Here is a 57,671-nt window from a genome sequence, read left to right as displayed (position 1 = left end):
GGGCACGGCATGGCGGCGCCGTACGAGGGTGTCGCGCAGGCCCTTCGCGCGGGCCGTCGTCAGATAGTCGCTGCCCATCTCGTCGAGCAGCGAGGACCGCATCACGAGCAGCGTCTGCGCGTACCCCACCGCGACCAGGGTGACCACCGGAAGGACCATGTGGTGGGCCACGTCCAGGGCGTGCGCGAGGCCCGTGGAGCCGTCGCCGGTCTCCATCAGGCCGGTGGGGAACAGGCCGGGGACGAAGCCGACGCCGACCGCGAACACATTGATCAGCATCAGGCCGAGCCAGAACGACGGCACCGAGTAGAGCGTCAGCGACAGGCCCGTGTTGAAGCGGTCGCCGAGCCCGCCGTTGCGCCACGCGGAGCGGGTGCCGAGCCAGACCCCGATCAGCGAGTACAGGACGAAGGCCGTGCCGGTGAGCAGCAGCGTCGCCGGAAGCCGGTCCCAGATCAACTCGCCCACGGGATCGTGGAGTTGGTACGAGTTGCCGAAGTCGCCCCGCAGCGCCTGGCCGCAGTACTGCGTGAACTGCTCCCACAGCGGCTTGTCGATGCCGAACTGGCGGCGCAGCGCCTGCAGTTGCTCCTCGGAGACCGCCCGGCCGTGCGTGATGGTGCGCACCGGGTCGCCGGGGATGATCCGGAACAGGAAGAAGCTCGTGACGAGCACGGCGAACAGCGACACCGCCGCGCCGACGAGCTTGCCCGCCCCGTATCTCAGATAGGCGACGGTGTCACGGGCGCGGGGCCCGCGGGCCGACGGCCCGGCCGGAGCCGGGCCGTCGGGGTCCGCGAGCGCGGTGGTGCTGGTGGAGGCATCGGTCATGGAACGGTTCCGCCCCTATTCGCGTTCTTCCGCGGTGGCACGACGGCGCAGCGCCACGAACGCCACGGCACCGATGAGGACGACCGCGCCAGCGGCGATGCCGATCACCACACCGGCCGACGTACCGCCGTCGGAGCCCGCCTCCGAGTCCGCCGGAACCGCCGACCACCAGCTCCAATAGCCGTCCTGGCCATAGATGTTGCCGGCGTCCGAGGGCATCGTGGTGATCGACTTGATCTGGTCCGTGCGGTACGCCTCGACGGCGTTCGGGTACGCGAGGATGTTCATGTACCCGGTGTCGTAGAGCCGCGACTGCATCTGCTTGACCAGGTCCTGGCGCTTGGCCGGGTCGTACTCGGCCTGCTGCTTCGCGTACAGGTCGTCGTACTTCTTGTCGCAGATGAAGTTGTCGGTCGGGGACGTGGCGCCCGGCTTGGACGGGAGCGCGCTGCAGATGTGCAGCGACAGGACGTAGTCCGGGTCGGGGTTGACCGACCAGCCGTCGAAGGCCAGGTCGTACTCACCCGCGTACCAGGGGTCGGTGACGTTGTCGAGGCACTGCACCTCAAGGCCGATACCGAGTTCGCCCCACCACTCCTTGAGGTAGTTGCCGATCGACTTGTCCATCGGGTCGGTGGCGTGGCACAGAATACGGAAGTCGAGCGGCTTTCCGTCCTTGCCTACGCGCTTTCCGTCACCGTTCTTCTTGTAGCCCGCCTCGTCGAGGAGTTGGGCGGCCTTCTTCGGGTCGTGTGCGAGTTTCTGGTCCGCGGCCGGCTTCCAGAAGTAGTCCGAGAAACGCGGCGGGATATATCCCTCGCCCACGACGGCGTGGCCCTGGAACACCTTGTCGACGATCGTCTCGCGGTCGACGGCGAGGAAAAGGGCCTGGCGCACCTTCTGGTCGAGCAGGGCCGGATGGCCGTCGCCGAATTTCTTGCCGTCCTTGGTCTGCGCACCCGGATTCGTGGCGAGTGCGAAGAAACGGCGGCCCGGCGCGTCATTGACCTTGACGTTCGGGACGTTCTTCAACTCCGCCGCCTGCGCCGGGGTCAGTGAGGGCTGACCTGCGACGAAGGACACCTCGCCCTTCTTCAGGGCGGCCACGGCGGCGTCCTGGTCCTTGTACGTCTTGAAGACCAGCTCGTCGAACTTCGGAGCGCCGCGCCAGAAGTCCTTGTTCGGCTCCAGCTTGACGTACTTGTCCTTCTTGTAGTCCGTGAGGATGAAGGGGCCGTTGCCGACGATCGGGAACTTGTCGTCGTTGTTGAACTTCCCGAAGTCCTCGACCTTCTCCCATTCGTGCTTGGGCACGATCGGGACATCGAGGGACGTCATGGTCGCCTGCGGCTTCTTCAGTTCGATGACCAGCTTATCCGGCGAAGGAGCCGTCACTTTCTTGAAGTTGGTGACATAGCTGGCATTGACCGTGGCGGCGCCCTCGTCCGTCATGATCTTGTTGAACGTCCACGCCGCATCCTCGGCGGTGGCCTGCTTGCCGTCGGACCACTTCGAGTCCTTGCGGATCGTGTACGTCCAGGTCAGCTTGTCCGCGGACGGCTCCCATTTCGTCGCGAGCCCCGGGACCGTGTGGCTGTCCTTCGGGTCGTAGTTCGTCAGGTACTCGTACATCAGCTTGTGGATGCTCGTACTGACGAGCCGCTGGGCGAGGAACGGGCTGAGCGAGTCGACGCTCTGCGCCACCGCGACCGTCAGCGTCTTCTTGCCGGTGCTCTCCGCCTGCGCCTCGTCGGGCGCCGGATTGAGCGGCGAGGCGAGTCCGGCGGTGAGGGTGAGGGCCGCGGCGCCGGAGCCGAGCAGCACGCGGACGCGACGGGGTGATCTTCTTCTCGGCGGTACGTGCTGAACTCTTGTGTCCATGGGCAGTTGACCTCGCGTAGATGCTCGCTCAGAAAGGCGGACGTACTGCGGGACGTACTGGATGACATCGGGTGCCATGCGATGCCATGCGGTGCCATGCGGAACAGCTCAGTTGGATGAGGTGTGTGTCTATCAGCGGTGGTCTAAACATGTCAACGGCGGATGAACCCTACGTGGCCTGCGGGAACGTGCCTGTTATGCCGCCGAGTTGGGCCCGTGACCGACATTGGTACAGCCCTCTGGAGACAGCCGCCGAAAGGCCATCACCGACGGTAGAGTCCCCCTACCGGGTCAGGCCAGCGGAACGGAGAGATCCTGATGTCGACGGAGCAGCGGCAGGAGCAAGCAGAGGCGGAGCTCAAGGCGCGCAAAGAGGCGGAGAAGGACGCGTTGTACGCCCTGGACATCAGCGGCGTCGAATGGCACAGCGCCCCTGGCGGGCCGGACGACGAGAAGGTCGAGATCGCCTATCTCGACGGCGGCGCGGTCGCCATGCGCAACTCCAAGGAGCCCGACACGGTGCTGCGTTACACCGAGGCGGAATGGCGCGCCTTCGTACTCGGCGCGCGCGACGGCGAGTTCGACCTGAAGTAGCGCGCGGCGGCTTTCCGGTCTCGTTTCCGGGGTGTAGGCGGGTACGCGGGTACGCGGGTACGCGGGTACGCGAAAGGGGTTGGCGTCATCCGGACGCCAACCCCTTTCGTTCGTACGGGTGTTGCTACTGGGTCCAGCCCGGGGGCACCGCGCCGCCCTGCTGCTGGCCCTGCTGCGGCTGCTGCCCCTGCTGCGGCTGCTGGGTCCAGCCCTGGCCCTGCGGGGGCTGCTGGCCCTGCTGCTGCCAGCCCTGGCCCTGCTGCGGGGCGCCCTGCTGGGGATAGCCCTGCTGCGGGGCCTGCTGCTGCGGGTAGCCCTGCTGCGGCTGCTGCATCTGCTGCTGACCGCCGAAGCCCTGGCTCTGCGCGGCCCGCGCGAGGTCCTCGGCCACCAGGGACGAGAGGTTGAAGTACGCCTCACGGGTCTTCGGACGCATCATGCCGAGGTCGACCTCGGCACCGGCCGCGAGGTGCTCGTCGAACGGCACCACCTGGACGGCGCGGCAGCGCGTCTCGAAGTGCGCGACGATGTCCTCCACCTTGATCATCTTGCCGGTCTCACGGACACCCGAGATCACCGTGATGGAGCGCTGCACCAGGTCGGCGAAGCCGTGCGCCGACAGCCAGTCCAGCGTGGTCGAGGCCGAGCTCGCACCGTCCACCGACGGGGTCGAGATGATGATCAACTGGTCGGCCAGGTCGAGCACTCCGCGCATCGCGCTGTAGAGCAGACCCGTACCCGAGTCGGTCAGGATGATCGGGTACTGGCGGCCGAGGACGTCGAGCGCCGAGCGGTAGTCCTGGTCGTTGAACGTGGTCGAGACGGCCGGGTCCACGTCGTTGGCGATGATCTCCAGACCGGAGGGCGCCTGCGAGGTGAAGCGGCGGATGTCCATGTAGCTGTTCAGCTGCGGGATCGCCTGCACCAGGTCACGGATGGTCGCACCCGTCTCGCGCCGCACACGGCGGCCGAGGGTGCCCGCGTCCGGGTTGGCGTCGATCGCGAGGATCTTGTCCTGCCGCTCCGACGCGAGCGTCGCGCCGAGCGCCATCGTCGTCGTGGTCTTGCCGACGCCGCCCTTGAGAGAGATGACCGCGATCCGGTAGCAGGACATCACCGGCGTACGGATCAGCTCCAACTTCCGCTGCCGCTCCGCCTCTTCCTTCTTCGCGCCCAGCTTGAACCGGGACGGGCCCGCGTTGTTCTTGCGCTGCTTGGGCTGACTGCGGAGCAGCCGGTCCGAGGACAGCTCCACCGCCGCGTTGTAACCCAGCGGGGTACCCGGCGCCGCCTGCTGCTGCGGCTGCTGCGCACCCGGCCCGGCCTGCCCGGCCTGACCGCCCTGCGACCAGCCCTGCGGGGCCTGCTGCTGCGGTTGCTGTGCCTGCGGGGCCTGCTGGGCCTGCGGCGTGGGCTGACCGGGCTGCTGGCCTTGCTGCGGCTGCTGCATCTGGTGGGCCTGCGGGTGCTGCGGCTGCTGCTGAGGCTGCTGGGCCTGCGGCTGCTGCCCGGCCTGCTGCGGGTAGCCGTAGCCGTACTGCTGCGGAACCTGCTGCTGCGGGTAGCCGTAACCGGGTTGCTGACCCTGCTGGGCCTGCTGGGCCGCCTGCTGGGCTTGGGCGGCCTGCTGCGCGGCGTAGGCCTGTTGGGCCTGGGCGGCTTGTTGTGCCTGCTGCGCCTGCTGTGCCTGTTGCGCTTGCTGTGCTTGCTGCGCTGCGTGCGCCTGGGCGGCTGCCTGGTCCTGCTGCGGCATCGGCTGGGCACCGGGGTGCTGCTGCTGCGGCAGCGGCTGCGCGGCCCCGAACCCGCCCTGCCCGGCGGCCTGTTGGCCCTGCTGCGGCTGCTGCCCGGCCTGCTGCGGATAGCCGTAACCGGGCTGCTGCGCCTGAGCCTGGGCCTGAGCTTGTGCCTGCTGTGCCTGCTGCGCCTGAGCGGCCTGTGCCGCCGCGGCGGCCGCGGCCGGGTCCTGCTGCTGCGGCTGCTGACCCGCCTGCTGCTGCGCGCCGGCCTGCTCGGGCTGGGCCGGCTGGTAGCCCTGCGGCAGCGGAGGCAACTGCTGCTGCGGGGCCTGGGGGGCCTGGGGGGCCTGGGGGGCCTGCGGCGCCTGCGGTACGTGGGGGGCCTGAGGGACCTGCGGAGCCTCGGCCGGCGCGGTGGCCTCGGGAGCCTCCGGTGCCTCCGGTGCCTGCGGGGCCTCAGCGGCACCGGACGTGTCGGCCGCGTCCTCGGCACCCTCGTCGCCGGAACCGCTCTCGGCCGAAGCCTCTTCGCTCTCCGCTTCGCCCGACGTCTCGGGCTCGTCGTCGTCCGAGCCGAACAGCGCGGCCGCCTCGGCGTCCGCGGCCGCGTGGTTGAGCGAGACGGGCTGCTCCGGCTCGGCCTCGGACGGCTCCGGCTCGGCGGGGGCCGGGGCAGCGGCCGGTGTCGTACCGCTGTCCTCGTCGTCCACGGGCCGCAGCACCGGGAAGCCGGGCGCGGCCGGGGCGCCCGCGGAAGGAGTGGACGGAGCCGCAGGGGCCACCGGAGCCGACGGGGCAGGGGTGGCGGGCGCCGGGGCCGGGGGAGCCGGGGAGGCGTCCACGGACGGCGCGGGCGAGGCGTCGACCGACGGCGAGTGCGCGGGCTCGTTCCCGGACTGCGGGTAGCCGTACCCGCCCGAGGTGTTCTGGGCGGCCTGCGGGTAGCCGTAACCACCCGAGGTGTCCTGGCCGGACGGCGGGGCGGCGGCCTGCTCGGGCGCGGCCTGCGGTGCGGCTGCCTGGGGTGCGGCTGCCTGAGGCGCGGCGGGGTTGGCCTGCTGCGGGTAGCCGTACCCGCCGGAAGTGTCGTGCGCGGGCTGAGCGGGCTGAGCGGGCTGCGCCTGCTGCGGATAGCCGTAACCGCCCGCGGCGTCCTGCTGCGGCGGCGGTGCCTGCTGCGGGTACCCGTATCCGCCGGAGGTGTCCTGCTGCGGCTGCTGGGGGTAACCGGACTGGGGTGCGCCACCCTGCGCGCCCTGCCCGTACTGCCCCTGCCCGTACTGCCCTTGCCCGTACTGACCCTGCGCGCCCTGGCCGTACTGCCCCTGCCCGTACTGCCCCTGCTGGGGCTGCTGGGGCTGCTCCTGGGCGGGAGGCTGCGGGGGACCCTGGGTTCCCGGCGGGCCGAGCGGCTGGCCGGTGGGAGGTGGCGGCGAGGCCGAGGCGGTATTGCCACCGCGCGATCCCTGGTCGTACCAAGCAGGAGGCTCGTAGACGATCTCGAACTCGCCCGTGAGGTCGAGTTCACGTTCTTCCCCGTCAGGGGACTGGCCGCCGTGGTAGTCGGACCGATCCCTGTTCACTGCTTGCCTCCTGGTCAGCCACTGCTGCTGAATGCGTCGTCGCGGTCGGGCGGATGGGGTGGCGCGTCCCACGCGTCTGCGACGCAACCGCATCACCAGAAGAGCCTAATCACTCACACCGCGGTACGGGAAAGCGCCCTTGTGTGCGCTCCGTCTCCGCCGCCGGTGCGCTAGGGCCTGTCCGGCGGATCTTCGCGGGCCCACGACTCCCCCAGCCTTCGGCCGGGAGGTGCCCCCAGGCACGCTCCCCCAGCCTTCGGCCGGGGGGACCCCCACCCGCCGCCCGCCCGAGTCACCCAAGTACGTCCAGTACGAGGGAGACCCGGGCGCACGCCGAGAGCACGCTCCCCCAAGCTCTCGACTCCTCCCCCAGCCTTCGGCCGGGAGGTGCCCCCAGAGCAGGGGGAACCCCCATGACGCCGCGGGCTGTTCCGCGAAGATCCGCCGGACAGGCCCTAGCCCGGCTTCCCCGGGGCCCCCGGGCTCTGTTCGACCCGGGGCCGAGTGTCGGACCCGGGTGCCCGGAATCACGGAACATCCAGGCGGGTTGGGGGATTCTCGGACCGTCCGGACGGACTCCGAGTATCCAAGGGCATCGGACCGGCCACGGAAAGACGCGATCCGGCCGGACGTCGAACGCCGGCCGGAGAGCCCTTTCGCGAGCCGATCGGCCCGGCGTGAGCCTCGCGACCGGACATCACAATCCGGTTGCGAGACTCCCGCCGAGCGGTCAGTCCATGCGGCGCGCGGCACCGAGCAGACCGTTCTCGGCGTCGGTCGGCTCGGTCATCACGTACTTGCGGTGCTTGCGGGTGCACCACAGCGCGACGTTGTCCGAGAGCGTCGGCAGCAGCTGCAGGTGGTCCGCCGGCACACCCAGGGTCTCGCGTACGACCTCGGTCTCCTGCGGCGAGATGCGCTGGATGCCGACCAGCTGGGCCTGCGACAGCCAGCGCGGCGCGTGCTCGCCGACGTACGGCAGCACGGTCACGACGGCCTGCCACGGAAGCGACGTCACACGGCCGCGCGGCGGGCGGACACCGCAGTCACGGATCAGCACGACCGGGCTGGAGACCGAGGGACCCTGCGCGGGCACCCGGCCCACGGGGTACACCGTCACGCACTGCTGGCCGCCGCCCGCCGCCTGCGCGAGCTGCGTCCAGACCTGCGGGCGGCCCGTCTCGACGGCCACGCGCGCGCCCGTCGCGGCGGAGCGCAGCGCGAGCACCTGGGCGAGCCACAGACCGCCGACCACGCACACGTCGAAGGGGGTCGGGCGGGCCAGGCCGAGCACGGCGGGCTGGTTCTCGGTGTCCGTGCCGATGATCACACCGTCGTCGCCGATGGGCATGCCGATCGCGGCGATCTCGTCGGACGTCACCACATGGCGGTTGCGGCGCGGGCCGCGCAGGCCGAACCCCGGGCTGAAGATGCGCCGTTGGGTCGGCTGCTGCGGTGCCTCCGGCTGCTGCAGCAGCGGGATCATGCCGGTGTCGGTCGGCGAGGCGACATGGGCGGGCCGGCGCTCGGGGTTCTGGCGCTGCCCCTGGTTCATGGTCGGCGTGGGGTAGGACATCAGGACGTACCTCCGAGCGGCAGGGTGGCGAGGGCGCCGGGGACCTGTTCGCGGTCGAGCCGCACGAGGCCGACCTTGGAGGCACCGGCGGCGCGCTCCAACTCGCGGCGGGCCTGGTCCAGTTCGTTCTCACCGCGGCCCGTGATGCGCACGTGGCCCGCGATCGCGATGCCGCGGTTGCCCGCCCGGCTCAGAGTGGTGCTGAAGGTGGTCGCGAGGACCGGCAGCGAGGTGAAGCGGGTGACCAGCTGCGGCAGGCCCACGCCGCCCTGACCGAGCTGCGGCCAGCGGGAGATCCAGTACGTGGTGTGCCAGCGGTCGTCCACGCGCCAGGTGCGGACCGCCTCGACCGTGCGCCGCTGGGTGGGCCGGCCGTCGTTGCTGTGCTGGGAGTTGGCGCGCGGGTTCAGGCAGCTGGAGGTGGCGAGCGCGTTCACCAGCTCGTTCTCGTCGAGGATCGTCGCCTCGAAACCGGCGCCGGCCAGGCGGCTGGCGAGCTGGTCGGCGGCGCGCAGCAGGGCGCGCTGGGCGCCGGGGACACCGCCGCCGCGGGCCTCGACGGCCTCGGGGCACAGCTCGGGGTCGAGCTTGAGCGCGATCCAGGTCAGCCGCAGCGCGGGCGAACCGGACTGCGCCTGCAGCGGGCCGTACGACCGCGCGGCGACCGACTGCTGCGGCAGGTGCGGGGCGGGCGCGGGCTGCGTGTGCTGCACGATCTGGGCGGAGGCCAGCTCGATGCCGTCCACCTCGAGCGCGTCCTGGATCAGCTGCAACGGCAGCTGGCGGCCCGCCATTTCGGGCCGCAGCGGCTCGTCACTGGGCTGCACGAAGAGCACGGCCGTCAGGAACGAACCGTCACCGATCATGCCGATCGACCGGTCGTCCCGGGACACGAAGCCGTACGTACGCAGAGCGGCGTCGCACTCGACGGCCGGTGCCAGCATCGGGTCGGTGCCCGGCGGGACGGGCGACTTGGCCTCGCGCTGGCGCTGCTTGAGGGCGCGCGCCGTCTCGTACCACTCGGGCAGCGGGCGGTGGTGGCGGCGCAGGATGGCGAGCAGGACGAGGAGCGCGGCGACGGCTCCGGCCGGGGCGAGCAGCCAGCGCTCGGTCACCCAGGCGGCCACCATGATCGCGGCGGCCAGCTCGACCAGGACCAGCTGCTGCAGGCGCAGCGGACCGAGCCCGCCGGGGCGCGGAAGCGTGCGGGGCGCGGCCGACGTGGAGGGTGCTGCTCCGGTGGGCGCCGGAGCGGGGTTGGGCCTGCCCCTGCCCCCGCCCCTCGGCTGCTGCTGTGCGCGGCGTCCGCGCCGAGTGCTCGTAGCGCTGGTCATCCCCCGGGACATCCCTTTCGCAATGTGGCATCGGTTCGCTCGGTGGCGCACGGCTGTGCTGGTCGACTGCTCGTCGATCGCTCGTCGCCGTCGCGGCCGCCGTGCGCTGCGGTGCCCTGTGTTCGTGTGGGAGGTCACGCTACCCGCTGATGAGGCCCCTGCGACACGGGGGCCGGGACAGGGAAGTGCGGCGGCTCTGTGAACTTCCGGTACAGAGCGGACCCGCACACCGAACCTGGTGGACCGGGGCCCCACGGCGCAGTGCATAGTAGGTGCCTGTTCTGCTCAACCGGCCCTCGTATGCGCGCTGATGCAGCCGGGGACCGGTCGGGGGCAACGACTGAGCATGGCAAAACGGGAGAAACGGGAGAGCTGGGACACATGGCAAAGCGTCGGGATGAGCTCGCCGCCTACACATTCGCGCGCAAGCGCACTGTCGCGGCTTTCCTGGCACCGGAGCCCGGGGGGTCGGAGGAAGGTGCACCGCGTCCGGTTCGCACCGTGATGCCCAGCCTGGCCGTCGGTGTCATCCTGGTCGTCGGCTTCATCGCGTGGGGCGTCATCAAGCCTGCGGCGCCGAAGGGTTGGGACAAGCCGGGCGAACACGTCATCGTGGACAGCGATTCGACGACCCGGTACGTCGTCCTCGAGGAGGGCGACCACAAGATCCTGCACCCGGTCCTCAACTACGCGTCCGCGAAGCTCCTCCTGGACAAGGGCAAGGGCTCGGTCATCGAGGTGCCCGCCAAGGAGATCGACAAGAGCGGCATCCGGCACGGCCCGACGATCGGGATTCCGTACGCGCCGGACCGCCTGCCCGCCAAGGAGGACGCCGAGAAGGCGAAGACCTGGGCGGTCTGCGAGCGGCCCGGCGCCGGCGCCTCTCCTGACCGCGCGGTGTTCGTCCTCGACAAGGAGGACGCCAAGGCGGTCCAGGGCAAGGGCAAGGTCGACTCCAGCGAGGTCCTGTACGTCGAGGAGCCGAAGTCGAAGCTCCGCTTCCTCGTGGACGGCAAGGGCAACGTGTTCCGCCTGGGCAGCAACGCCGTCAACGCGGACCCGACGCTGCGCAACACCCTGCTCGCCGCGACCATCGGCAGCAAGAACAAGCCCATGCCGGTGAGCCCGGAGTGGCTCAAGACCCTGGACGACAGCGGCACGATCTCCTTCCCGGAAATCCCGAGTGCGGGCTCTCCCGCCTCGGTCCAGGGCCTGCCGCAGGAGGCCGGCACCATCGGCCAGGTCCTCAAGGCCGAGGACGCGCAGGGTGAGAACTTCTACGTCGTTCTCGAGGACCGGGTCGCCTCGATCAGTGAGTTCGAGGCCTCGCTCATCACCAACTCGCCGACGGCGCAGGGCTCGATGGCCGACGCGGTGGCCGTGACGACCCCGGAGGTCAGCACCGCCAACGGGGGAGCGGCGCAGCCGCTCGGAGGCCACGAGGAATGGCCCCAGCAGCCGCCGAAGCAGGCCAACGAGGTGAACCCTGCCACCGGCGCGGCGAACAACACCTCCTGCAGCGTGTTCGACGGCACCTTCGACAAGGCCGCCAAGAAGCCCAACCTCGGCGCCTGGGCGGGCAAGGCGTACCCGAGGAAGGTCATCACCGACTCCCTCAACGCGTACGTCTCCTCCGGATCCGGCCTGCTCTTCCAGCAGATCAAGGGCACGGCCGCCGGTGGCGGCGGCACGTACCTGCTCACGGACACCGGTCTGCGCTACTCCCTGCCCGTCGGCAACGACGACGCCTCGGACAAGACCGGCGAGAAGGGCAACGGCGCCAAGGAGGGCGAGCAGCCCGACGAGACGGACAAGGCCCGCACGCGCCTCGGCTACGAGAAGGTGAAGGACGAGGTGTTCGTCCCGCAGAACTGGGCCGAATTCATCCCGAAGGGTCCGATGCTGGACACGGGCAGCGCGAAGCAGGCCCAGAGCCAGTGAGGTCCGACGGCTGCGGCCGACTGCGTGCGGAGGCCCAAATGACCTTCATCTGCCCGGAGTTGGCCGCTCTCAATCACAGCTCCGTCGCGTGACTGTGTGAAGTCTGTAACTGATCGCCGCTGTCGCTGGATGTGTCAGTGGCGGGCGATAGAGTGCTGACAGCGCTCATAGATGTTTAGGCAGAAGTGACGCCTCAAACCCGAGAAGCGGTACGGGCTTCTCGGTCCACAACGACATGGGGGAAGGTTCACCATGGCCGGCCAGTTTCGGGTAACAGAAGATCAGCTCGCCAAGCTCTCGGGTGACATTGACACGGCGAACGGCCAGATCCAGGGCGAGATCCGCCGCCTCAACGGCGTGATCGAGCAGATCGCGGGCGGCTGGCAGGGCCAGGCGGCCAAGTCGTACCACTCGCTGCAGGAGCGGTGGAACTCGGACGCGAAGCGGATGAGCGACATCCTGCAGGACATCAAGGAAGCCGTGGACTCCACGCGGAGCAACTACTCCGCCTCGGAAGAGCAGCAGAACTCCGAGATCAGCAAGATCATGTCGGACTTCGGCTGATCGTCGCTCGATCGGGCAATCACCGCGTGAACGACTCGGCGTATTCGGGACGTTCACTCCGGGACTGCTCACACCCCACCAAACTTCCGCAAACTCCCTGAAGGGGATCGACGATGTCCATTCTCGTCAATTACGCAACGATCACCAACGCTTCGACCGACGTGCGCACCACCGCAGGTCGCATCAAGCAGCAGCTCGACGACATCGAGGCCGCGGTCAAGAACGTCGCGCAGTCCTGGGAAGGTGAAGCCCAGGAGGGTTACCAGCGCAAGCAGCGCGAGTGGGACCAGACTGCTGCCTCGCTGCACCAGACGCTGATGAAGATCGCGTCGGCGCTCCAGAACTCGGCCGAGAACTACCAGGCCACCGAGCGTCAGAACGCCAACACCTGGACCTGATCCTCAGCCCCAAGCGGGCCTGAGTCGGTGTGATCCGAGGCGTTGAGGGAGGCCCGGTCGGCGCGATCCGCGCGGACTGGGCCGAACTCGCCTCGGCGCCCGGGCCCGGGCCCGTTCATCTGTGGGGAACCTGGTGTTTTCGTTGCTGAGTTGAACTCCGTGAGCGGGGCGATCGTCTCGCCCTTGTCACCGAGTCCAACTCAGCAGCACGGCACCGGAAGTGTCCGACAGTACAACCGCTCCACCTCACCACAGCGCCACGCCATAACCGCACCAGCTATCGCCAAGCCATCCCTGGGGGTCCTGAGCATGGGGGTCCTGACACCCCGTACGCGTACGAGTGGAACCCGCGCACTGCAGCGGGCTGTTGGCGTACTCACGGTCACAGGGTTGTGCTTCGCCGCCACCCCGGCCGCCGTCGCCGACTCCGGACCCGACGCTTCCGAATTCGACCTCAGCTCGAGCTCCGAATGTGAGTTCGGCGGCAAGAACATTCCGTCCACTCCCTGGTCCCTGCAGCGCATCCTCATGGAGCAGCTGCACGACAAGGCCACGGGCGACGACGTCACGGTCGCCGTGATCGACACCGGCGTGGACGACGACAACAAGCAGCTTGCCGGTCAGATGGCCTCCAAAGGCAAGGACTTCGTCGGCGGCAAGGACGGCACCGAGGACATCGAGGGCCACGGCACCCGGGTCGCGGGCATCATCGCGGCCAAGGAGGTGCCGGGCACCGGATTCATGGGTCTCGCTCCCAAGGCGAAGATCCTGCCCATCCGCTACACAGGTGCGCAGGACAAGCAGGGGAAGCCGAAGCAGGGCAACTCGGACACCATGGTCGCGGCGATCAAGTACGCCGTGGACCAGGGCGCGGACATCATCAACATCTCCTCCGACACGGAGGAGCGGAAAGACCCGCCGCGGCTGCGGGCGGCCATCAAGAACGCCGTCGACTCCGGTGCCCTCGTCATCGCCGCCTCCGGCAACGACGGCTGGGACGCCACGTCCAAGAAGACGTACCCGGCCTCGTACGACGGTGTCGTCGCGGTGGCGGCCTCCGACCGCAACGACGAGCGGGCCTCCTTCTCACAGGCCGGCGACTTCGTCGACATCGCCGCGCCCGGCGTGGGCATGGTCTCGACGGTCCCCGAGGGCGGCCAGTGCACGGCCGACGGAACCAGCTTCGCGGCTCCGTACGTCGCAGGTGTGGCCGCGCTGATGATGGACCGGTACCCCGACTGGAATGCGCAGCAGATCATCGCGCGCATGCAGGAGACCGCCGAACGACCCACGGCGGAGCCGAATCGCTACGTGGGCTGGGGAGTTGTCGACCCCCTGGCGGCCCTCTCGGACAGCACGGAGCCGGGCGAGACGCCGAAGCCCGAAGCGCCTCAGCAGGCCGGCGCTTCCCAGGTGACCCCCATGAAGGTCACCATGGGGGAGACCCCTGCGGAACGGGACCGGCGCATCTCGATCTATGTGCTGGGCGCGGGGTTGCTGCTGGTCTTCGTGGCGGGCGGTAGCGGGATCGCAGTGCGTGACTGGCGACGGAAGAAGGCTGGGGGGTTTGGATCTGATTAAGGCGAACCGGCCTGTTCAGGGCGAATCAGGGCCTTTGACTGAGTCAGGCCAAATGGATACGGAATCCGTTGGCACGAAGAACATTGGAAAACTGGGGAGAGGACACGGGGTATGAGCAACGGGATGCGGGTTGATCTGAGCGCCCTCGATGACGTCATCAGGAAGCTCAACGGGCTGCTCAGCAACATGGACTCGGCCAATGAGAAGGCCAAGTACGAGACGGATATTCCTAGCACTGCCTTCGGTAGCGACAAGTTCCTGGAGTCGAATCAGCTTCACAAGGCTCACGCCGATGAGAAGGCCCGGATTGAGAAGATCATCAAGGGTCTGCACGAGCTGATCGATGAATTCGGCAAGAGCGCCTCGAAGGTGAAGGACAAGTACACCGAGCAGGAGCACGCCGAGCAGGGTCGTTACAAGGATGGTGCTCCTCAGGGCGCGGCGAACTAATCGACTTCAAGAATCGGCCACTGACGGAGGGGATGTACGGAGATGGCCTACGGCTACGGCGCGCACATGACGCCTGAGCAGATCGAGGCTCAGCAGCAGGCGCGCGAAGAGCGCATTCAGGAGAAGCACGACGAGATTCTCGAGGAGCAGCCCGACGGTGGTATGGGCGGGCCGGACCGTTCCCAGATCGACTCGCCGTTCATGTCGATGAGCATTCCGGAACTGCGCTCCATGATTCTGGACGCGGACCCGGACCGCATCTACGAGGTCAGTCAGCACTGGAAGAAGGTTCACGAGATCCTCTCCGGTGGCGAGGCGGGTGCCGAGCCGGCCAAGGACAGCGTTGCGGGCATGCTGAAGAAGGCTGTCGAGGACGTCCTGGAGCACTGGCAGGGTGAGGCGGCGGCGTCCTTTGCCAGGAAGGCCGGGGAGATCCAGAACAAGGTCTCCAACGGTGCTCTCTGGGCGAAGCGCAACGCGGACACCATGGACGCTGTTCAGAAGGACCTCAGGACCTCACGCGAAAAGATGCGTGAGGTCGAGGAGCCGGGCTTCTGGGACCGCGCCTGGGACAAGATGTGGGACGACGAGCGCAGCGACGAGCAGCTCCTCGAAGACATCAAGAAGGGCGCCAACACCGAGGCTGCCGCCAAGGCCAACGCTGACTCCCTTTCTGCGGGTAAGGAAGCGCAGCTTCAGGGTGTCGCGATCATGGAGCAGCTGGCGGTCAACTACAAGGCTTATGCGAAGCCTGTCCACCCCAACCCGCCGGACGACAAAGATCCCTTCTCGCCCCCGGACACGGGTGGGTCGATGCCTCCGCCGATCGTGCCTTCCGGTCCTGGAGGTAGTGGACCTGGTGCAGCGGGCACGGCTCCGAAGCCGTGGAGCGCGGGCCCGCCGAAGGGGGTTGGTCCGGCTCCGTCCATTCCCGGCCCCAAGGGCATCACGGGCGGCTCTCAGCTTCCGGTAGGCACCAACACTGACAGCCTCTCGCCTGGGCTGACCGGTAAGACCTCGCTGCCTGGTGGTGGAGGACCCGGCCTGCCCACGGGCGGTGGCGGTGGTGGCGGTGCCGGTGGTGGCTTCGTTCCGCCCGCTGGTGGCCCGAGCCTGGCTGGTGGTGCTGGACGCACCGGTGGTCCTGCTGCTGGAGGCCGTGGAGGCATCGGTGCAGGTGGTGCTGCGGGAGCCAACCGCGGTGCTGCTGGCCGTGCGGGCATGGGCGGCATGGGTGGCGGCATGGGGGCCGGTGCCGGTGGCCGTGGTGCTGCCGGTGCAGGCGGCCGAGGCGCGCTGGCCAAGGCTCGTGGTGGCGTCGTCGGCGCGGCCCAGGGCATCACCGGCAAGGGCACCGGAGGCGGCGCAGGCCTGCATGGCAGCCGTGGTGGTGCTCAGCGTGCCGGTGGCATGGCTGGCGGCATGGCCGGTGGCATGGGCGGCCGTGGTGGCCGTCGTGGTGAGGACAACGAGCGCGGCGAGCGTCCCGACTACCTGGTCGAGGACGAAGAGACGTGGGTCTCGGAAGAGGACCGCAAGAGGAACGTGCCGAGGAACATCGAGTAGGCACTGAGCGAGCCAGCAGAGAACCAATCGCCGGTTCGCGTATGAAGACTGGCGAAACCAGTCGCAGTTGAGTGAGGAGCAAGGAATTGGGAGTCAAGCGAGTCTGGTCCACGGCGGGAGTCGCGGCACTGACAGGAGCCTTGCTCCTCACCTCAGCGCCAGTTGCCTCCGCCGATGAAGTTCGGGATAGCCAGTGGCCACTCTCCGTGTATGACGCCAAGAACGTATGGGAGGAGTCGCGCGGCAAGGGAGTAACGGTTGCTGTAGTTGACTCCGGTGTTGACGCATCGCACCCCGACCTGGTGGGGAATGTCCTGCCAGGCAAGGACTTCTCGCGACCGAGTATCGGTGCTCACAAGGACAAGTACGGTCACGGCACTGGCATGGCGAGCATCATCGCTGGCCATGGTCACGGGGCGGGCAACCGTTCGGGCGTTATGGGCATTGCGCCTGAGGCCAAGATTCTTCCGGTGAGGGCGTTCAAGGACGACAAGAAGGCAATGGATTGGACCTGGCCCGACGGTGTTCGCTATGCCGTGGACCAGGGCGCCGAGGTGATCAATCTTTCCTTCAAGGACCCCAATCAGTCAGCAGGGACTAAGGGGGCCAAGGCAATTGCCTATGCACTGGCCCATGACGTGGTAGTCGTGGCTGGTGTCGGGAATGACGGAGGAACAGTTTCCTCCACCGCTACGTTGCCAGGTGTCGTAGGTGTGACCGCTGTAGACGAGGATCTCAAGCCGTGGAGCGAGGCCAACTCGGGTGAGGGTGTTGTCCTGGCTGCACCTGGAGTGGACATCACAAGCGCCACACCTACCACCTCTTCTGGGTACCGGAAGGCGACTGGCACCTCAGATGCCACGGCCTACGTCTCTGGAATCGCCGCCCTCCTCCGCTCCAAGTTCCCCGACCTGACCGCCGGACAGATCATCAACCGCATGGTCAAGTCCGCGGACTACCTGGGGAACGCGCCGGACAAGGAGACCCTCGGCTACGGCATTGCCCGTCCGGGTACGGCCATGCGGATGGACATCCCCAAGGGCCCCAAGGAAGGCCCCCTCGCGCAGGCGCCGTCCGGGACCGAGTCCAAGGGGTCGCCGGCTGAGGGGAATGACTCCTCGTCGAACGAGTCCGCTGGGAAAAAGAAGAAGTCGTCCTCTTCCAGCGGGCTGCTGATCGGCGTCGGCATCGGTGTTGCCGTGCTGATCGTCGTCGGTGTCATCTTCGCCGTGCTCCGCAGCCGTGGTAATCGCGGAAACGGTGGCGGCCCCGGGAACGGTGGGCCCGGCGGTTCCGGTGGTGGGCCCAGTGGGTTCCCCGGGCAGCAGCAGTACCCGAACGCCGCGCCCGGGCAGTCCTATCCGGCAGCGCCCGGTCAGGCGCCGCAGCAGGGTGGGCCGTACGGGCCGCAGTAGTAGCGCGTAGGTCGTAGAAGTTCGCGACAGGGCTCGGGAGTTTCCCGGGCCCTGTCGCATGTTCAGCGGCGTTTGTCGGCTGGGTGGGGCAGCAGGGCACGGGCGAGTGTGCCGTAGAACCCGGCTGGAAGAGGTGTGTGGGCATGTTGGCGGAGGAGACGGTTCTGGGCGGATCCGCGGCGCGGGTCCGGCGGATCGGGCGATGGTGTGTGGCCGTCGGGGCGGCGGTGAGTGTGGCGGTGCTCGGCGTGTGGCTGTTCCTGCCGTTGCCCTCGGTGCGCCGAGCGCTCGTCCTCGTCGCGCTGGCCTGTGGCGTGGCCTGCCTGGTCGTACTGGCTCGACAGAGGGACTCCGCCGCAGCCGTACGGGAGGCGTTCGGCGTCCCTGCGGATGACGAGCCGGCGCCGACCCGCTGCACCCCGGCCCCGGATCCAGTCGCCACCTCTGCGTCCACCTGTCCACCACCCCTGCCGCGCGCACTTCCCTCCCGCCGCCCCCAGCAAATCCGGATCCTCGCCCGGGGGTTGGGGCTTACCGCCGGGCTGCTCGCGCTTGTCGCGCTGGCCGCCGGGCGGCCGGAGCCCTCGGCGCAAGTGGCGCGGCTCGGTGCGGCCGGGGGACTGTTCGCGGAGGTCCGCATCCTCGAGGTGGGCGAGAGCGATTTCCACGACCCGAGTCGTGGCTCCTCGTACTACACCGCGGATGTCGTCGTGGAGCTGCACGGAGCGGAGGGGGACGGTCGTGGCGCCACGACCGTGCGGGCCCGCTCGGACGGCCCGCCGCGCCCCGGCGACCGCACCACCGTGCTCTAGGCCCCGGACGACCTCACCCTCGGCGCCGTGGCGAGCAGGACCTCGCTGCACGACGAGTTGGCGGGCCGGACCTTCTCGTCGTCTTCACCTTGGTGTTCGTCGGGCTGTGGCTGCTCGGGGGAGCGGTCACGGTCAGTGTGGTCCTGACGCGGTTCGGGTGCGGCTCGGGTGCGCGCCTCCGGGCGGAGGACTTCGCGGTGCGCGGTACGTGGGTGGGCATACGGAAAGCGGAATCGCTCACCGTGCAGGCGGAGAGGGAGGACGGCCGGACCGTTCAGCTGGACTTCCGCGCGCCGTTCGACGCGCGGACGGTCCCGGCGAGCCTCAAGGGGCAGCCGCTGTGGCTGAGTTGGGGGCGCCGCACCGACGCCGCCCCCTGGGCCAGGACGCGGAGCGAGGACGCCGCACGGGCCCTCTCGTTCACCGGCTGTGCTCGTCTTCGACTCGGGCCTCGTCATCCACGGCATGCTGCTCAGAAGCACCGAAGCGGATCCCGGGAGCAGGACAGGCGGCAGCAGGACAGGCGGCAGCAGGACTGGCGGCAGCAGGACTGGCGGCAGCAGGACTGCCGGGAGCAGGACCGCCGGGAGCAGGACCGCCGGATTCAGGACCGTCGGGAGCATCGAACCCGGAGCACCCCGCCGCCTCCACCTCTGGGATCCCGGAGCCCACTGGCCCGCGACCGTAAGCCGCTTCGCGCTGGGGCTCGCCGCCACAGCTCTGCTGGGTGCCGCGCTCCTCACGTTCGAGATGCCGGCGGTCCTGCGCTGGACTGTGGGGGTTGTGGCCGTGCTCTGCGGGCTCGCCTGTCCCGGCGGCGGTGCGGCCGACGTCAGGCGAACAAGCTCGCCAGCCAGCACAACCCCGCCCCCACCAGCCCGGCCGCGAGGAACGCGATCACGATCCGGCGCAGCGGGGACCGGCCGGCGCGCTCCCAGGCGGTCTCGTACGTGATCTGGCCGCGGCCGAACGGCGCGTACCCGGTGGCCGTGCAGAAGATGCCCAGGCCGATGAGGACCAGCCCGCCGAGCGAGCCCGAGAACCAGCGCAGGGCGCGCTTGCCGTCCGTGGCGACGTAGTCGCGGTCCTCGCCGAGGTGGGTGAGGGAGAGCGCGGGCCCGCCCTGCTGCACGTCAAGGAGCGCGCCCTCCGGATAGCCGCGGCGGGTGTCGACGTACGCCCGGGAATCCCGTTCGCCCTGGGTGCCCGCGGCCGGTACGAACGTGCCGTGGCAGCGGACGTTGTCGGTGCCGCGGCGGCTGCGCCGGGAGGCGTTGTGGTGGAACTTCGCCTCGCACGAGGTCACCTTCAGCGTGCCCGCAGTGCCGGCGAAGCCCGCCGCGTACACGCCTTCGTACGTTGAGTAACCGCTCAACAGCAGCCCGAGGATGAGGAAGACCGCGCCACCGAGGCGGCCGATTGTGTGCGTCACAGTGCTGCCACCCTTTCCGTACGGACTGCCTATCACACCGGTGTACGCGCGATACTGCACGGGACGAGAGTGAGGAGCAGCGACATGGCCAGGCACGGCGACAACTCCCCGAACCCGCGCAACCCGCAAGGCCCTTCGGACGACGAACGGGGAGCGTGGGACGAAGCGCTCGAACCGGAGCAGCAGCGGGCCCTGAACGCCTCGCTCCGCCAGGTCAGGGACCTGCCCGGCGTGAGCCCCGAATTGAAGGACATGGCGAACAAGCTGCTGTCCGGCCGGGTCTCGCTCCGCGACATCGTGGACGACCCGTCGGGTTCCCGCGCCTTCGGTGGCGGCGAGTTCGCGAAGCTGCGCGGGCAGTGGGAGTCCGCTTCGGACGAGGAGCGGGACCGGCTGCGCAACGACGTGACGCCGGACGACGGCGCGGGCCGCGACTCGCGGGGGGACGGCGAACAGCCCCGCCGCTCCCAGGAGCAGGAGCAGCCGAAGAAGGGGCAGGGGCGGCACAGCGGGGGGTTTTCGCTGTACTAGGACGGGACTAGGACGGGACTAGGACGGGGACCAGAGCAGGGCTGGTACGGCACTAGTGCGGGGCGGGGCCCTGGTCCCCTCGTACGCGAAGGGCCTTCGCCCCGCGCTCCGTCGCCACGACCAGGAAGCCGTCGGGCGCCAAGTCCGCTCCCGTGAAGGGCACTTCGGAGAGCAGGGCGGCCGCCACACGGTTCTGCTCGCGGTTCCAGATCCGTATCTGGTCCTTGGCGCGGCTCAGGAACAGGGGTGCCGTGGCGCGTTCGGCCTCCGCGTGGTCGACCAGATACTCGGGGCCCGCGCCCGGCACGGCCGTCGCGTGCGCGAGGTCGTACACGAGGAGCTCGGCCCCGTCCGCCGTGCCCAGGGGGCGTGCGCCCGGGGTGTCCGCCGGGACGGTGAGCGCCACGACGGGCACGGGCGGGGCGTCGCGCTGCACGAGGCCCGCCAGGCGTACGTCGCTGATCCCGGGAAGCCGGATGCTCCACAGTGTCTGCCAGGGCAGCGGAAGCCCGAGCCGGTGCACGGCCGCGCCGTACTCCGCGAGACCGTCCTCGACGAATGCGCTCTCAAGCAGCGCGGCACGGACCCGCGCGGGCGCCAGCGTGCGGCTCAGCAGCGGTGCCGTACGCAGATACGTCCGCGCGGGGTCGCCCAGCTGCTCAGCCGGTACGGCCTCGACTGCGGCGCGCAGAACCGTCGGGTCCGCGTACACGAACAGGCCCGGGTCCGTGAGGAGTTGAGGCAGCAGCCCGGCTTCGAGTGTGTGTCCCGCGATGTGGTCACGTACGTACGGATCGGCCTTGCTCCAGTCCTGACCCGGCACCGCTTCCAGCAGGGCCATGGCGATCTGCGACTGCACGGCGCGCACGCCGCGCAGCCCGCCGAGGACGGCATCCCCGATGGCGGGGTGCAGGAGCTGGACGAGGGTACGGGGCGTGCCGGTGTCGCCCGCGCCGTACGACTGGCGGGACTGGACGAACGGGCCGATGAGGGCAGGGGCGGCGGCGACGGCGGCGCTCATGTCCTGCCCGGCGACCGCGCTGACGAGCCGCGCCCACAGCTCCACCGGCATGCCGTCGCCCTCGGCGAGCGCGAGTGGGGTCAGGAGGTGGCGCAGGGTCTGCGGGTCCGAGCCGTGGCGGTACGCGTGGGAGTCGAGGGCCTCGTCGACCGTCGCGGGCAGCGACTGCTCGTCGACCGGCCCGGCGGGGACGTGGCCGACGGCCGCCAGTTCCACGACGAGGGGACTGGTGCCGGCGTGCCGGGCGATGGCCGCGGCGAGGGCGGGCTGGGCTGCGGAGCGCTGGGTGAGAAGCGCCTCGGCCTGGCGGGTGAGACCCTGCGGGTCGGCCCACTGCGGCTCGTCCAGGTCGATGATCTGCACGGTGCCCGGGGGCAAGTGCGAGGCGAGCGTGGCGGCGGACTCCCTGGGCACATCGGCCAGCAGCCGGACGTGCCCGAGTCCGGCGAGCGGGCGCAGTACGTCCCGTACGACCCGGTCGGGTTCAGCGGCGGCGCGGACGGGGCCGGCGCGGTCCACATCCGGCACGACGACGGTGAACGGGCCGGGCAGGGCGGCGAGTTCGCCGTACACGTCGTCGGTGGTGGTGGCGCGTAGACCGTAGTGCCCGGCTATCAGCCAGGTGAGCTGGGCGGCGGTGAGGCCGGCGGCGCCGGCAACGGCGGGCGCGGGCAGATCCGGCGGGACGGTCGACGGGTCGAGGTCGTCGAGGGCGATGCGTCCGCGGAACTCCGGGTCGCACAGCATCAGAAACCCCGTGAGCAGATGCGTACGGCCGCTGCCTCGGCTGCCCGTCAGGAGGACGACGCGCGGCGCGCCGGCCTGCCCAGCCCGCCACGCGGCGAGGGCGCGCAGCACGGCGGTGCGGCCGCCGATGTAGGGGTGCGGTGCGTGGTTCTGAGGGGCTGCGGCGGTCACGGTCATCGTTCTCAATCCCGTCGATGGAGGCGGGGCCCGGGGTGGGCGGTACGGAGGACGGTCAGGAGTTGCGTTCGCGCTCCCGCGCGCGGTTCTTCTTGTAGAGCGCGATCGCCTGCTCGGTCGGGAAGTTGGGAGTCCCGTACGACTTACCGGTCTCCTTCGACACGACGATCTTCCCGCCGCCGGGCTGGGCGGGCCGGGCGGGGCCGCCTTCGGGCTGCGCAACGGGCGGCAGCACCGGGTAGATCAGGAACCCCTCGTCGAATTCGTGCACGGCCAGTTCGAGGGGCGTGCCGTCGGCCAGCTTCGGCTCGGCGTAACGGCTGTGGAAGATGGCGAGCGCTTCTTCCGGGGTGGTGGGCGGAGTGTGGGCTTGCTGATTCGGGTCCGGTGTTCCGGAGGGCATGTGAGGTCCTTTGTGGGGGTTGCCAGGTGGGACAGGTGAGGCCTGTTCGGTCAGGTCGGTCGGGTCGGTGAGGCCGGTCTGCTCGCTCAGGTCGGGAATTCGTTGAGCCAGTCGCCGTCGAGGAGAGCGCTGGGGAGGTATTCGGATTCGACGGTGATGGTGAATCCGGCGTCTTTGGCGAGACAGGCCATGGCAAGGGGGCCCAGGGCGATGACGCCTTCGTTGTCCCGTGAACGGTCTTGACTGCTGGTCCAGTAGTCCTTGTGCCATTCCAGGGCTTGGGCGAGTTCGGTGTTGAAGGCGCTCTCGTCGCGTTTGGCGATCTGGGCGAGGAGGTTCATGGGCGGGTAATTGATTTTCAGAACCGTCTCGCGTGGTGCGTGACGCAGGCGTGCCGGGTCGGTGTTCTCCATGGCGGTGACGAGCTTGTCGCCGAAATCGCCCTGTTCGAGGCGGTACGCCTGGAGGGCTTCGACCCAGTCGTACATGTACCGGTCGTAGGCGCCCTCGGCCTGGCGGAGCAGGCTGACGGGGACCTGCGAGAGCTGCCACATGCGTTTGGGTTCGCGGCAGACGGCAGCGAGGTAGAAGGCGGTGACCCAGTGCCCGGCGTAGGCGCGGGGACCGGCGCCGTACCGGATGTTCCGGATGTCGTGGTTGATGCGGTACTCGAACGTGCCGGTTTCGGCCTGGGCGGAGACGAAGAGGGCGGAGCCGAGTTGCATAGCCGTGACGGTGGCTTCCCAGGATTCCAGGGTGCTGGCGTCGGGGGTGATCGAGCAGTAGAGGCCGATGCGATTGACGGCTTTGAGCAGCAGATTGGAGAACCAGAGTGGCTGGTTCTGCAGAGTCCCGACCTCCTTCCAGAATCGCGGCTCGGTGAGTTCCATCAGTTCGCCGATGTTTCCCAGCGGGAACTCATGCCGTCGAACGGTTGTCATGCTGCTTCTCCTCATCGGTCCTGATGTCGAACTCACGCATCTCGTACCCCGTGTGTTCCGTGCCGGGGGCGTTGCCCTTGACCAGCACGTAGCGGAGGCTTGCCGCGCCCTCCTCGCCCGCCAGGGCGTCGCGGAGCTGCCACGCAAGGTTCAGTTCTTTCCGACCGGCTTCCTTTTCAGCCTCGCTGCCGTGCTGGATTCTGTCCTCCGCGCGAGTCTCCATCTCGTGCACGATCGTCTCAAAGTACGCGCGTGTGCCCTGCTTGACCCTGGGGATGCTGCTGCGGGGTTCATCCTGTGGCGGCTGGTCCGAGTTCTCGTCCGAGGGGCTGTCGGAATCGGACGAGTCCCGTTGATCCGGAATCTGGTCCGGGAGCCCGCGGCGTTCACCCAGTCCTGTGTCCTTGTCGGCTTTGGCCTCGACCACGATGATCTCGGGAGGCTCGCCCGGGTTGATCCAGATCTGGTCGAAGCGGTTGTTGCCCCTCTCCCTGTTGTCGACACGGTCGGCGTCGGGGAAGTTGTCCGGCATGGCGTGGAATTCGGCGACCGTATCGCCATAGTCCTCGCTCAAGCGCCCCATGTCGGCATGCAGCGGGCTGTGCTTCGCGTCAGCCTCCGCGTACCTCTTCTCGTTCTCGGGCGTCGGGTTCTGCTCCTTGGCCTTCTTGGCCGCGGCCCGTTCGTCGTGCGGGACCTTGTCCGCGATGATGGCCTTGCGGCGGTCCTCCGCGGCCTTGTCCAAGGTTCGCCGCTGGTCCTCGGAGAGGTCCGTCCTGTCGCTCTGGTTGGGCTTCCAGTCGGTGTACGACTCGGGCTCCGGATCCGGGGTGTCGCTCGCCAGCATCCAGCGGTTCGGCGGCTTAGCCGGGTGCAGTTGGGGTGCGGGGAAGCCGTCTTCGCAGAGCCGGTTGATGCGGATGCGGTGGCCGCGCTTGTCGTAGTACTTGTCGAACCACTTCTTGTGCTCGGCGTTGTCCGAGTTCGCCCAGTCGAGCTTCTGCCGGTCGCCTGCCCGCTGCCTGGCTCGCTCGTTCGGGTCGTCGGTCGTCCCCGAGGGCTGAGCCGGGCCGGTTGGCCGGTCCGGTGTGGCGGGCGGGCTCGCGTGATTCGCCGGGCTGATCTCCCCGTACAGCGGCTTCTTGTTCTGGACCGCGTCCTCGATGTGGCGCGTGGCGTCGGCGGTCTTGCCTGGTGGCAGGCTCTCGCGGCTCGGGATGGTCGAGTCGGTGTTGAGCTGGGCCGGCTTGGTGTCGGCGGTGCCGTCCGGGGACTTGCCCGGCGTGCTCGTGTCGTCGGGGGACTTGTCCGGGGTGGAGTCCGGCTGTGCGTCGGGCTCTGTGCGGGGGTCCGTGTGGGGCTGGGGGTCGTCCTGTGGCTGCCGGTGGTCGTCCGGGCGGGTGGTGTCGTCCGGGCGGGTGGTGTCGTCCGCGCTTGGGTCGTCCGCCCTCGGGTCGGGCGTACGAGGGTCAGATGCTCGGGGGTCCGTGGTGCGCGGGTCGCTCGGGGTGGGGTCGGCGGTGCGCGGTTCCGAGTTCGACTGCTGGTGCGGGACGGACGGCGTCGTCCGCGGGTCGGAGTCCGGCTTGGCGTTCGGGGGGGTGTCCTGGTCCGGGGTCTTGTTGTCCGGCGACCCGTTGTCCGGACTCGTGTTGTTCGGACTCGCGTGGTCCGGGCTCGTGTTGTCCGGGGTGGTCTGGTCCGGGGACTCAGGGTCCGGGGAGGGCGACTGGTCGGGGGTGGGCCCGTCCGGAGTCGTCGGGGGAGCTGTGGCGTTGTCGTCCGGGTTGTTTGAGTTTGGGGCGTCGGAGGGGGACGTCTGCTCCGTGGGCGTCGAGTCGTCGCTGTGCGTGGGATCCGGGGCGGCTGGGTCGGACTGCTGGGTCTGGTCGGGCTGTTGAGCCTCGGTGCCCTGCTGGTCCTGAGTGTTCTGCGTAGTGGCGTTGTTCTGCTGCTGGTTGTTCTCGTTCTGCGCTTCCGGTTGTGCCGGGTGCAGGGGGTTGCCTTCGCGGTCCAGCGGGATGTGCCAGGCGCGCTCCGCGTTCTCGATGTGGATCGGGTCGTGGCTGACCTCGCCGGTCTGGGTGTCGATCCAGACGATCTTCCCGTTGTGGTTCACCGCGTTGAATGCGTGACCGCCTCCGCCGGGCCAGTCGACCTGGACGATCGAGGCGGATCCGGGGCCTGCTACCAGCAGGTCGTACTCGATTCGCAGGGGGGTGTCCGGGTCGTCTCCCGTACCCGCGTACGTGTGCGGAGCACCGGACCAGCTGATCTGGTTGTCGTTGGCGTTGTCCTCGGGGCCCAGCAGGTCGATGCCGCCGTTGCCGTCCGGGTCGAGCGTACGAGGCGCGGAGACCTGCGGGTTGCCGTACCAGGTCTCGAGGAACGAGCGGGAGCAGTCTGCACAGTTGTTGCCGCGGCCGGGGACCTCGTTGCCGCCGTCGTTCTGGAGCTGGGCCCAGTCCTTGAAGGGGTCCGGGTAGCGCTGCGGCGTACCGTCCTCGTTCCGTGGGACGGCGTCCTCCAGGGCCTGCTGGTCGTCCGGATCGACCTCGCGGAGACCGCCGGGCTCGTGGTCGAGGCTGTCGCGGATGTCCTGGAGGCTCTCGGTCTCCGGCTTCTTGTTCTCGTCCTCGGGCTTGGTGCTTTCGTCGTCCTTGGTCTCGTCGGACGTGTCGTCGGCTGTCTTGTCGCTCGGGTCGCTCGGGTCGCTCGGGTCGCTCGGGTCGTTCGGGTCGTTCGGGTCGTTCGGGTCGTTCGGGTTGTCCGGAGAGTTCGGGTCGTTCGACTGGCTGGGCATGCCCGGGGTGTTGGGCGTGCTCGGGCCGTCGTTCTTCGTCGAAGGCGATGCCGATGGTGATGGTGATGGCGATGGCGCGGGCGACGGTGGCGTGTTGGCGCCCGCGGGATTGCTAGGGCCGGGCGGGTTGCTGCCCGGAGTGGTGCTCGGGGTGGTGCTCGGCGTACTCGCGGGCGACTGCTGCGCGGGCCGGGTCGGCGTGGCAGTCGTGGCCTGCTGGTTGGAGGTGGGCTGCTGCTGGCCGGGCCGGTCGTTGGTGTTCGGGGTGCCCGCTGTGTTCGGAGTGCTGGGTGTGCCGGGTGTACTCGGCGCGCTCGGCGTCGAAGGGGCTGTCGTACTGGGCGAGTTGGACGGGTTCGACGTGCCTGGCGAGTTGCCCTGGCTGGAGGACGGTGTCGACGGCTGCGTGCCCGGAGTGGTCGTACTGCCGGGGGTCGTGTTCGGGGTCGTGGCGGGGCCGGGGGCGGAGTTCGTGTTGGTCCCCGGCGTACGACCGTCAGCCGCGCTCGGCGTGCTCGTACTCGGCGTGCTCGTACTGGGAGTGCTGGAGCTGGGCGTGCTCGTACTCGGCGTGCTCGTACCGGGAGTGGCGGACGCCGGCGTGCTCGTGGCCGGGGAGCTCTGCTGGGGCACGGACGGGCGACCGCCAGGCGTGGTGGAGCCGCTGTCGCTCGGCGTCGTACGAGGCGTGGAGGCCGGGCCCGAGGACGAAGGGCTCGGCGACGAGGGCGGGCCGCCGGCGGACGGGGTGGACGTGCCCGGAGCCGTGGACGGCGTGCCGCGCGGAGCGTTGGACGCCGAGGGGTTGGGGCTGGTCGCCGTCCCCCCGCCGGAGGGCGTACCGCCGGAGTTCGTGCTCGTACGCGCTCCCGCGTCGCCGCCCGTCGACGGTGCGGTCGGTGAGGTCGGCATGGAGCTGCCGCCGTCGCCGCGCGGGGCGGACGTCGCGGGCTCCGAAGTCGTGGGCGGGGGTGCGGAGTTGGTCTGCGTGGGCGCGCTGGCCGCGAGGCTGTCGACCTGCGCGCCGACGGACCCCCCGCTGTTCGTGGACGGCGAACTGGTGGAGGGGGAGGGGCTGGGCGCGGACTGCGCGTTGGGCGAGGTGATGCCGCCCGGGTTGGAGTTGCCGCCGCTCGGTGTCGTACCGCCCGGATTGCCGCCGCTGTCAGAGGCGCTCGGCGACGGTGAGGGGCTGGGCGAGGGGCTGTTGTTCGGCGCCGGGTCGTCGAAGTCGCTCAGGCCGGGGCTGTCGCTGCGCGAGGGCGCGTTGTACTGGCTCGGCCCGGTGTTCGGGGTGCTGTTGCTGCCGCCGGAGTCCGAGCTCGGCCCGGGGCCGACGTTCGGACCGGAGGGGCTGTCGCCGCTGTTGTCCGCCGAGACCGTGCTGCCTACGTTCGGGCCGCCGTTGTTGGCGGTCGAATTCGAGCCGGAGTTGGAGTTCGACGAGGAGTTGGAGTTGGAATTCGAGTCCGACGTGGAATTGGAGCCGGAGTCGTTCCCCGTGCTCGAATTGTTACCCGTACTCGAATCGCTTCCTGTATTCGAATTCGAGCCCGGGTCGCCGTTCGGTAGGGAGGAGTTGTTGCCGAGTGGGCCGTTGTTCGCGTAGTTCTCGGCGCCGTTGCGGATGTTTCCGCCGGCTTTGCTGCCGAGGCTGTCGCGGACGCTTTCCATGAAGGTCTGGGGGGTTTGTTTGATGGCTTCCCAGCCGCCTTCGGCGCCGGCTTTGACGGTGGCGGCGACGTCGATGCCGGACTGGGCGCCGAAGCCGACGTTGACGGCTTGGCGGGTGAGGTCGGTGACCATCGCTTCGAGCGCGGAGACCGCCGGTTCTTTCATGCACTCGATGATGGCTTCGACGAGTGCGTCTTTGAGTGCGTCGAGGATCTGGCGGACGGTGATGCGGGTGATGGCGGTGGCGGCCATGCTGGCGGCGTTGGAGAGGCCGAAGGTGACGATGGAGGCTGCGGCTGCGGCGATGATCTGGATGGCGAGGGCGATGAGTTGGACGATGACGGCGATTTTGCAGGTGATGACGAGCATGGCTGCGCCGCGGAGGGCGAAGGCGATGATCGTTGCTGCTTGGGCTGCGTCCTGGAGGTAGCCGTCGCCGCCGGTGTCGAATTTGTCGTAGGTTTTTTTGAATTTGTCGATGGAGTCGCCGGTGTTGTGCGACATCACGGTGGAGGCGCTGGTGTTGGCGTTGGCGCGGAGGTCGGTGACGTCTTGGGCGAACTTCTCCCAGACTTCCGCGCTTTGGACGAGTTTGTCCTCGTCGGCGGTGGGCCAGGTGAAGCCGAGCATCTCGAGGACCCACTCGAGCTCGTCCGGCAACATGATCGACACTGCAGCACACCCCCGAATCGCGACAACCATCCACCGCAAGGCCCGTGTCGCACCAATGACCGAACAGAGCCAGCGGCAACAGAACCTTACCGAGCGGGTGTTGGGGACGGTCGGGCGTGTATGTCACAGGACTGCTTCAAGGGGGAACCCGGCCCGCCGAACCTTCCCCCACCTCCGCCGTGCCCTCCCGCCACCTCCGCTCAGTCGGTCTCGCCGAACCCGGTCGTCCAAGCTCCCGACTCCGCCCTGGCGTCGTCGAGGCCGGGGAGGTCGTTACCCCAACTCCGTGTCGGTGTCCATGGAACCGTCGAAGACGTGTTCCCAGTGGTCGGCGTCTTCGGTGGCGGGATCAATGGCATTGGCCCATTCGCGGAAGCTGCGCAAGGCATCCCTGCGTTCGTAGATTGTGGCCCCGGAATACGTTCGGACAGTGTCAGCAACAGCAGAGTCTTCCCGGACCCGGCTGCTCCTCGGACGGCGAACGTCCGATACAGGCGGTCTCGTTCCGCCAGCCAATCGCCGATCCGCTCCAAGGCCTGATCGGCCGTCAGGTCCACATTCCCCCGTAAGCATCAAGCTTCTTGAACCGCACTGCGTGAACCTTCTGCGGCGCGGAGGCGCCGCTGAACAGCTCGGGTGCAGCCGATGGTCTCGGGCGTGCGCCCTCAGAACAGTCCGTGCCACATCTGCTCGACGATCAACGACCACCACGTGTCGGGATTCGCCTGCGCCGTGCCGTCGATCGCGGCGAGTTGCTCCTGCAACTCGGCGGCCGCCGCGCCCGCCTCGTACGGATTCATGCCCACCATCCGCTGCCGGGTCTCGGCGAGGAGGGCGAGGGAACGGGCGTACGCGGACAGGGAGATGTTGACGTAGCGGGCGTCGGCCGTGACCGGGTCGATGGCCCAGATCGCGCCGAGGCCGTTGGGCTCGGTCGAGCCGGGCAGGCACTGGACGGCGATGACCGCGACGCCGTCGAAGCCGATGCGGATGAGGTGGCCGAGGACCGCGAGCTTCTCCTCGCCCGCCGGGCTGCGACGCTCACGCAGGTTCGTCGGTACGTCCGTGAACAGGCCGCCCGCGGACGGTGCTTCGGGGTTGTCCGCCGTGAAGAAAAGGGGGAGGTCGGCGGGGAGGCCCGCCTCGGTGAGCGTGGCCTTCGCGGTGTCGGGGAGGCGGCTCTCGGCGACGGCCTCGGGGGCGTAGTGGCGTACGCCGTCGTGGCCGAAGACGGAGGTCAGGTGTTCGCCCAGGGCCTGGTCGGAGAGCGGGACAGCGGGCGGGAGCTGTGTCGGGACGGGGGTGCGGTGCGGGCGCGGCGGGGGCTGCTGGCCGGCCATGCGGTGGGTCTGCTCGACCTGGTTGATCAGGGCGTCGATGCCTTCGGCACGGGCCTGGGGGCTGGCGCCGTACGGATGCGAGGTGGAGAGCTCCGCGTTGCGGAAGATGTTGAGCAGCTCGGCCGTGTAGCCACCCGGGAGCAGGCTCGGACGGAGGTCGGTGTGGACGGCGGTGACGGCTGCGTCCGGGATCTCAAACCGGCGCAGATCGGCCCAGGCCTGGTACTCGGCGGGCGGCGAGCCCGGGCCGGAGACACGCACGAGCGTGGACTGCTCGTGCGTGGCGGGATCGGTGTACGTGAAGACAGCCGTGTTACCGGGGCCGGTGACCGGGCGACCGTCGCCGGCGCCTTCTGGTGCGTGCTTCTGCCGGTACATCCGGATCACTTCGTCGACCGGCACGGAAGGCCAGACGGTCAGTTCGCCCGTGCTGCGGTCCACCACGGCACAGGAGTCGCCGATCTGGGCCGGCGGTCGCCGCTGGCCGGTGGTCGGGTCCTGCTCCACGGGAGCAGGGGCCGCCCACACCACCCAGCCCAGGTCGAATTCCCGCATCTTGACCTCACGGCGCGGAGCCTGTGAGCCGTCGGGGTTGAGCCACCGGTCCGCGGTGGTGAGCGCCTGCTCCTGGCTGGTCACGAAGGCTCCTTCGAGATGAGAGTGCGTGAAGGCGTCACGAGGCTATCGCCGAGGCGGGAGGACGGATACGCAGGGCCTTCACCCCGTGCTCGGTCGCCGTCAGCAGAATGCCTTCGGGGGAGAGGTCGGCAGCCAGGAATGGGGTGTCGGAGATGAGCGCGGCCACGATCCGGCCCGCCGCCTGGTCCCAGACACGCAGGTAGTCAGCACCCCGGCTGAGAGCCAGAGGCGCGGCGGCACGCTCCTCCGCCGTCGGACGCAGGATCCGTTGTGGATCGATGTCGGGCAACGGTGCGGAGGGGGCCGTCAAGCTATGGATCAGAAGCCCCAACCGCTGGTCGGCGGCGCCCTCGGTGGCGACGGGGGCCGCGCCGGGAGTGTCCGCTGGAACCATCACGACCGCGACGGGAGCGTGGCCCTGCGCGGTGGGCACGTAGCCGACCGTCGCCCCACGGACGTTCGGCAGGCGCACACTCCACAGTGTCTGCCATGGGAGATCGAGACCGAGCTGCCGCACCGCACTCGCGTAGTCCTCCAGGCCGTCCTCGACGAACGCGCTTTCCAGCAGCGCCGCCCGCAGCTCCGCCGACGCCTGGGTGCGGGTCAGGAGCGGTGCCGTACGAAGGTAGGTGCGCCCCGGCGAGCCCACGGATTCAAGGGGTACGGATTCCACTGCCGTGCGGAGCGCCAGTGGATCCGCGTACACGAAGAGCCCAGGGTCGGTGAGAAGCTGAGGCAGCAGACCGGCGTCGAGAGTGTGCCCGGCGATGTGATCCCGAACGTAGGGATCCGCTTGGCTCCAGTCCTGCTCGGGCACTGCCTCGAGCAGCGCCATCGCGAGCCGGGACTGAACGGTGCGGACGTTCGGCAGGGTGGCGCGGACTGCGTCGGCCACGGCAGGGTGCAGCAGTCTGAGCCGGGTGGGCCCGCCCTCTCCGTCGTCCCCGACCGGCTGGACGAAGGGCCCGATCGCGAGCATGCTCTCCGCCGCGAGCCCGCTCAGGTCCTGACCGCCCACTGCGTTGGCAAGACGAACCCACAGATGCACGGGAAGGCCTTCCCCCCGGCCCTCGGAGAGAGCGAGTGGCGAGAGGAGCGAACGCAGAGTCTCCGGGGGGCAACCGACGCGTCGGGCGTGCCAGTCGAGGACATCGCCGACATTGGTGGGCGCGTCCGCGGCCGACGGGTCGAAACCGTCTGGAGCCGTGAGAACGCAGCGGGCTGTGAGTTCCACGGACAGCGCATTACTCCTCGCCCTGCGGCCCCAGACCTCCGCGAGTGCCCTCCGGGCCGCCGGGTCGGTGGTGAACGGCAGCTCAGGTGCGCCGAACTGCGGGTCGAGGGCCGCCTCGGCCTGGCGGACGAGAGCCGCCTGGTCCGCCCACTCCGGCGCGTCGAGGTCGATGACCTGGACGATCCCGGCGCCGAGCCCCGAGGCCAGCTCGGCTGCCAACGGGCGTGGAGCCTCGGCGAGGAGGCGCACGGTCTCCGTGGCTGCGAGCCTCTTGAGTACGTCGTTGACGAGCCGGGCGGGCTCGCCCACCGTCGGCACCGGCCCGGCCCGGTCGACGTCGGGCACGACCACGTGCACCGGCTGCTCCAGGGCCGCAAGTTCCGCGTAGACCTCGTCTGTGTCATCGGACACGAGATCGAAGTGATCGGCGAGGGCCCAGAGCACCTGCGCCGAGGTGCGTCCTTCCGCGCTCGGGGCGGCGGGGGCGGGCAGTTCCGGAGGGACCGTGGCCGGGTCCATCTCGTCCAACGGCAACTGCTTGCGGAACTCCGGGTCGCAGAGCATGAGGAACCCCGTGACAAGTCGCGAAACTCCGCTGCCGGGAGCGCCGGTCAGCACGATGACGCGAGGGGAGCCGGGCCACTCCATGCGCCAGGCGGCCAGCGCACGCAGAGCGGCGGTGCGGCCACCTATGTGGGGGTGCGGTGCGAAGCCCTCGGTCGATCTCGTCATGATTCCTGTCTTTCGCCCTCTCGGACATGTGGCTTGCGACGGCGATCCTGTGGTCAGCTCAACAGCTCCGGCCTGCCGTTTTGTACCAAGGGCACCGAACCCGGGGCCGCTTGTGCCTACAACGCGGGGAAGTTCTCGGGTTCCAAAACGTGGCCCCAGTTGCGGTTGGATGCCGCTGCCGGGTCGAGGGCTGAGAGCCATGCGGTGAGTTCGGCCAGCAGGTCGGCGCTGTCGAGCCCGCCGGAGGTGGAGTAGGCGAGCATGTAGTCCCACTGCAGGCACACCATCGCGACGAACGAGGCGAGCGAGGAGCCGGCCAGCGGGTCGCCAGGGTCGTCTTCGTCGGCGTCTGGTCGGGGCAGCCGCAGTACCCGGCCGGTGGGGCCGTCGAGGAGTAGCGTGCCGCCGATCCAGGTGCCCAACTCGTAGCAGGGGCCGTCGCTCGCGGAAGCCGCGAGCTCCGCGGAGCCCTCCCGAAGATGTTCCTTGAGGCCACAGACGTGGAGGTTGTGGGTGTTGAGACCGTAGAAGTCGGAAACGGAGGGGAACCCGGCCTCGCTGAGGAAACGCCGGGTCGGCTCGTGCGTCAGGCCCGCGGGCAGGTGATCGGCGGGGATCACCGGGACGTGGCGCTCGCTGAAGGTGGTCAGTACCCGTTCCCGTGTGGGGTTGCAGGCCGCAGCGTCGTAGGGCCGCGGAGTGATCGTGCAGCGCGGGCCTACGGCTGGGAGGACGGGGAGCGGATCGGCCTCCGCGGGCTGCTCGTCGGGCTCGACAGCGTAGAGGCCGCGAGGGCCGCCAAGGACCACGAACTGGGCGACACCGACCGCGTCCTCGACGTTGGGGGCCTGGATGGTGCGGGACCCGCCGGTGCCGGCGCCCGCGGGTGCCAGTCGTGCCATGTTCCATGAAGGCTCTACCTGCCACAGCGCGGCCAAGGGCGAGCCGTTCTCGGCGGTGGTCTCGGGCGGCGCCTGCTCGTCAGGCTCGACGAATTCCCCCGTGGCCGCTCGCCAAGTCAGCTCACCACCGCTCTCGTCGATGCTGGTGACGTACTCGCCCCGGGCGTCCGCCTGCACGAACTCGACGGCGTCCAGGGGTGGTCCGGGACGGTGGAGCGTCCCAGGGGCACGCCAGTCGGTCCATACGGTCCGCCAGGGGAGCCGCCCCGCGTCCGCGATCAGAGCGCCGGCTCGTTCGGCCTCGCCTCGACTGAGTGCGAGAAGGTGCAGGATCGACAGCCACTCCGCGTGCGAGGACGGCGCGAGGCCGAGCGCGTCAAGGTAATGCAGCTCGGCGGCGTACGTCCCCGCGGGGACGCCGTTCGGGAAAGCGACCGGCAAGGCCTCGATCAGCGCGGTGTGACGGCACTTGGCGAGTGAACAGGGGGCGCCGAGCAGTTCTTCGAGACGGTCGGCCGCGGCTGCGTGTGCGGGCAGTGCGCTTGCGGCGTAGGACGCCAGTTGCTGGCCGCTCGCGAGCAACTGGTCCACCACGGCGTTCTGGAACGACTGGAACTCCGGCACGGACACCGATGCCCGCAGACTCTGGGCATCGGACTCGTGCGTCATACGCACGCGCGACTCGGACGGGTTGGAGCTGGTGTGGCCACCCGGTTCGAGGGTGATCTGCGGCAACTCCGCTGCCAGTGCGCGGAGTTCGGGTTCCTGGATGTCGGCCCCGAGGGCGGAGCACAACGCACGCCACTCTTCGAGCCGGAGCTCACGGAGTTCGGCCAGGGCGAGAGCGAGGACCGCCGTGCGATGCCGAAGGGCAAGTGCGTCGAGATCCACGCGGGGGGATGTGGAGAGAGGGCCGAGGGCGAGAGGGCTCTGACCCCGAAGATCCACACCACCTACATCACCGTCGACCTCGATGACGAAGCGCACGCCCGTCGACCGGTGATCGAGACCGAGGGCGCCCGCGAGCAGGCTCATGACGAAACGGGGTTCCGTGGTGGACCGGGTCCGCCCGGCCCACTGGGTGTTGGTCACCAGGACTGCGGAGTGACTCGGGCTCTGCTCGGTGAGTTCGTCGGAGAGGAACTGGACGCTTCGGTAGTCCCCGTACGACACACCCAGGGCCCGCATCACCTGGTCGGCAACCTCCTCGGCGGACAGGCCGGCGGCATCGACCAGAACGGCCTCCGGAACGTCCGAGGCGGCCCGACGCAGCAGCGCGCTCTTTCCCGCCCCGGAGGGACCGTCCACGAACAGACACCCGTGACGGGGGTCGGGGGTCCGCAGCCAGGAGAGAAGCCGTTGTGCGGCTTCGTCCGTGCTGCGCTGGGGATGCATGGTGGCCAACTTTCCTTCCGCCGCCGTCACTGCGAGTTCGAGGCGCTCTCTGACCTTGCCCGGACCCACACCTTACCGAGCGCCGCCAGATTCTTTGCGAGGTCCTTGTCGAACCGCTTCTTATGCCCTTCCTTCGGGACGTCTCCCTTGTCTTCCTCCGCTATATCTACTTCCTTGCGGTATCCGGTCCCGTAGAAGATGTCCACGCCGGGCAATTTCGTGGAGAGCAGGTTCGAGCAGTTAGCGTAGCCGGAGCCCTTTCCGCAGGGTTCGCGGTCGGAGAACATGCTGAGGGGCTCGTATTTCTTTCCGTCGGCTCGACCTTCGTTGACCGTGTTCAGGTAGTCGAGCAAATTCTTTTCCGAATGCTTGCCATCGGGATTCGGATAGGAGCTGTCCACCATGTAGCTGATCTTCTTGCTTGCCGGGTCGTACACCTCGACAGCGGCGTAATTGCGGCCCGTGAAGTCCGGCCGATGCAGTCCCGACCCGGAAAGTGCACCCTTGATTCCCGACTTGCCGAACTCGTCCTTGATCGCCTGCTTGAGATCTGCGTCGTCGCGGTGGGCAGCTTTCCATTGTGCCGTTGCGTGGGCCTGCTCACCGCGTGACTCGTAGCCCGGAGTGTGCTCCGGGCTTGCGCCCACGGCATGTGAGGCGTGGAAGTTGTGACTCAGGCGCGCGAGGGAGGCGACCACGGCGCCACGCTCGCCGGGGTGCATGTCGTTGAAGCCAGGCAGCAGATCGGACAGGTCGTCGTGCCGGAGGACGTTCGGCTCGTGGTTGGGGCCGTCCCCTTGAGGAGGCCTGCATGCCTCCATGGCCTCGACGAGAGGGATGCGCGGGTTCCCGTTCTCATCGGTGATCAGGTTGCCCTCGTCGTCCGTCCGCGGGTTCAGCCACTTGTTCAGCTGGCCGTGGACGTGGTCCATGCCGACCTGCCGGACGTCGTTCGTGCGCCGCAGCTCGGCCTGATCGGGCATGGGCTCCATGCCGTAGTGCTTCGCGTCGTCGGGCTCCCGCTCCGGCAGACGCGAATGGTTCTTGCGCTCAGGGTCGTTCTTGGGGTGATCGGGATCGTCGTTGGACGTGTCCTGGAGCGGCTCCTTCGACTGTCCAGCCGGTTCCGCGGCCGGCCGCCGCTCCGTGCTGCCCGAGGTCTCTGCTCCGTTGCGCCCGGAGTCGCGCGTGGTGTCGGAGCGGGACTGGCCGCCGGTGTTCGGCGTCACCGGCCGCCGATCCGAGTCCAGCGGGATCGCGAAGACCCCGTTCTTGCCGCTGTGCAGCGGGTGCGGGCTGCGCTGGCCCGTCTGGGCGTCGATGTACGTGATCTTGCCGTTGTGGTTGACGGCGTTCCAGGCGTGCGCGCGGCCGTTGGCGTCCTGGGTGATGATCACGGCCTGGGAGCCGTGGCCGCTGTTGCGGAGGGTGTTCTCCAGGCGGTTGTACGCGTCCCGCCCGTTGCCCATGTCGTTGAAGCGGGCGCCCAGGGTGTTCTCGATGCGGTCGCGGCCGCCGCGCTCGCCGCGGTCCGAGGGGTTGCCGTCCGCGTCCAGGTCCGGCGTACGCGCGCCGGCCGCGGTCGGGTTGCCCGCGTACGTGTCGACCGTGGACAGGGCCGTGTCGACACAGTTGTTGTTGCGGCCCGGGGCGTCCCTGCCGTCGCCGTTGATGCGCTCGACCCAGTTGCCGTCGTTCGGGTTCGGCGGACGTGTCGGGTCGCCGTTCTCGTCGCGCGGGACGGAGTTCTCGAGCGCGTTCTGCTCGGTGCGCGAGGGGTCGTTGACACCACCGGGCGGGGTGTTGTCGCGGGTCGAGGAGGCGGGTGTGGGCTCCGACTTGGAGTCGTCGTCCTTGTTGTTGGTGGTGTCGTTGTTGTTGTTCGCGCCGGGCTGCTGGCTCGTGTTGTCCGGGGCCGCCTGCGGCGTGGGCGCGGGCGTCGTCGTCACCGTGTGCACCGCGACCGGCACCGGAGTGGGCTGCTGCTGCGGCGGGTTGTTCGCCGGGGTCTGCGGAGGCGTGTTCGGGGCGGACTGCTGGCCGGGGCTGTTGGGCGTACCCGGATTGCCCGGCGTGTTGCCGGGGGAGTTGCCCGGCGAGTTGTGCGGCGTCGAGGGGCTCGGCGCGACATGCACAGGGCCGCCCTGCTGCGGTACGGAGGGGCGCCCGCCCGGCGTGCTGCCCGCACCGTCGCCCGGATTCGGCCGCGGTGTCGAGGCAGGGCCCGGGTTCGAGGGGCTCGGCGACGACGGCGGCGGGCCGCCCGGGGACGTGCCGGGGGGCGCCGAGGGGTTGTTGCGCGGCGGTGCCGAGGACGAGGGGTTCGGACTCGTCGCCGTACCGCCGCCGGAGGACGTACTGCCCTGGTTCGACGGGTTGTTGCGCGGGCCCGAGTCGTTGTTCGACGGGGAGTTCGGGGACGTCGGCATGGAGTGGTTGCCGTCGCCGCGCGGAGCTGAGTTGTCCGAAGTCGAGGGCGGGGGAGCGGAGTTGGTCTGCGTGGGGGCGCTCGCCGCGAGGCTGTCGACCTGCGTGCCGATCGAGCGGCCGTCGTTGCCGGACGGTGTCGTGTTGGACGGCGACGGGGTGGGCGCGGTCTGTGCGTTGGGCGAGGTGATGCCGCCCGGATTGGAGTTGTTGCCGCCCGGCGAGGCACCGGGGCCGCTGTCGGAGCTCGGGTTGGAGCCGGACGACGGGGAGTTGTCGGAACCGGAGTTGTCGTCGAAGTCGCCGAGCGAGGGGCGGTCGGAGTTGCTCGGCGAGTCCGAGCCGGGGCCGTCCCCGAGGTCCGGGCCGGACGGGCCGTCGTTGCCGATGTCCGCCGAGACCGTACTGCTCACGCTCGGGCCGTTGCTGTCCGTCGACGATTCGGAGGTCGAGTCCGACGTCGGAGAGTCCGAACTCGACTGGTCCGAGGTCGGGTTGGACGCGTCGGGTGCCGCGGAGTCCGAGCCCGGGTTGCCGTTCGGTAGGGAGGAGTTGTTGCCGAGTGGGCCGTTGTTCGCGTAGTTCTCGGCGCCGTTGCGGATGTTTCCGCCGGCTTTGCTGCCGAGGCTGTCGCGGACGCTTTCCATGAAGGTCTGGGGGGTTTGTTTGATGGCTTCCCAGCCGCCTTCGGCGCCGGCTTTGACGGTGGCGGCGACGTCGATGCCGGACTGGGCGCCGAAGCCGACGTTGACGGCTTGGCGGGTGAGGTCGGTGACCATCGCTTCGAGCGCGGAGACCGCCGGTTCTTTCATGCACTCGATGATGGCTTCGACGAGTGCGTCTTTGAGTGCGTCGAGGATCTGGCGGACGGTGATGCGGGTGATGGCGGTGGCGGCCATGCTGGCGGCGTTGGAGAGGCCGAAGGTGACGATGGAGGCTGCGGCTGCGGCGATGATCTGGATGGCGAGGGCGATGAGTTGGACGATGACGGCGATTTTGCAGGTGATGACGAGCATGGCTGCGCCGCGGAGGGCGAAGGCGATGATCGTTGCTGCTTGGGCTGCGTCCTGGAGGTAGCCGTCGCCGCCGGTGTCGAATTTGTCGTAGGTTTTTTTGAATTTGTCGATGGAGTCGCCGGTGTTGTGCGACATCACGGTGGAGGCGCTGGTGTTGGCGTTGGCGCGGAGGTCGGTGACGTCTTGGGCGAACTTCTCCCAGACTTCCGCGCTTTGGACGAGTTTGTCCTCGTCGGCGGTGGGCCAGGTGAAGCCGAGCATCTCGAGGACCCACTCGAGCTCGTCCGGCAACATGATCGACACTGCAGCACACCCCCGAATCGCGACAACCGCCCGTGGACCGGCCTCCGGACACGCCAGAGAGGTCACACGCTGTACAGCGGTGGTCAAAGCCTAACCATCACCAGTGACAGTCGCCGCGCCCGAATGTCACAGGACGGCTCCAACGAGCCGCGCTGTCATGGGCGTTCCAGGCCGAGCGTCACAACGGGGACAAACCAGCCCCGCGGAAAGCCGGCACGAAGCCGACAGGAACCGGCGGGCAGTCGACCCGAAGCCGAACCGACCCGCCGGCCAGGTCCCTCAGACCGACTGCATGCCACGGGCGCCCGCGCCGCCCGACGCGTCGTGCTGCGAGGTGAGCTGCGCGTACGACTCCTCCTCGGCCAGCTCGCCCTTCTCGTGCCGCATGCCCATCTCGGTGAACTTGATACCCATGCCGGCCAGCCGCTCGGCGAGGCTGTTCATCGACTCGAACATGCCGTCGCGCAGGCCCTCGTAGACCACGCCGAACTTCTCCCCCAGGTCGTCGTCGCCCCACGGGGGAGTGTCGCCCTTCTCCAGGGCGGTGAGGCCGTCCTGGAGGGCCTTCGTTGCCTTGCCCCAGTCCTGGCCGACCTCGAACATGTTGAAGCCTTCGTCCTTGAGGACCTTGGCATCCGCGCGGAAACCGCTCACAACTGCTCCCCCATGACTCGCGTTTGGCTGTCGCAGCTCCAGCGTATCGCCCGCGCGCGGCGCACCACAGCGGTCGATTAAGGTCAACGGACAGTTGACACGGAAGCATCACATCAGCCCACACCAGCCTTACGTCGGAGACGTGGAGCAGGCCCCGTACGTCACACCATCCACCCGGACACCTCGGACCCGAACCCCCCAAGGAGCCCCCGCGTGCCCCCGCCCCCCGAGACCACGCAGGAGCAAGCCCGAGCCGCGGCCGACGGCTGGCTCAACGGCGACGCGGCCACCGAGCGGCGCCGTGAAGTCCGTATGCACGAGTTCTCCCTCGGCTGGGTCGTCTGGGCCGCGCCGCCGCCCGGGGAACGCGACCCGGAGACCGGCGAGCGCCGGCCGCCCGCCGAGGTCGACGCCGCCACCGCCGTGGTGGACCGCCGCACCGGCGAACTCTCCACCTGGCCCGCCCTCCCCGTGGAGGACGTCGCCCGCCTCTACGAGGAGAAGCACGCGCCCGAGCAGGAGCAACCGGAGCCCGACGCCCCGCCCGCCCCACAGGCCGCCCCGCCCCCGCGCGAGCGCCCCGTCACCGGGCCCGGCAACACCGCCGTGTTCACGTACGTCGACCCGGCCACCGGCGAGGAGACCTCTCTGCTGCGCACCTCGGGCCCCGGACTCGCCCCCGCCGAGACGCGCTGCTACGCCGAACTGCTGCGCCTCAACATCCCGCCGCAGAACGTCACCGCCGTCCACACCGACCTCAACCCCGGCCTCCTGCCCGGCGGTTACACCGGCGAGCTGCTGCTGTCCGGCGCGCTGCCGAGCGCCGAGTTCTCCTCGACGCACGAGTACGGCCTGTTCGCCCAGGAACGGAACGACGGCGCCGCCCGACTCGTCGAGCACGTCGAGTCGCTGTACGCCATCACCGGCCACGAACCGCCGCCCCGCCCGCATCGCACCCGGCTGCCCGCCTATGTGCGGCCCGCCGCGCCCGTCGCCGACGAGGCCCTCGGCCGCCACCTCGACAAGCTCTTCGACGAGACCGGCGGCGTACGGCGGTTCAGGCCCGAGGAGCTCGCCGGGCTCGATCTGCCCGGGCCCACGCGCGGCACCCTCCTCGTGGCCGGTCTGCCGGCCGACGTCCCGTTCTTCTTCGGCGCCCCCAAGGAGACCGACCCGGTGCAGGACGCCGCGAGCCATCTCCGCGACCACGGCGCCCAGTTGCCCGAGCCCGTACTCGCCACGCTCGCCGGACACGTACGCGTCGGCACCGACGGCTGGGCCGAGATCACCGTGCAGTGCGCGGGCGCCGAGGAGTGGAAGGGCCTGGTGTGGGCGGCCAGCCCCAAGTCCGGCTCGGGCCGCCTGGTCAACACCTCCCTGAACGCGTTCGTACGCTCCCTCGCCCTGCTCGTCGCCACCCGCAACGGCATGGTGGGCATGGACCCCCACCAGGCCGGCACCGCCGTCGAGGAGTTCCAGACCAGGCTGGCCGCGATCGACGCGCGGGCCCTGGACCCGGACAACTGGTGGGCGACGGTGGTCGATCAGATGTGGCACGGCCTGTTCTGAGCCGTCAGATGTGGCACGGCCTGTTCTGAGACCGAGCCGTACGAGCCGGATCGCCGAAGGGGCGGCACCCACAACGGGTGCCGCCCCTTCGGCGTCGTACGAACAAACCTCAGAACCGAACCTCAGAACCGGGACGGCAGCCAGCCCGTCTGGACCATCTGCCCACCACGGCGGCGCGTGTGGAAGAAGCCACGGCCGGGCGGGAGCTGGGTCGGCGTGATGTTGCCGAGGAGCTGGCCCTCGACACGGTCACCGGACAGGACCACACCCTGCGCGCCGAGCTCACGGATGCGCTGCATCACCGGCTCGTACAGGGAGCGGCTGGCACCGCCGGACTGGCGCGCGATGATCACGCGCAGACCCACGTCCCGCGCGAACGGCAGGTACTCAAGGAGCGGCTGGAGCGGGTTCATGCCCGTGGCCACCAGGTCGTAGTCGTCGATGATGACGAACGCGTCCGGGCTGCTGTACCAACTGCGGTTGCGCAGCTGCTCGGGCGTGACATCCGGACCCGGCATACGGCGGCTGAGCGAGCCCGCCAGACCCTCCAGGGTCTCCGTGAGGGCCGGCGCCGAGGCGCAGTAGCGCGAGAGGTGCGACTCGGGGACGCCCTCCAGGTGCGCACGGCGGTAGTCACCGATGACGATCTTCGCCTTGTCGGGCTGGTACCGCTCGCAGATCTGCTTGATGAGCAGCCGGATGAGCGCGGACTTGCCGGACTCGCTCTCGCCGAAGATGACGAAGTGCGGGTCGCTCTCGAAGTCCACGAAGACCGGGGCGAGCTGCGACTCGTCGATACCGAAGGCGATACCGCGCTCCGGGTGCTCGAAGCCCTTGGGCAGCCGGTCCGCGTCCAGTTCGCGCGGGAGCAGCCGCACCGCGGGGGCCGGGGCGCCCTGCCAGTTCTCGTTGATCGCGTTGATCACCACGGAGGTGGCCTCCGCGAGGTCCTCCGTCTCCGAGGAACCGTCCACGCGCGGCAGCGCCGTCATGAAGTGCAGCTTGTCCGTGCTCAGGCCGCGGCCGGGCACGGCCGCCGGGACGTTCTGCGCGACCTTGCGGTCGATCTCCGACTCGGTGGGGTCACCGAGGCGCAGCTCGATGCGGTTCTGCAGCATGTCCTTGAGCGCGGGCCGCACCTCGGTGTACCGGCTCGCCGTGATGATCACGTGGACACCGAAGCCGAGACCGCGCATCGCCATGTCGGTGATGGACGCCTCAAGGGCTTCGTAGTCCGTCTTGAAGGTCCCCCAGCCGTCGATGACCAGGAAGACGTCACCCCAGGGCTGGTCGGGCAGCTGGCCCGAGGCCCGGCGCTGCCGGTAGGTCTGGATGGAGTCGACGTTGTTCGCGCGGAAGTACTCCTCGCGCGCGTTGAGGATGCCCTCGACCTCGCTGACCGTACGCCGCACCTTCTCGGCGTCGAGCCGGTTCGCGACACCGCCGACGTGGACCAGGTCCTCCATCGCGATGAGACCGCCACCACCGAAGTCCAGGCAGTAGAACTGCACTTCGCTGGGCGTGTGGGTGAGCGCGAACGAGGTGATCATCGAGCGCAGCAGCGTCGACTTTCCGGACTGCGGACCACCCACGAACAGACCGTGACCTGCACCGCCGGAGAAGTCCCGGTACAGGACGTCGCGGCGCTGCTCGAAGGGCTTGTCGACGAGGCCGACCGGGACGTTGAGCCGGCCGAGCGCCGTGTACTCCGGTGCGGTCAGGCCGCGTTCCGGCGTGATCGCCAGGGCCGGAAGCAGCTGCTCAAGCGAGGGCGCCTCCTCCAGCGGCGGCAGCCACACCTGGTGCGCCGGCGGGCCCTGGCCGACCATCTTGCTGACGATCACGTCGAGCACGGTGTCCGCGAGGGCGTCGTCGACGCGGTTGTCCTGCTCCGGCTCCTCGATCACCGGCTGCGGCGGCAGCTCCACGTGCCCGGCCTTGAACACCGCGGGCCGCAGCTGCGTCGAACGGTGCACGCGCGAGGGGCCCTCGCCGTGGTACGGACCGGACACGTAGGCCGCCTTGAAACGCACCATGGTGTCGGTGTCGTACCGCAGATAACCCGAACCCGGGATCGACGGCAGGTGGTACGCGTCCGGCACGCCGATCGCCGTACGCGACTCGGCCGCGGAGAACGTCCGCAGACCGATGCGGTACGAGAGGTACGTGTCCAGACCGCGCAGCTTGCCCTCTTCCAGGCGCTGCGAGGCGAGCAGCAGGTGCACACCCAGGGACCGGCCGATACGGCCGATCTGGATGAACATGTCGATGAAGTCCGGCTTCGCGGTGAGGAGTTCGGAGAACTCGTCGAGCACGATGACAAGGGACGGCATCGGTTCGAGGGCGGCACCGGCGGCGCGCGCCTTCTCGTAGTCCGTGAGGTTGGCGAAGTTGCCCGCCGTACGCAGCAGCTCCTGGCGGCGCTGCATCTCACCGGTGATCGAGTCGCGCATGCGGTCGATGAGCGTGAGGTCGTCGGCGAGGTTGGTGATCACGGCCGCGGTGTGCGGCATGTCCGCCATGCCGGCGAAGGTCGCACCGCCCTTGAAGTCCGCGAGGATGAAGTTCAGCGTCTCCGAGGAGTGCGTCACCGAGAGACCGAGCACCAGCGTGCGCAGCACCTCGGACTTACCGGAACCGGTGGCGCCGACGCACAGGCCGTGCGGGCCCATGCCTTCCTGCGCGGCCTCCTTGAGGTCGAGCATGACCGGCTCGCCGGCCTGGCCGACACCGATCGGCACGCGCAGGCGCTCGTGCTGCGTGCGCGGCCGCCACGTGCGCGAGACGTCCACCGAACCGGCGTCGCCGATGCCCATGAGGTCGGTGAAGTCCAGGTTGGCGAGGAGCGGTTCGCCCTCTTCGGCGCTGCCGACGCGGTACGCCGCCAGCTGCCGGGCGAGCGCCTCGGCCTGCTCCAGGCTCAGGGCGTCGGGCGTGCCGTTGTACGCCGACTCGTGGCCGACGAACAGCTGCAGCTTCTCCGGCTTCAGGTACGCCGTCAGACCGCCGCGCAGCTCGTCCTCCAGCTCACCGGGGGCGATCTCCAGGAAGGTCACGCCCTGGAGGCCCTCGGCGCCCGCGAGTTCGGAGTCGGGCGGGACCGTGCCGCCGTCGAGGATGACGATCAGGTGCGGCTGGTCGTACACCGGGTTCGCGTCCCGGTTCCAGCGCGGGCGGTCGCCCAGCTGGTCCTCGAGCGCCTCCTCCAGCTCGCCGAGGTCGTCGAAGAGCAGCCGGGCCGAGCCCGCGCCGTCCTTCACCTTCGGGTGCTGGGCGTGCGGCAGCCACTTGATCCAGTCCCAGTCCGCCGCGGCCGAGGGGTGCGCCACCACGGCGACGAGCAGGTCCTCGGGGGAGTGCAGCGTGGTCAACTGGGCGATCGCCGCACGCGCGTTGGCGTACACGGTGTCCGTGTCGCCGCAGAGCGCCAGGTGGTAGAAGGCGCGCAGCGAGACCGCGACCGGCAGGTCGGCGATCGAGCCGTGCGCGTCGAGGAAGGCCTTCATCGCCGCTGCCGTCAGCGGCTCGAGCTCCTCCTTGGGCGCCGTCTCCGGCGCGACCAGCGGAGTGTTCAACTGCTGGCTGCCCAGGCCCATACGGACCGACGCGAAGTCGTTGTCCGTCGGCCGGCGCTCCCACAGCCGCTTGCCGTCCGCGGCCACGGCCCAGAGCTGGTCCGGGTCCGGGTGCTGGAACAGCTGCGTACGGCGCTGGAGTTCGGCGGTCTTGTGCACGTCCTTGCGGACCTGCTCGAGATACCGGAAGTAGTCACGCCGGTCCTGCGCCATCCCCGCGCCGCCGCCCTGCCGGGACTTGGCGAACTGCGCGATGGCCATCGCCAGCGTCGAGGCGAGCATGAGACCGCCCACCACGCGCATGTACGACGGAAGGTTCGGCATGAAGAAGAAGCCGACGGAACCCAACATGCCGAACATCGGCAGCAGGTTCATCAGCACACTGTCGTCGCCCTCCCGAGGAATTTCGGGCGGTGACTCGAGCTTGACCTCCCCCTCCGGGACGGCAGGCGGCTGAATCCGCGGCTGCCGTTTGATGATGACGACGCTCACCGATGCACTCATCCTTCGTCATTGATACGTCCATGCACCGACGCCCCCCGTTGAGCGGCGACGGCTTCCCGTCGTAGGCGCCGATCCTACTGTCAAGCTCCGACACTCAGGCATCCAGGAGGGGTGGAGATGCGGCAAGGGTGCGAGGAGAAATGAGGGAGGTGGCGCCAGCACCCCCCGGGCCTGGGGGTAGGGTGGCGCTCCGCCGTTGTACGCGCGGCGTAAAGACGTAAGTCAGGGCCTTGTATACAGGGGGAACTACCAGGTGAGCACGGGCACATCGACAGGTTTCTGCCGGGTCACCGTCGCAGCGCCGGACAGTCGGATCGATGTGGCGCTGCCCGAGGATCTGCCGATCCAGGACATCTATCCGGAGATCGTTCGGCTTTCGGGCATGGCCCACGACGACAACGCCCTCGCCGGCTACCACCTGGTGCGCCGCGACGGCGACGTGCTCGACGCGAGCCGTTCGCTCCTCGAGCACCGCGTCCGCGACGGCGAGGTGCTGCTGCTGCGGCCGTTCGCCGACTCGCTGCCGCCGGCCGTCCACGACGACGTGGTGGACGCGGTCGCCTCGGCGGTCAAGCAGGATCTGCGCGGGTGGAACGACAACCTCATGCGCGTCGCCGGTCTCGTCTCGGGCGTACTGCTCCTGACGATGCTCGGCTTCGTGTTCTGGTTCGCGGATCCGCTGCGCCACGACATGAACGGACTGCAGGGCATCGTCGCCGGCGTCGTCGCGATCGCGCTCACCGCCCTCGCGGGCGTGCGCGGCCGGGTGTACGACGACCGGGGCGCGGCGGTCGCACTCGGCATCGCGTCACTGCCGCACGCGCTGATCGCCGGATCGGGCGTCCTTCCGCAGGATGCGACGGAGGGACCGGGCAAGCTCCAGTTCCTGGTCGGCTGCGTGGTCGTACTGATCTTCTCCGTCGTGCTGATCATGCTGCTGCCGCAGGGTGACGCACCGTTCGTCGCCGCGGCGCTCGCCGCCGCCATCGGCACGCTCGCCGCGTTCGTCGGCATCCTCACCGAGGCCGAGCCGCGCGAGATCGCCGCCGGAACCGCCGTCGTCGCCGTCGCCGTGATCGGCTTCCTGCCCGGCTGGTCCGCCCGGTTCGCCAAGCTGCCGATCGGCTTCCGCTCGCCGGAGGACCTGGCCCGCGCCCGCCGCGAGGGCCAGGAGGGCAACCTCGAGGCCGTCGACGTCCAGCGCATCGTCGCCCAGACCAGCCGCGGCCACGAGCTCCTGCTGGGCATGGTCGGCGGCTGCGCCATCGTGATCGTCGGCTCCGCCGGTGCCGTCCTCGGCTTCAGCGACAGCGGCTGGGCCCAGCTCGTCGCCCTGGTCGTCGGCCTCGCCGCGATGCTCCGCGCCCGCCTCTTCCGCTACACCGCGCAGGTCACCTGCCTGATGGTCTCCGGCGTCGTCACCATCGCGCTGCTGATCCTCGGCCTCGCGATCTCGCCGCCGTTGGAGATGCTGAAGGACCTCGCCGCGGGCGACTCGGGTCCGGTCGACCTCCGCACCCTGTGGCTCGGCGCCTGCGTCGTGGCCGGTGCGCTGCTCCTGATCGCGATCGCCCTGATCGTCCCGCAGAAGGGCCTCTCCCCGTTCTGGGGCCGGATGCTCGACCTCGCGGACTCGCTGGTCCTGCTCTCCCTCATCCCGCTCTGCCTGGCCGTGCTCGACGTGTACGCCAAGGTGCGCGGAGGGGTGTAGCGCCCTGCCGGTACGAAGGACGAGAGGGGCCCGGGTCTTCCCGGGCCCCTCTCGCGTACGCCGTGGTAAAGCCCCCGACAGCTGACTGGTACTCTGTGTGCGGCCGTTTGTGTACGCGTCCCCGGAGCCCTCAGAAGCACTGGAGACAGCGACCGGCGGATCCCCGCCTCCCGAGTCACGGAAGCTCCCCTGAGATGTAGACCAGGGGCACTCGGTGGCAGCAACCAGACATATGAGGAGTTCGCGTGTCCCTCGACACCGCCACGAAGAAGCAGATCATGGCCGAGTTCGCCACCAAGGAGGGTGACACCGGCTCCCCCGAGGTCCAGGTCGCCCTGCTCTCGCGCCGTATCTCGGACCTGACCGAGCACCTGAAGACCCACAAGCACGACCACCACTCCCGTCGTGGCCTGCTGATCCTGGTCGGCCAGCGTCGCCGCCTGCTTCAGTACCTGGCCAAGAAGGACATCACGCGCTTCCGCGCCCTCGTCGAGCGCCTCGGCATCCGCCGCGGTGCGGCGGGCGCCAAGTAAGACGCCGTGAAGGGAGCGGTTCCCACGCCTAGGGGGCCGCTCCCTTTGCTGTACGTGCGCACAGAGCACGACGGCTTTGTAGTCTGGTCACGGAACGTCGTACGAGACGTACGTCACCCGTGACGGACCGTCCCGCGCGGCACAGCCGTACCGGACAACGCAGAACAAGACGATACGCACGAGGAGAGGCGACCTCCGCCGACGCCGGTCCTCGGTAGTGGCCCCCGGGAAAACGAAGTGCCATCCCCGGGTGCTTCGATCGAAGACCGGCCCGCACTCAAGGCGCTTCTCCGCCCCCCGTCCCCTCGCCACACGGGCGACGCGGACAAAAGACGAACAGTTCCGGCGTCACGCCGACACCGGAACGACAAGCAAACGGAGAGATCGCTAGTGGAGAACGAGACCCACTACGCCGAGGCCGTCATCGACAACGGCACGTTCGGCACCCGCACCATCCGCTTCGAGACGGGCCGCCTGGCCCGTCAGGCCGCCGGCTCCGCCGTCGCCTACCTGGACGACGACACGATGGTCCTTTCGGCCACCACCGCGTCCAAGAAGCCCAAGGACCAGCTCGACTTCTTCCCGCTCACGGTGGACGTCGAGGAGCGGCAGTACGCCGCCGGCAAGATCCCCGGTTCGTTCTTCCGCCGTGAGGGCCGCCCCTCCGAGGACGCGATCCTGACCTGCCGCCTGATCGACCGCCCGCTGCGCCCGTCCTTCAAGAAGGGCCTGCGCAACGAGATCCAGGTCGTCGAGACGATCATGGCGCTCAACCCCGACCACCTCTACGACGTGGTCGCCATCAACGCCGCCTCCTGCTCCACGCAGCTGGCCGGCCTGCCCTTCTCGGGCCCGATCGGCGGCACGCGCGTGGCGCTCATCAAGGGCCAGTGGGTCGCGTTCCCGACGCACACCGAGCTCGAGGACGCCGTCTTCGACATGGTTGTCGCCGGTCGCGTCCTGGAGGACGGCGACGTCGCGATCATGATGGTCGAGGCCGAGGCCACCGAGAAGACCATCGAGCTCGTCAAGGGCGGCGCCGCGGCGCCGACCGAGGAGATCGTCGCCGCCGGTCTCGAGGCCGCGAAGCCCTTCATCAAGGTGCTCTGCAAGGCCCAGTCGGAGCTGGCCGCCAAGGCCGCCAAGCCGACCGGCGAGTTCCCGATCTTCCTCGACTACGAGGACGACGTCCTGGAGGCGCTCACCGCCGCCGTCAAGCCCGAGCTCGCCCAGGCGCTCACCATCGCCGGCAAGCAGGAGCGCGAGACCGAGCTGGACCGCGTCAAGGCGCTGGCCGGCGAGAAGCTCCTGCCGGACTTCGAGGGCCGCGAGAAGGAGATCTCCGCCGCGTACCGCTCGCTGACCAAGTCCCTGGTCCGTGAGCGCGTCATCAAGGAGAAGGTCCGCATCGACGGCCGCGGTGTCACCGACATCCGCACCCTGGCCGCCGAGGTCGAGGCCATCCCGCGCGTGCACGGCTCGGCCCTGTTCGAGCGCGGCGAGACCCAGATCCTGGGCGTCACCACGCTGAACATGCTGCGCATGGAGCAGCAGCTGGACACCCTCTCCCCGGTGACCCGCAAGCGCTACATGCACAACTACAACTTCCCGCCGTACTCCACCGGTGAGACCGGCCGCGTCGGCTCCCCGAAGCGCCGCGAGATCGGCCACGGCGCCCTCGCCGAGCGCGCCCTCGTGCCGGTGCTTCCGACGCGCGAGGAGTTCCCGTACGCGATCCGTCAGGTGTCCGAGGCCCTCGGCTCCAACGGCTCGACGTCCATGGGCTCGGTCTGCGCCTCCACCATGTCGCTGCTCAACGCCGGTGTGCCGCTGAAGGCCGCCGTCGCCGGTATCGCCATGGGCCTGATCTCCCAGGAGGTCGACGGCGAGACGCACTACGTCACCCTCACCGACATCCTCGGTGCGGAGGACGCCTTCGGCGACATGGACTTCAAGGTCGCCGGTACGAAGGAGTTCGTGACCGCCCTCCAGCTCGACACCAAGCTGGACGGCATCCCGGCCTCCGTCCTGGCCGCGGCCCTCAAGCAGGCCCGCGACGCCCGTCTGCACATCCTCGACGTGATGACCGAGGCGATCGACGTTCCGGACGAGATGTCCCCGAACGCGCCGCGGATCATCACCGTCAAGATCCCGGTGGACAAGATCGGTGAGGTCATCGGCCCCAAGGGCAAGATGATCAACCAGATCCAGGAGGACACCGGCGCCGACATCACGATCGAGGACGACGGCACCATCTACATCGGTGCCGCCGACGGCCCGGCCGCCGAGGCCGCCCGAGCCACGATCAACGGCATCGCCAACCCGACCATGCCGGAGGTCGGCGAGCGCTACCTGGGCACCGTCGTGAAGACGACGACCTTCGGTGCGTTCGTCTCCCTGCTGCCGGGCAAGGACGGTCTGCTGCACATCTCGCAGATCCGCAAGCTCGCCGGCGGCAAGCGCGTGGAGAACGTCGAGGACGTCCTCGGTGTGGGCCAGAAGGTCCAGGTCGAGATCGCCGAGATCGACTCCCGCGGCAAGCTCTCCCTGATCCCCGTCATCGAGGGCGAAGAGGGCGAAGAGAAGGCCGACGACAAGAAGGACGACGCCGCCAAGTGACGTCCCGTAGCACCACGACGACGGCCCGCCCCTCCTCGGAGAGGCGGGCCGTCGCCCGTACTCAAACCCTGCTCAAGGGCAAGGACGGCATCGGCACCGTGCGCCGCACGACCCTGCCGGGCGGCCTGCGGGTCGTCACCGAGACCCTGCCCTCCGTACGCTCCGCGACCTTCGGGATCTGGGCGCACGTCGGATCGCGCGACGAGACGCCGTCCCTGAACGGCGCCACGCACTACCTGGAACACCTCCTCTTCAAGGGCACGAAGAAGCGCACCGCCCTGGACATCTCCGCCGCGATCGACGCGGTCGGCGGCGAGATGAACGCCTTCACGGCGAAGGAGTTCACCTGTTACTACGCGCGCGTGCTCGACACCGACCTGCCGCTCGCGATCGACGTGGTGTGCGACATGCTCACCGGCTCGCTGATCCTGGAGGAGGACGTCGACGTCGAGCGCGGCGCCATCCTCGAAGAGATCGCGATGACCGAGGACGACGCGGGCGACTGCGTGCACGACCTGTTCGCGCACACCATGCTCGGCGACACCCCCCTCGGCCGCCCGGTCCTCGGCACCGTCGACACGGTCAACGGCCTGGACGCCTCCCGTATCCGGCGCTTCTACAAGAAGCACTACGACCCCCGCCACCTGGTGGTCGCGGCCGCGGGCAACGTCGACCACAACAAGGTCGTACGACAGGTCCGCGCCGCCTTCGAGAAGGCCGGCGCCCTCAAGGACCTGGAGGCGAGCCCGATCGCGCCCCGCGACGGCCGCCGCACCATCCGCACGGCCGGCGGACTCGACGTGGTCGACCGCAAGACCGAGCAGGCGCACGTCGTCCTCGGCATGCCGGGCCTGGCCCGCACCGACGAGCGCCGCTGGGCCCTCGGCGTCCTCAACACGGCACTGGGCGGCGGCATGTCGTCCCGCCTGTTCCAGGAGGTCCGCGAGAAGCGGGGCCTGGCCTACAGCGTGTACTCGTACACGTCCGGCTATGCCGACTGCGGCCTCTTCGGGGTGTACGCGGGCTGCCGCCCGAGCCAGGTGCACGACGTCCTGAGGATCTGCCGCGACGAGCTCGACCAGGTCGCCGAACACGGCCTCTCCGACGACGAGATCGGCCGCGCCATCGGCCAGCTCGCCGGCTCCACCGTGCTCGGCCTGGAGGACACCGGTGCGCTCATGAACCGCATCGGCAAGAGCGAGCTCTGCTGGGGCGACCACATCTCGGTGGACGACCTGCTCGCCCGGATAGCGGCGGTCACCCCGGACGAGGTGCGGGAGGTGGCACGCGACATCCTGGGACAGCGTCCCTCGCTGTCCGTCATCGGCCCGCTGAAGGACAAGCAGGCGGCCCGGCTGCACGAAGCGGTCGCGTAAGGCGGACGGTCGCGTAACGGCGTACCGCCCTCAACACCCGTAAGGAATCAAGCACATGAGCAAGCTGCGCGTGGCGGTCCTCGGCGCCAAGGGCCGGATCGGCTCGGAGGCGGCCCGTTCCGTCGAGGCCGCCGAGGACCTGGACCTGGTCGCCGCCCTCGACCGTGACGACAAGATCGAGACCCTCGCCGAGGTGGGCGCCCAGGTCGTCGTCGACCTGACGCACCCGGACGCGGTGATGGGCAACCTCGAGTACTGCGTCGCGAACGGCATCCACGGCGTCGTCGGTACGACGGGCTGGACCGACGAGCGCCTCGCGCAGCTGCGCGGCTGGCTGGACGCCCAGCCCTCCACGGGTGTCCTGATCGCCCCGAACTTCTCCATCGGCGCGGTCCTGACCATGCAGTTCGCGCAGAAGGCGGCCCGCTTCTTCGAGTCCGCCGAGGTCATCGAGCTGCACCACCCGAACAAGGCGGACGCCCCGAGCGGCACCGCGCACCGTACGGCCCAACTGATCGCCGAGGCCCGGGAGAAGGCAGGCTGCGCCCCGCAGCCCGACGCCACTTCCACGGCCCTGGACGGCGCCCGCGGCGCGGACGTCGACGGCGTACCGGTGCACTCGGTACGGCTGCGCGGACTGCTCGCCCACCAGGAGGTGCTGCTCGGCGGCGAGGGCGAGACGCTGACGATCCGTCACGACTCGCTGCACCACAAGAGCTTCATGCCGGGCATCCTGCTCGGTGTGCGCCGCGTCGTGGACACCCCGGGCCTCACCTTCGGCCTGGAGCACTTCCTCGACCTCGACAGCTGACTCTTTCTCCTCGAATCGACTCTCCGATGCGCGCAAAGATCACGTACTTCGCCCTGGCCGCCGCCCTGGTCGTCTACTTCGTCCTGGTCGGCAGCCGCGGCGTGCTGCTGATACGCGAAGGCACCGCGATCACCGTCACGTTCGGGATCGCGGTGCTCGTACTGCCGCTGATCGGCGTGTGGTTCCTCTGGAAGACCACCCAGTTCGCCCGCAAGGCGAACGCCCTGGCCGCCGAGCTCGAAGCGGAGGGCGGCCTCCCGGTCGACGAGCTCAAGCGCCTGCCGAGCGGCCGTATCGACCGCGAATCGGCGGACGAGGTCTTCGCCAGGCGCCGCGCAGAGACCGAGGACGCGCCGGACGACTGGCGCTGCTGGTTCCGCCTGGCGATCGCGTACCACGACGCCCGCGACACCCCGCGCGCCCGCAAGGCCATGCAGCGGGCGATCACGTTGCACGAGGGCGACAAGTAGCCCCTCCGGCGTTTGAGGAGCAGGGGTCCGGGGGCTGGCCCCCGAAGCTGCTGCAAGCTGTCGGGAAGGGGCGGGGCGGGGAGGGATCAGGCAGCGGCCCGATACTCGTCCGCCCAAGCCTCCACCGCATCCGCAGCCCGCTCGAACGCCTCGCTCCGCGAAAGAAAATCCGCGTTCCGATCGGTGAGCAGCGGCGCAGCCAACGCCTCCCCGTCCTGCACCACAAGCACCAGCGCCTGCCCCTGCACGGTCCGCGGCAGCCCGAGCCACCGCACCGGCTGCTGCGTCGTGCGCACGGCGGCGACCCGCGCCCACGCGACCGTACGCGTACGGAGGAACCCCACCTGCCGCAGCCCGCGCGCGCTGACCCAGGTGCCGACGCGCAGCATCCGCACGGCGGCGGCGATCACGAGCGACGCACCGGCCCCGCACGCCATCGCACCCGGTGTCTCCCCGGCGACGGCGATGATCACCGCGGCGAACAGCACGTACGAGGCGAGGAGCAGGAGCAGCGCGGCCGCGGCGACGCGCCACGGGCCTGGCCGGTACGGACGCCGCCAGGTGTCGCGGTCGTCGTACGGGAGCGCGACGTCGTCCGCCGCTTCGTCAAAAGCGCGGTCGGCCGTCAGGAAGGGCAGGGGCACGACTGTTCCTCACTCGAAGCACGCGTTGGGCTGTGTGCCCGGTGAGGCTACCCAGAGGGCGGACGAGCGGCCACCCTCGGGGGTTCGGCCGCGTCGTGCCGTGTCGCCGGGGCCGGACGGACCGTGCCCCTGACTGCGCGTCAGCGTTCGTACTACGCGTCAGCGTCCGTCGGCGGCTTCGGACTGCTGGGTGGACGCGGGTGACTGCTCCGGGGAGAGCGCGGGCAGCCCGAAGAGCAGGGAGCCCACCAGGCCGGCGACCAGCGTCGCGCCGATCAGCGTGCGGCCCATGATCTGACTGACCGTCGCGCGTTCGCGGGGCGGGGGAGTGACGTTGCTGCGGAACTTGTCGGCTTCGGCGATGAAGGCGAACGGAACGGGCTCGCGCCGACGGAACATGAGGGGCTCGGCTCCTTGGTGTCACGGGAGACCACACGGGTCTCGAACTGAATCGCTGCTACCAAGACAGACGTTCAAAAGGTCACATTGGTGCCCTGAATCAGGAAATTCACCGAAGAACGTTCCAGAGCACCGCCGAACGGCCCTCTGTCAGTGCCGAGCCGTAGAGTGGGCGCCGCCCGAGCGAGTGCGATTGGAAGGACCCCCGCCGGTGAGCGATACCCCCGAAGAGACCCCCGAAGCAGAGCTGAAGCCGAGTTTCCGCAGCGATGTCACCGTCGAGCTGGTGAAGCACAGCGCCGCAGACAGCGACGTGCTGTGGGCGGCCCGCGTCTCCACCGCGGGCGAGCAGTCCCTCGACGAGCTCACCAAGGACCCGGAGCGCTCCAAGGGCCTGATCAACTTCCTGATGCGGGACCGCCACGGCAGCCCCTTCGAGCACAACTCGATGACGTTCTTCATCAGCGCCCCCATCTTCGTCTTCCGCGAGTTCATGCGTCACCGCGTGGGCTGGTCGTACAACGAAGAGTCGGGGCGGTACAGGGAGCTCCAGCCGGTGTTCTACGTCCCGGACGAGTCCCGCAAGCTCGTCCAGGAGGGCCGCCCGGGGAAGTACGTCTTCGTGGAGGGCACCCAGGCGCAGCAGGAGCTCACGGGCCGCGTCATGGAGGACACGTACCGCCAGGCGTACGAGTCGTACCAGGAGATGCTCGCGGCGGGAGTGGCCCGCGAGGTCGCCCGCGCGGTCCTGCCGGTCGGCCTCTTCTCCTCGATGTACGCGACGTGCAACGCCCGCTCGCTGATGCACTTCCTCGGCCTGCGCACGCAGCACGAGGAGGCCAAGGTGCCGTCGTTCCCGCAGCGGGAGATCGAGATGGTCGGCGAGAAGATGGAGCAGGAGTGGGCCAGGCTCATGCCGCTCACGTACGCCGCGTTCAACAAGAACGGCCGCGTGGCCCCATAGCGACGATCGCGGGATCCGCAACCGCTGGCGCGTGCCCCGCAGGGCTCCGCGGTGCGCGACACACGGGGCTTTCGGTGGCAGGCACAGATGTACGGTCAGCCGTGCGAAGTGTCCGTATTGCGGCATTTCGAGAAGTTCATCTAGCCTGATCAAACGGACCCGGCACTGCTTGAACCCCCGAGCAGGCAGTGCCGGGATCCTTTCGATTTGGCCCCGTTGTCGGCCCCCTCACGCCCACCCGAGGGGGGACCTCGCACTGAGCAGCGAGTAGCGTGTTACCCATGGCTCCGACCTCGACTCCGCAAACCCCCTTCGGGAGGGTCCTCACCGCCATGGTCACGCCCTTCGCGGCGGACGGCGCACTCGACCTCGACGGCGCGCAGCGACTCGCCACCCACCTGGTGGACGCAGGCAACGACGGCCTGATCGTCAACGGCACCACCGGCGAGTCCCCGACCACCAGCGACGCGGAGAAAACCGAGCTCGTACGAGCCGTGGTGGAGGCGGTGGGCGACCGCGCCCACGTCGTCGCCGGAGTCGGCACCAACGACACCCGTCACAGCCTCGAACTGGCCCGCGCCGCCGAGAAGGTCGGCGCCCACGGCCTCCTCACGGTCACGCCGTACTACAACAAGCCGCCGCAGGAAGGCCTCTACCGGCACTTCACCGCGATCGCGGACGCCACCGAGCTGCCCGTCATGCTCTACGACATCCCCGGCCGCAGCGGCGTCCCCATCAACACCGAGACGATCGTCGCGCTCGCCGAGCACCCGCGGATCGTCGCCAACAAGGACGCCAAGGGCGACCTCGGCCGCGCCAGCTGGGCCATCGCCCGCTCCGGCCTCGCCTGGTACTCCGGCGACGACATGCTCAACCTGCCGCTGCTCTCCGTCGGCGCGGTCGGCTTCGTCTCCGTCGTCAGCCATGTCGTCACGCCCGAGCTGCGCGCGATGCTCGACGCACACCTCTCGGGCGACGTACGCAAGGCGACCGAGATCCACCAGAAGCTGCTGCCGGTCTTCACGGGCATGTTCCGCACCCAGGGCGTCATCACCACCAAGGCGGCCCTCACCCTGCAGAACCTGCCCGCCGGACCGCTGCGCCTGCCGCTGGTCGAACTGTCGAACGAGGAAACCCATCAGCTCAAGATCGACCTCGCCGCCGGCGGGGTACAGCTCTGACCACAGACTTCACAACTGAACAACCGCACAACTCAACAGCACCGCACAACTCAACAAGCACCACACACGCAAACAGACAGCACAGACGAGAACTGCAGACAACAACTGCACCTGCACGAATGTCATGCGCGCCACGTGCCTCTGGGTACGTGGCGCGTGTGGTTAGGAGAGTCTTTTGAGTCATCCGCACCCTGAGCTCGGCTCACCGCCGAAGCTGCCCGAGGGCGGCCTCCGCGTCACCCCGCTCGGCGGCCTCGGCGAGATCGGCCGCAACATGACCGTCTTCGAGTTCGGCGGACGCCTGCTGATCGTCGACTGCGGAGTGCTCTTCCCCGAGGAGGAGCAGCCCGGAATCGACCTGATCCTGCCGGACTTCAGCAGCATCCGGGACCGCCTCGACGACATCGAGGGCATCGTCCTCACCCACGGCCACGAGGACCACATCGGCGCCGTCCCGTACCTCCTCCGCGAGAAGCCGGACATCCCGCTGATCGGCTCCAAGCTGACCCTCGCCCTGATCGAGGCCAAGCTCCAGGAGCACCGCATCCGCCCGTACACCCTCGAGGTCAAGGAGGGCCACCGCGAGCGGGTCGGCCCCTTCGACTGCGAGTTCGTGGCGGTCAACCACTCCATCCCGGACGCCCTCGCGGTCGCCATCCGCACCCCTGCCGGCATGGTGGTCCACACCGGCGACTTCAAGATGGACCAGCTGCCGCTCGACGGCCGCCTCACGGACCTGAACACCTTCGCCCGTCTCGCCGAGGAGGGCATCGACCTGCTCCTCTCGGACTCGACGAACGCCGAGGTCCCCGGCTTCGTCCCGCCCGAGCGCGACATCTCGAACGTCGTACGACAGGTCTTCGCCAGCGCCCGAAAGCGCATCATCGTGGCGAGCTTCGCCAGCCACGTCCACCGCATCCAGCAGATCCTGGACGCCGCTCACGAGTACGGCCGCCGGGTCGCCTTCGTCGGCCGCTCCATGGTCCGCAACATGGGCATCGCCCGGGACCTCGGCTACCTGCGCGTCCCGCCGGGCCTGGTGGTCGACGTCAAGACCCTCGACGACCTGCCGGACGACGAGGTGGTCCTCGTCTGCACGGGCTCGCAGGGCGAACCCATGGCCGCGCTCTCCCGCATGGCCAACCGGGACCACCAGATCCGCATCGTCCAGGGCGACACCGTGATCCTGGCGTCGTCCCTGATCCCCGGCAACGAGAACGCGGTCTACCGCGTGATCAACGGCCTGACGCGCTGGGGCGCCAACGTGGTCCACAAGGGCAACGCCAAGGTCCACGTCTCCGGCCACGCGTCGGCGGGCGAGCTGCTGTACTTCTACAACATCTGCAAGCCCAAGAACCTGATGCCGGTCCACGGCGAATGGCGCCATCTGCGCGCCAACGCCGAGCTGGGCGCCCTGACGGGTGTGCCGCATCAGAACATCGTGATCGCCGAGGACGGCGTGGTGGTCGACCTCGTCGAGGGCAAGGCCAAGATCGTCGGCAAGGTCCAGGCGGGTTACGTCTACGTCGACGGCCTGTCGGTCGGTGACGTCACCGAGTCCTCCCTCAAGGACCGCCGCATCCTCGGCGACGAGGGCATCATTTCGGTCTTCGTCGTCGTGGACTCCACCACGGGCAAGATCACGGGCGGCCCGCACATCCAGGCACGTGGCTCGGGTATCGAGGACAACGCCTTCGGCGCCGTCATTCCGAAGATCGGGGAAGCCCTGGAGCGCTCCGCTCAGGACGGCGTCGTGGAACCGCACCAGCTGCAGCAGCTCGTCCGCCGCACGCTGGGCAAGTGGGTCTCCGACAACTACCGTCGGCGCCCGATGATCCTGCCGGTCGTCGTGGAGGTCTGACCTCCCGTCCGGCCTCTCCGAGGCTCGGAGCAGCGCCAACTGGGAGCGGGGGGGGGGGGGGGGGGGGGGGGGGGGGGGGGGGGGGCGCCCGGGGCGGGCCTGCTCCTCGGCACGTCCTGCTCCGCGCCGGATTCGCGGGGCTCCGA

39 protein-coding genes and 1 pseudogene (1 of these 40 running past the window's edge) are annotated in these 57,671 nt (G+C 69.4%); 21 read left to right on the top strand and 19 right to left on the bottom strand.

Annotated features, from left to right (window positions below; genetic code table 11):
• Positions 1-831, bottom strand: partial view of an ABC transporter permease gene (locus tag QIT00_RS19815; RefSeq protein ID WP_282536650.1) — the 5' portion only. Its footprint begins 243 nt before the window's first position; the window shows 831 of its 1,074 coding nt (coding positions 1-831); it begins with the start codon at positions 829-831; the stop codon falls past the left edge of the window.
• Positions 832-846: 15 nt separating this feature from the next.
• Positions 847-2,712: an ABC transporter substrate-binding protein gene (locus QIT00_RS19810; RefSeq protein WP_282536649.1), complete on the bottom strand. Its 1,866-nt coding sequence runs from the start codon at positions 2,710-2,712 to the stop codon at positions 847-849.
• Between the two features lie 318 nt (positions 2,713-3,030).
• On the opposite strand from QIT00_RS19810, the gene QIT00_RS19805 reads away from it, so the two are divergent.
• A complete protein-coding gene (locus QIT00_RS19805) occupies positions 3,031-3,306 on the top strand; it encodes a DUF397 domain-containing protein (protein ID WP_282536648.1) in 276 nt (91 codons plus the stop codon).
• A 124-nt stretch (positions 3,307-3,430) separates the two neighbouring features.
• Here QIT00_RS19805 and QIT00_RS19800 read toward each other — a convergent pair whose 3' ends face one another.
• From QIT00_RS19800 to eccE, 3 genes are all read right to left on the bottom strand, one after another.
• Positions 3,431-6,628, bottom strand: a complete 3,198-nt coding sequence (locus QIT00_RS19800; RefSeq protein WP_282536647.1) for an SCO5717 family growth-regulating ATPase — start codon at positions 6,626-6,628, stop codon at positions 3,431-3,433.
• Positions 6,629-7,358: 730 nt separating this feature from the next.
• Positions 7,359-8,204: a hypothetical protein gene (locus tag QIT00_RS19795; RefSeq protein WP_282536646.1), complete on the bottom strand. Its 846-nt coding sequence runs from the start codon at positions 8,202-8,204 to the stop codon at positions 7,359-7,361.
• Entirely contained in the window at positions 8,204-9,538 is a 1,335-nt protein-coding gene (gene eccE / locus QIT00_RS19790; protein WP_282536645.1) for a type VII secretion protein EccE, read from the bottom strand. Before eccE ends, QIT00_RS19795 begins: the two co-directional genes overlap by 1 nt.
• 381 nt (positions 9,539-9,919) lie before the next feature.
• Here eccE and eccB point away from each other — a divergent pair, with 381 nt between their 5' ends.
• The 8 genes from eccB (at position 9,920) to QIT00_RS19750 (ending at position 18,265) form a co-directional block, all read left to right on the top strand.
• Positions 9,920-11,479, top strand: coding sequence for a type VII secretion protein EccB (gene eccB, locus QIT00_RS19785; RefSeq protein WP_282536644.1), 1,560 nt, complete (start codon positions 9,920-9,922; stop codon positions 11,477-11,479).
• A gap of 252 nt (positions 11,480-11,731) precedes the next feature.
• Positions 11,732-12,043, top strand: a complete 312-nt coding sequence (locus QIT00_RS19780) for a WXG100 family type VII secretion target (protein WP_282536643.1) — start codon at positions 11,732-11,734, stop codon at positions 12,041-12,043.
• A gap of 113 nt (positions 12,044-12,156) precedes the next feature.
• The gene (locus tag QIT00_RS19775) at positions 12,157-12,441 is read left to right on the top strand and encodes a WXG100 family type VII secretion target (RefSeq protein WP_282536642.1); all 285 of its coding nucleotides are present in this window, start codon (positions 12,157-12,159) and stop codon (positions 12,439-12,441) included.
• A 390-nt stretch (positions 12,442-12,831) separates the two neighbouring features.
• A complete protein-coding gene (gene mycP, locus QIT00_RS19770; protein ID WP_282536641.1) occupies positions 12,832-14,022 on the top strand; it encodes a type VII secretion-associated serine protease mycosin in 1,191 nt (396 codons plus the stop codon).
• 111 nt (positions 14,023-14,133) lie between these two features.
• On the top strand, positions 14,134-14,472 hold the full coding sequence (locus tag QIT00_RS19765; protein ID WP_282536640.1) for a hypothetical protein: 339 nt from the start codon (positions 14,134-14,136) through the stop codon (positions 14,470-14,472).
• A 42-nt stretch (positions 14,473-14,514) separates the two neighbouring features.
• Positions 14,515-16,038, top strand: coding sequence for a WXG100 family type VII secretion target (locus QIT00_RS19760; protein WP_282536639.1), 1,524 nt, complete (start codon positions 14,515-14,517; stop codon positions 16,036-16,038).
• Positions 16,039-16,244: 206 nt separating this feature from the next.
• Positions 16,245-17,453: a S8 family serine peptidase gene (locus QIT00_RS19755; protein WP_282536638.1), complete on the top strand. Its 1,209-nt coding sequence runs from the start codon at positions 16,245-16,247 to the stop codon at positions 17,451-17,453.
• 143 nt (positions 17,454-17,596) lie between these two features.
• Positions 17,597-18,265 (top strand): hypothetical protein, encoded by a 669-nt coding sequence (locus QIT00_RS19750; RefSeq protein ID WP_282536637.1) that lies wholly within the window; start codon positions 17,597-17,599, stop codon positions 18,263-18,265.
• A gap of 832 nt (positions 18,266-19,097) precedes the next feature.
• Here QIT00_RS19750 and QIT00_RS19745 read toward each other — a convergent pair.
• Positions 19,098-19,697 (bottom strand): hypothetical protein, encoded by a 600-nt coding sequence (locus tag QIT00_RS19745; protein ID WP_282536636.1) that lies wholly within the window; start codon positions 19,695-19,697, stop codon positions 19,098-19,100.
• An 84-nt stretch (positions 19,698-19,781) separates the two neighbouring features.
• Here QIT00_RS19745 and QIT00_RS19740 point away from each other — a divergent pair, with 84 nt between their 5' ends.
• Positions 19,782-20,228 (top strand): hypothetical protein, encoded by a 447-nt coding sequence (locus tag QIT00_RS19740; protein WP_282536635.1) that lies wholly within the window; start codon positions 19,782-19,784, stop codon positions 20,226-20,228.
• A 52-nt stretch (positions 20,229-20,280) separates the two neighbouring features.
• Here the strand turns inward: QIT00_RS19740 and QIT00_RS19735 are convergent, their stop codons facing one another.
• The 4 genes from QIT00_RS19735 to QIT00_RS19720 all read right to left on the bottom strand — a co-directional run bounded on the left by QIT00_RS19735 (position 20,281) and on the right by QIT00_RS19720 (position 26,320).
• Positions 20,281-22,173 carry an ATP-binding protein gene (locus QIT00_RS19735; RefSeq protein ID WP_282536634.1) on the bottom strand — a complete coding sequence of 631 codons (1,893 nt, stop codon included), beginning with the start codon at positions 22,171-22,173 and terminating at the stop codon, positions 20,281-20,283.
• Between the two features lie 55 nt (positions 22,174-22,228).
• Positions 22,229-22,576, bottom strand: coding sequence for a hypothetical protein (locus QIT00_RS19730; RefSeq protein ID WP_282536633.1), 348 nt, complete (start codon positions 22,574-22,576; stop codon positions 22,229-22,231).
• A gap of 86 nt (positions 22,577-22,662) precedes the next feature.
• Positions 22,663-23,517 carry an immunity 49 family protein gene (locus QIT00_RS19725; RefSeq protein WP_282536632.1) on the bottom strand — a complete coding sequence of 285 codons (855 nt, stop codon included), beginning with the start codon at positions 23,515-23,517 and terminating at the stop codon, positions 22,663-22,665.
• Positions 23,495-26,320: a toxin glutamine deamidase domain-containing protein gene (locus QIT00_RS19720; RefSeq protein WP_282536631.1), complete on the bottom strand. Its 2,826-nt coding sequence runs from the start codon at positions 26,318-26,320 to the stop codon at positions 23,495-23,497. Before QIT00_RS19720 ends, QIT00_RS19725 begins: the two co-directional genes overlap by 23 nt.
• On the opposite strand from QIT00_RS19720, the gene QIT00_RS19715 reads away from it, so the two are divergent.
• Complete coding sequence (locus QIT00_RS19715) at positions 26,319-27,929, top strand: hypothetical protein (RefSeq protein WP_282536630.1); 1,611 nt, start codon at positions 26,319-26,321, stop codon at positions 27,927-27,929. The genes QIT00_RS19720 and QIT00_RS19715 overlap by 2 nt on opposite strands.
• Before the next feature lie 350 nt (positions 27,930-28,279).
• Here the strand turns inward: QIT00_RS19715 and QIT00_RS39155 are convergent.
• From QIT00_RS39155 to QIT00_RS19685, 6 genes and pseudogenes are all read right to left on the bottom strand, one after another.
• Positions 28,280-28,624, bottom strand: a pseudogene (locus QIT00_RS39155) (WXG100-like domain-containing protein); the annotation flags it as partial.
• Between the two features lie 707 nt (positions 28,625-29,331).
• A complete protein-coding gene (locus QIT00_RS19705) occupies positions 29,332-30,645 on the bottom strand; it encodes an SUKH-4 family immunity protein (RefSeq protein WP_282536628.1) in 1,314 nt (437 codons plus the stop codon).
• 34 nt (positions 30,646-30,679) lie between these two features.
• The gene (locus tag QIT00_RS19700) at positions 30,680-32,611 is read right to left on the bottom strand and encodes an ATP-binding protein (protein WP_282536627.1); all 1,932 of its coding nucleotides are present in this window, start codon (positions 32,609-32,611) and stop codon (positions 30,680-30,682) included.
• Positions 32,612-32,727: 116 nt separating this feature from the next.
• Positions 32,728-34,908, bottom strand: a complete 2,181-nt coding sequence (locus tag QIT00_RS19695; RefSeq protein WP_282536626.1) for an SUKH-4 family immunity protein — start codon at positions 34,906-34,908, stop codon at positions 32,728-32,730.
• A 26-nt stretch (positions 34,909-34,934) separates the two neighbouring features.
• Complete coding sequence (locus tag QIT00_RS19690) at positions 34,935-38,645, bottom strand: toxin glutamine deamidase domain-containing protein (protein WP_282536625.1); 3,711 nt, start codon at positions 38,643-38,645, stop codon at positions 34,935-34,937.
• 288 nt (positions 38,646-38,933) lie between these two features.
• Positions 38,934-39,308 (bottom strand): hypothetical protein, encoded by a 375-nt coding sequence (locus tag QIT00_RS19685; protein WP_282536624.1) that lies wholly within the window; start codon positions 39,306-39,308, stop codon positions 38,934-38,936.
• A gap of 213 nt (positions 39,309-39,521) precedes the next feature.
• On the opposite strand from QIT00_RS19685, the gene QIT00_RS19680 reads away from it, so the two are divergent.
• The gene (locus QIT00_RS19680; RefSeq protein WP_282536623.1) at positions 39,522-40,877 is read left to right on the top strand and encodes an SUKH-4 family immunity protein; all 1,356 of its coding nucleotides are present in this window, start codon (positions 39,522-39,524) and stop codon (positions 40,875-40,877) included.
• 122 nt (positions 40,878-40,999) lie between these two features.
• On the opposite strand, the gene eccCa is transcribed toward QIT00_RS19680, so the two are convergent.
• Positions 41,000-44,944, bottom strand: a complete 3,945-nt coding sequence (gene eccCa / locus QIT00_RS19675; RefSeq protein WP_282536622.1) for a type VII secretion protein EccCa — start codon at positions 44,942-44,944, stop codon at positions 41,000-41,002.
• Positions 44,945-45,209: 265 nt separating this feature from the next.
• On the opposite strand from eccCa, the gene eccD reads away from it, so the two are divergent.
• The 6 genes from eccD (at position 45,210) to QIT00_RS19645 (ending at position 52,476) form a co-directional block, all read left to right on the top strand.
• Positions 45,210-46,667: a type VII secretion integral membrane protein EccD gene (gene eccD, locus QIT00_RS19670; RefSeq protein WP_282536621.1), complete on the top strand. Its 1,458-nt coding sequence runs from the start codon at positions 45,210-45,212 to the stop codon at positions 46,665-46,667.
• A 245-nt stretch (positions 46,668-46,912) separates the two neighbouring features.
• Positions 46,913-47,200: a 30S ribosomal protein S15 gene (rpsO, locus tag QIT00_RS19665; RefSeq protein WP_282516991.1), complete on the top strand. Its 288-nt coding sequence runs from the start codon at positions 46,913-46,915 to the stop codon at positions 47,198-47,200.
• A gap of 390 nt (positions 47,201-47,590) precedes the next feature.
• The gene (locus tag QIT00_RS19660; RefSeq protein ID WP_282536620.1) at positions 47,591-49,819 is read left to right on the top strand and encodes a polyribonucleotide nucleotidyltransferase; all 2,229 of its coding nucleotides are present in this window, start codon (positions 47,591-47,593) and stop codon (positions 49,817-49,819) included.
• Positions 49,816-51,195 carry a M16 family metallopeptidase gene (locus tag QIT00_RS19655; protein WP_282536619.1) on the top strand — a complete coding sequence of 460 codons (1,380 nt, stop codon included), beginning with the start codon at positions 49,816-49,818 and terminating at the stop codon, positions 51,193-51,195. The genes QIT00_RS19660 and QIT00_RS19655 overlap by 4 nt, the downstream gene beginning before the upstream one ends.
• A 55-nt stretch (positions 51,196-51,250) precedes the next feature.
• On the top strand, positions 51,251-52,006 hold the full coding sequence (gene dapB / locus QIT00_RS19650; protein WP_282536618.1) for a 4-hydroxy-tetrahydrodipicolinate reductase: 756 nt from the start codon (positions 51,251-51,253) through the stop codon (positions 52,004-52,006).
• Between the two features lie 26 nt (positions 52,007-52,032).
• Positions 52,033-52,476 carry a tetratricopeptide repeat protein gene (locus QIT00_RS19645; protein ID WP_282536617.1) on the top strand — a complete coding sequence of 148 codons (444 nt, stop codon included), beginning with the start codon at positions 52,033-52,035 and terminating at the stop codon, positions 52,474-52,476.
• 86 nt (positions 52,477-52,562) lie between these two features.
• Here the strand turns inward: QIT00_RS19645 and QIT00_RS19640 are convergent, their stop codons facing one another.
• Together QIT00_RS19640 and QIT00_RS19635 are read right to left on the bottom strand one after the other, a co-directional pair.
• Positions 52,563-53,120, bottom strand: a complete 558-nt coding sequence (locus tag QIT00_RS19640; RefSeq protein WP_282536616.1) for a hypothetical protein — start codon at positions 53,118-53,120, stop codon at positions 52,563-52,565.
• A 159-nt stretch (positions 53,121-53,279) separates the two neighbouring features.
• A complete protein-coding gene (locus QIT00_RS19635; protein WP_282536615.1) occupies positions 53,280-53,519 on the bottom strand; it encodes a hypothetical protein in 240 nt (79 codons plus the stop codon).
• A gap of 211 nt (positions 53,520-53,730) precedes the next feature.
• On the opposite strand from QIT00_RS19635, the gene thyX reads away from it, so the two are divergent.
• The 3 genes from thyX (at position 53,731) to QIT00_RS19620 (ending at position 57,525) form a co-directional block, all read left to right on the top strand.
• Positions 53,731-54,483, top strand: a complete 753-nt coding sequence (thyX, locus tag QIT00_RS19630) for an FAD-dependent thymidylate synthase (RefSeq protein WP_282536614.1) — start codon at positions 53,731-53,733, stop codon at positions 54,481-54,483.
• A gap of 281 nt (positions 54,484-54,764) precedes the next feature.
• A complete protein-coding gene (dapA, locus tag QIT00_RS19625; RefSeq protein WP_282536613.1) occupies positions 54,765-55,664 on the top strand; it encodes a 4-hydroxy-tetrahydrodipicolinate synthase in 900 nt (299 codons plus the stop codon).
• Positions 55,665-55,839: 175 nt separating this feature from the next.
• Positions 55,840-57,525 carry a ribonuclease J gene (locus tag QIT00_RS19620; RefSeq protein WP_282536612.1) on the top strand — a complete coding sequence of 562 codons (1,686 nt, stop codon included), beginning with the start codon at positions 55,840-55,842 and terminating at the stop codon, positions 57,523-57,525.
• Positions 57,526-57,671 lie beyond the last annotated feature (146 nt).

It is taken from the genome of Streptomyces luteolus, assembly GCF_029968015.1.
GTDB classification, from domain to species: Bacteria; Actinomycetota; Actinomycetes; order Streptomycetales; family Streptomycetaceae; genus Streptomyces; species Streptomyces luteolus.
This window is presented reverse-complemented; position numbering and strand designations above follow the sequence as displayed.

What these genes read in the sequence shown, in the direction of transcription:
- eccE (WP_282536645.1), bottom strand. Translation starts at nt 9,538, where the DNA reads ATGACCAGCGCTACGAGCACTCGGCGCGGACGCCGCGCACAGCAGCAG.
- QIT00_RS19765 (WP_282536640.1), top strand. Translation starts at nt 14,134, where the DNA reads ATGAGCAACGGGATGCGGGTTGATCTGAGCGCCCTCGATGACGTCATC.
- QIT00_RS19700 (WP_282536627.1), bottom strand. Translation starts at nt 32,611, where the DNA reads ATGACGAGATCGACCGAGGGCTTCGCACCGCACCCCCACATAGGTGGC.
- QIT00_RS19740 (WP_282536635.1), top strand. Translation starts at nt 19,782, where the DNA reads ATGGCCAGGCACGGCGACAACTCCCCGAACCCGCGCAACCCGCAAGGC.
- QIT00_RS19805 (WP_282536648.1), top strand. Translation starts at nt 3,031, where the DNA reads ATGTCGACGGAGCAGCGGCAGGAGCAAGCAGAGGCGGAGCTCAAGGCG.
- QIT00_RS19715 (WP_282536630.1), top strand. Translation starts at nt 26,319, where the DNA reads ATGCCCGGGGTGTTGGGCGTGCTCGGGCCGTCGTTCTTCGTCGAAGGC.
- QIT00_RS19775 (WP_282536642.1), top strand. Translation starts at nt 12,157, where the DNA reads ATGTCCATTCTCGTCAATTACGCAACGATCACCAACGCTTCGACCGAC.
- QIT00_RS19750 (WP_282536637.1), top strand. Translation starts at nt 17,597, where the DNA reads ATGTTGGCGGAGGAGACGGTTCTGGGCGGATCCGCGGCGCGGGTCCGG.
- QIT00_RS19645 (WP_282536617.1), top strand. Translation starts at nt 52,033, where the DNA reads ATGCGCGCAAAGATCACGTACTTCGCCCTGGCCGCCGCCCTGGTCGTC.
- QIT00_RS19695 (WP_282536626.1), bottom strand. Translation starts at nt 34,908, where the DNA reads ATGCATCCCCAGCGCAGCACGGACGAAGCCGCACAACGGCTTCTCTCC.
- dapB (WP_282536618.1), top strand. Translation starts at nt 51,251, where the DNA reads ATGAGCAAGCTGCGCGTGGCGGTCCTCGGCGCCAAGGGCCGGATCGGC.
- QIT00_RS19725 (WP_282536632.1), bottom strand. Translation starts at nt 23,517, where the DNA reads ATGACAACCGTTCGACGGCATGAGTTCCCGCTGGGAAACATCGGCGAA.
- QIT00_RS19810 (WP_282536649.1), bottom strand. Translation starts at nt 2,712, where the DNA reads ATGGACACAAGAGTTCAGCACGTACCGCCGAGAAGAAGATCACCCCGT.
- dapA (WP_282536613.1), top strand. Translation starts at nt 54,765, where the DNA reads ATGGCTCCGACCTCGACTCCGCAAACCCCCTTCGGGAGGGTCCTCACC.
- QIT00_RS19730 (WP_282536633.1), bottom strand. Translation starts at nt 22,576, where the DNA reads ATGCCCTCCGGAACACCGGACCCGAATCAGCAAGCCCACACTCCGCCC.
- QIT00_RS19760 (WP_282536639.1), top strand. Translation starts at nt 14,515, where the DNA reads ATGGCCTACGGCTACGGCGCGCACATGACGCCTGAGCAGATCGAGGCT.
- QIT00_RS19635 (WP_282536615.1), bottom strand. Translation starts at nt 53,519, where the DNA reads ATGTTCCGTCGGCGCGAGCCCGTTCCGTTCGCCTTCATCGCCGAAGCC.
- QIT00_RS19690 (WP_282536625.1), bottom strand. Translation starts at nt 38,645, where the DNA reads ATGTTGCCGGACGAGCTCGAGTGGGTCCTCGAGATGCTCGGCTTCACC.
- QIT00_RS19780 (WP_282536643.1), top strand. Translation starts at nt 11,732, where the DNA reads ATGGCCGGCCAGTTTCGGGTAACAGAAGATCAGCTCGCCAAGCTCTCG.
- eccB (WP_282536644.1), top strand. Translation starts at nt 9,920, where the DNA reads ATGGCAAAGCGTCGGGATGAGCTCGCCGCCTACACATTCGCGCGCAAG.
- QIT00_RS19720 (WP_282536631.1), bottom strand. Translation starts at nt 26,320, where the DNA reads ATGCCCAGCCAGTCGAACGACCCGAACTCTCCGGACAACCCGAACGAC.
- QIT00_RS19795 (WP_282536646.1), bottom strand. Translation starts at nt 8,204, where the DNA reads ATGTCCTACCCCACGCCGACCATGAACCAGGGGCAGCGCCAGAACCCC.
- QIT00_RS19735 (WP_282536634.1), bottom strand. Translation starts at nt 22,173, where the DNA reads ATGACCGTGACCGCCGCAGCCCCTCAGAACCACGCACCGCACCCCTAC.